Origin of the sequence: Streptomyces inhibens (assembly GCF_003389455.1) — a bacterium.
GTDB lineage: Bacteria > Actinomycetota > Actinomycetes > Streptomycetales > Streptomycetaceae > Streptomyces > Streptomyces inhibens.
Genome location: NZ_QUAC01000137.1, coordinates 1 through 57671, shown reverse-complemented (window position 1 = coordinate 57671; position 57671 = coordinate 1). Strand labels below are relative to the sequence as shown.

At 70.8% G+C, this 57671-nt stretch carries 50 protein-coding genes and 3 pseudogenes (1 of these 53 running past the window's edge); 23 read left to right on the top strand and 30 right to left on the bottom strand.

The features are described 5' to 3' along the window. A protein-coding gene (thiC, locus tag DY245_RS17645; protein ID WP_128508214.1) for a phosphomethylpyrimidine synthase ThiC crosses the window boundary here: on the top strand, window positions 1-1063 show its 3' portion. Its footprint begins 716 nt before the window's first position; the window shows 1063 of its 1779 coding nt (coding positions 717-1779); its start codon lies off the left edge, out of view; it ends in the stop codon at window positions 1061-1063. A 164-nt stretch (window positions 1064-1227) separates the two neighbouring features. On the opposite strand, the gene DY245_RS17640 is transcribed toward thiC, so the two are convergent. The 3 genes from DY245_RS17640 to DY245_RS17630 form a co-directional block, all read right to left on the bottom strand. Further along, the gene (locus tag DY245_RS17640; protein WP_128508213.1) at window positions 1228-2118 is read right to left on the bottom strand and encodes a G protein-coupled receptor family protein; all 891 of its coding nucleotides are present in this window, start codon (window positions 2116-2118) and stop codon (window positions 1228-1230) included. A gap of 224 nt (window positions 2119-2342) precedes the next feature. After that, window positions 2343-3485 carry a metallophosphoesterase gene (locus DY245_RS17635; protein WP_128508212.1) on the bottom strand — a complete coding sequence of 381 codons (1143 nt, stop codon included), beginning with the start codon at window positions 3483-3485 and terminating at the stop codon, window positions 2343-2345. A 244-nt stretch (window positions 3486-3729) separates the two neighbouring features. Continuing rightward, on the bottom strand, window positions 3730-4830 hold the full coding sequence (locus DY245_RS17630) for a LacI family DNA-binding transcriptional regulator (RefSeq protein ID WP_128508211.1): 1101 nt from the start codon (window positions 4828-4830) through the stop codon (window positions 3730-3732). Window positions 4831-5234: 404 nt separating this feature from the next. Between DY245_RS17630 and hisC the strand changes: the two genes are divergently transcribed. Then, window positions 5235-6314 (top strand): histidinol-phosphate transaminase, encoded by a 1080-nt coding sequence (hisC, locus tag DY245_RS17625; RefSeq protein WP_128508210.1) that lies wholly within the window; start codon window positions 5235-5237, stop codon window positions 6312-6314. Window positions 6315-6405: 91 nt separating this feature from the next. Here hisC and DY245_RS17620 read toward each other — a convergent pair whose 3' ends face one another. Continuing rightward, complete coding sequence (locus DY245_RS17620) at window positions 6406-6561, bottom strand: cyclophilin-like family protein (protein WP_220377903.1); 156 nt, start codon at window positions 6559-6561, stop codon at window positions 6406-6408. A 222-nt stretch (window positions 6562-6783) separates the two neighbouring features. On the opposite strand from DY245_RS17620, the gene DY245_RS17615 reads away from it, so the two are divergent. From DY245_RS17615 to DY245_RS17600, 4 genes are all read left to right on the top strand, one after another. Then, window positions 6784-8292: a cytochrome ubiquinol oxidase subunit I gene (locus tag DY245_RS17615; protein ID WP_128508209.1), complete on the top strand. Its 1509-nt coding sequence runs from the start codon at window positions 6784-6786 to the stop codon at window positions 8290-8292. Window positions 8293-8301: 9 nt separating this feature from the next. Then, window positions 8302-9303: a cytochrome d ubiquinol oxidase subunit II gene (cydB, locus tag DY245_RS17610; RefSeq protein ID WP_128508208.1), complete on the top strand. Its 1002-nt coding sequence runs from the start codon at window positions 8302-8304 to the stop codon at window positions 9301-9303. Between the two features lie 41 nt (window positions 9304-9344). After that, window positions 9345-12986, top strand: coding sequence for a thiol reductant ABC exporter subunit CydD (cydD, locus tag DY245_RS17605; protein WP_128508207.1), 3642 nt, complete (start codon window positions 9345-9347; stop codon window positions 12984-12986). A 103-nt stretch (window positions 12987-13089) separates the two neighbouring features. Continuing rightward, on the top strand, window positions 13090-14769 hold the full coding sequence (locus DY245_RS17600; RefSeq protein ID WP_128508259.1) for a sensor histidine kinase: 1680 nt from the start codon (window positions 13090-13092) through the stop codon (window positions 14767-14769). 52 nt (window positions 14770-14821) lie between these two features. Here the strand turns inward: DY245_RS17600 and DY245_RS17595 are convergent, their stop codons facing one another. Next, window positions 14822-15829, bottom strand: coding sequence for an HAD hydrolase family protein (locus tag DY245_RS17595; protein ID WP_128508206.1), 1008 nt, complete (start codon window positions 15827-15829; stop codon window positions 14822-14824). A 155-nt stretch (window positions 15830-15984) separates the two neighbouring features. Here DY245_RS17595 and DY245_RS17590 point away from each other — a divergent pair, with 155 nt between their 5' ends. The 3 genes from DY245_RS17590 (at window position 15985) to pspAB (ending at window position 18639) form a co-directional block, all read left to right on the top strand. Continuing rightward, window positions 15985-16884 (top strand): LLM class flavin-dependent oxidoreductase, encoded by a 900-nt coding sequence (locus tag DY245_RS17590; RefSeq protein ID WP_128508205.1) that lies wholly within the window; start codon window positions 15985-15987, stop codon window positions 16882-16884. A gap of 231 nt (window positions 16885-17115) precedes the next feature. Continuing rightward, on the top strand, window positions 17116-18015 hold the full coding sequence (gene htpX / locus DY245_RS17585) for a zinc metalloprotease HtpX (protein ID WP_128508204.1): 900 nt from the start codon (window positions 17116-17118) through the stop codon (window positions 18013-18015). 60 nt (window positions 18016-18075) lie between these two features. Then, the gene (gene pspAB / locus DY245_RS17580; RefSeq protein WP_128508203.1) at window positions 18076-18639 is read left to right on the top strand and encodes a PspA-associated protein PspAB; all 564 of its coding nucleotides are present in this window, start codon (window positions 18076-18078) and stop codon (window positions 18637-18639) included. 31 nt (window positions 18640-18670) lie between these two features. On the opposite strand, the gene DY245_RS17575 is transcribed toward pspAB, so the two are convergent. Both DY245_RS17575 and DY245_RS17570 read right to left on the bottom strand, forming a co-directional pair. After that, a complete protein-coding gene (locus tag DY245_RS17575) occupies window positions 18671-19213 on the bottom strand; it encodes an RNA 2'-phosphotransferase (RefSeq protein WP_128508202.1) in 543 nt (180 codons plus the stop codon). A 60-nt stretch (window positions 19214-19273) separates the two neighbouring features. Beyond that, a complete protein-coding gene (locus tag DY245_RS17570; protein WP_128508201.1) occupies window positions 19274-19858 on the bottom strand; it encodes a PadR family transcriptional regulator in 585 nt (194 codons plus the stop codon). Between the two features lie 129 nt (window positions 19859-19987). Between DY245_RS17570 and DY245_RS17565 the strand changes: the two genes are divergently transcribed. After that, window positions 19988-20578 (top strand): DUF3159 domain-containing protein, encoded by a 591-nt coding sequence (locus DY245_RS17565; protein WP_128508200.1) that lies wholly within the window; start codon window positions 19988-19990, stop codon window positions 20576-20578. After that, window positions 20575-21924, top strand: coding sequence for a carotenoid oxygenase family protein (locus DY245_RS17560; RefSeq protein WP_128508199.1), 1350 nt, complete (start codon window positions 20575-20577; stop codon window positions 21922-21924). The genes DY245_RS17565 and DY245_RS17560 overlap by 4 nt, the downstream gene beginning before the upstream one ends. 167 nt (window positions 21925-22091) lie before the next feature. Here the strand turns inward: DY245_RS17560 and DY245_RS48290 are convergent, their stop codons facing one another. The 5 genes and pseudogenes from DY245_RS48290 to DY245_RS45255 all read right to left on the bottom strand — a co-directional run. Continuing rightward, a complete protein-coding gene (locus DY245_RS48290; RefSeq protein ID WP_128508198.1) occupies window positions 22092-23273 on the bottom strand; it encodes a MerR family transcriptional regulator in 1182 nt (393 codons plus the stop codon). 29 nt (window positions 23274-23302) lie between these two features. After that, window positions 23303-23952: pseudogene (locus DY245_RS17550) on the bottom strand (metal-dependent hydrolase). Window positions 23953-24076: 124 nt separating this feature from the next. Beyond that, window positions 24077-25807, bottom strand: a complete 1731-nt coding sequence (locus tag DY245_RS17545) for an SDR family oxidoreductase (RefSeq protein ID WP_128508197.1) — start codon at window positions 25805-25807, stop codon at window positions 24077-24079. Between the two features lie 242 nt (window positions 25808-26049). Then, window positions 26050-26541 (bottom strand): annotated as a pseudogene (locus DY245_RS46370) (M24 family metallopeptidase); the annotation flags it as partial. A 1-nt stretch (window position 26542) separates the two neighbouring features. Then, window positions 26543-26965 (bottom strand): M24 family metallopeptidase (locus DY245_RS45255; protein ID WP_220377900.1); only part of this gene is annotated, 423 nt, incomplete at its 3' end. A gap of 207 nt (window positions 26966-27172) precedes the next feature. Here DY245_RS45255 and DY245_RS17530 point away from each other — a divergent pair. From DY245_RS17530 to DY245_RS17515, 4 genes are all read left to right on the top strand, one after another. Continuing rightward, entirely contained in the window at window positions 27173-28228 is a 1056-nt protein-coding gene (locus DY245_RS17530; RefSeq protein WP_128508258.1) for an ABC transporter ATP-binding protein, read from the top strand. Continuing rightward, complete coding sequence (locus tag DY245_RS17525) at window positions 28218-29129, top strand: ABC transporter permease (protein ID WP_128508194.1); 912 nt, start codon at window positions 28218-28220, stop codon at window positions 29127-29129. Before DY245_RS17530 ends, DY245_RS17525 begins: the two co-directional genes overlap by 11 nt. 49 nt (window positions 29130-29178) lie before the next feature. Continuing rightward, complete coding sequence (locus tag DY245_RS17520; RefSeq protein ID WP_128508193.1) at window positions 29179-30090, top strand: ABC transporter ATP-binding protein; 912 nt, start codon at window positions 29179-29181, stop codon at window positions 30088-30090. Between the two features lie 79 nt (window positions 30091-30169). Next, window positions 30170-30889 (top strand): ABC transporter permease subunit, encoded by a 720-nt coding sequence (locus DY245_RS17515; RefSeq protein WP_128508257.1) that lies wholly within the window; start codon window positions 30170-30172, stop codon window positions 30887-30889. A 35-nt stretch (window positions 30890-30924) separates the two neighbouring features. Here DY245_RS17515 and mltG read toward each other — a convergent pair whose 3' ends face one another. The 5 genes from mltG to DY245_RS17490 form a co-directional block, all read right to left on the bottom strand. Further along, window positions 30925-31680 (bottom strand): endolytic transglycosylase MltG, encoded by a 756-nt coding sequence (mltG, locus tag DY245_RS17510; protein ID WP_425329403.1) that lies wholly within the window; start codon window positions 31678-31680, stop codon window positions 30925-30927. 218 nt (window positions 31681-31898) lie between these two features. Beyond that, the gene (locus DY245_RS17505; RefSeq protein WP_128508191.1) at window positions 31899-33227 is read right to left on the bottom strand and encodes a CynX/NimT family MFS transporter; all 1329 of its coding nucleotides are present in this window, start codon (window positions 33225-33227) and stop codon (window positions 31899-31901) included. An 83-nt stretch (window positions 33228-33310) separates the two neighbouring features. Then, on the bottom strand, window positions 33311-34021 hold the full coding sequence (locus tag DY245_RS17500; RefSeq protein ID WP_128508190.1) for a FadR/GntR family transcriptional regulator: 711 nt from the start codon (window positions 34019-34021) through the stop codon (window positions 33311-33313). Window positions 34022-34198: 177 nt separating this feature from the next. Beyond that, window positions 34199-35602, bottom strand: coding sequence for a diaminopimelate decarboxylase (gene lysA, locus DY245_RS17495; RefSeq protein WP_244943101.1), 1404 nt, complete (start codon window positions 35600-35602; stop codon window positions 34199-34201). Window positions 35603-35618: 16 nt separating this feature from the next. Continuing rightward, the gene (locus DY245_RS17490; protein WP_128508189.1) at window positions 35619-35933 is read right to left on the bottom strand and encodes an SAV_915 family protein; all 315 of its coding nucleotides are present in this window, start codon (window positions 35931-35933) and stop codon (window positions 35619-35621) included. A 290-nt stretch (window positions 35934-36223) separates the two neighbouring features. Between DY245_RS17490 and DY245_RS17485 the strand changes: the two genes are divergently transcribed. Further along, window positions 36224-37150, top strand: coding sequence for a MerR family transcriptional regulator (locus DY245_RS17485; protein ID WP_128508188.1), 927 nt, complete (start codon window positions 36224-36226; stop codon window positions 37148-37150). Here the strand turns inward: DY245_RS17485 and DY245_RS17480 are convergent. Continuing rightward, window positions 37140-38094, bottom strand: a pseudogene (locus DY245_RS17480) (LysR family transcriptional regulator). The gene DY245_RS17485 and the pseudogene DY245_RS17480 sit on opposite strands and share 11 nt — an antisense overlap. Before the next feature lie 170 nt (window positions 38095-38264). Next, window positions 38265-39854, bottom strand: a complete 1590-nt coding sequence (locus tag DY245_RS17475) for an MFS transporter (protein ID WP_128508187.1) — start codon at window positions 39852-39854, stop codon at window positions 38265-38267. A gap of 182 nt (window positions 39855-40036) precedes the next feature. On the opposite strand from DY245_RS17475, the gene DY245_RS17470 reads away from it, so the two are divergent. Together DY245_RS17470 and DY245_RS17465 are read left to right on the top strand one after the other, a co-directional pair. Further along, on the top strand, window positions 40037-41140 hold the full coding sequence (locus DY245_RS17470) for an Lrp/AsnC family transcriptional regulator (protein ID WP_128508186.1): 1104 nt from the start codon (window positions 40037-40039) through the stop codon (window positions 41138-41140). A gap of 8 nt (window positions 41141-41148) precedes the next feature. After that, a complete protein-coding gene (locus DY245_RS17465) occupies window positions 41149-41913 on the top strand; it encodes a rhomboid-like protein (protein WP_244943100.1) in 765 nt (254 codons plus the stop codon). Here DY245_RS17465 and DY245_RS17460 read toward each other — a convergent pair. The 9 genes from DY245_RS17460 to DY245_RS17420 all read right to left on the bottom strand — a co-directional run bounded on the left by DY245_RS17460 (window position 41901) and on the right by DY245_RS17420 (window position 52202). Then, entirely contained in the window at window positions 41901-42716 is an 816-nt protein-coding gene (locus tag DY245_RS17460; protein WP_128508185.1) for an HAD family hydrolase, read from the bottom strand. The genes DY245_RS17465 and DY245_RS17460 overlap by 13 nt on opposite strands. Continuing rightward, window positions 42713-44002, bottom strand: coding sequence for a serine--tRNA ligase (serS, locus tag DY245_RS17455; protein WP_128508184.1), 1290 nt, complete (start codon window positions 44000-44002; stop codon window positions 42713-42715). The genes DY245_RS17460 and serS overlap by 4 nt, the downstream gene beginning before the upstream one ends. Before the next feature lie 711 nt (window positions 44003-44713). Further along, the gene (gene pheA, locus DY245_RS17450) at window positions 44714-45640 is read right to left on the bottom strand and encodes a prephenate dehydratase (RefSeq protein WP_128508183.1); all 927 of its coding nucleotides are present in this window, start codon (window positions 45638-45640) and stop codon (window positions 44714-44716) included. 148 nt (window positions 45641-45788) lie between these two features. Beyond that, window positions 45789-47117 carry an iron uptake transporter deferrochelatase/peroxidase subunit gene (gene efeB, locus DY245_RS17445; RefSeq protein ID WP_128508182.1) on the bottom strand — a complete coding sequence of 443 codons (1329 nt, stop codon included), beginning with the start codon at window positions 47115-47117 and terminating at the stop codon, window positions 45789-45791. After that, entirely contained in the window at window positions 47117-49153 is a 2037-nt protein-coding gene (locus tag DY245_RS17440; RefSeq protein ID WP_128508181.1) for a copper resistance CopC/CopD family protein, read from the bottom strand. Before DY245_RS17440 ends, efeB begins: the two co-directional genes overlap by 1 nt. A gap of 92 nt (window positions 49154-49245) precedes the next feature. Continuing rightward, on the bottom strand, window positions 49246-49692 hold the full coding sequence (locus tag DY245_RS17435; protein ID WP_128508180.1) for a copper chaperone PCu(A)C: 447 nt from the start codon (window positions 49690-49692) through the stop codon (window positions 49246-49248). After that, entirely contained in the window at window positions 49689-50333 is a 645-nt protein-coding gene (locus tag DY245_RS17430; protein ID WP_128508179.1) for an SCO family protein, read from the bottom strand. Before DY245_RS17430 ends, DY245_RS17435 begins: the two co-directional genes overlap by 4 nt. 108 nt (window positions 50334-50441) lie before the next feature. Then, window positions 50442-51224: a YcnI family copper-binding membrane protein gene (locus DY245_RS17425; RefSeq protein WP_181923730.1), complete on the bottom strand. Its 783-nt coding sequence runs from the start codon at window positions 51222-51224 to the stop codon at window positions 50442-50444. Window positions 51225-51338: 114 nt separating this feature from the next. Next, window positions 51339-52202 carry a hypothetical protein gene (locus tag DY245_RS17420; protein ID WP_128508178.1) on the bottom strand — a complete coding sequence of 288 codons (864 nt, stop codon included), beginning with the start codon at window positions 52200-52202 and terminating at the stop codon, window positions 51339-51341. Between the two features lie 269 nt (window positions 52203-52471). Here DY245_RS17420 and DY245_RS17415 point away from each other — a divergent pair, with 269 nt between their 5' ends. Beyond that, the gene (locus tag DY245_RS17415; protein ID WP_128508177.1) at window positions 52472-52969 is read left to right on the top strand and encodes an ATP-binding protein; all 498 of its coding nucleotides are present in this window, start codon (window positions 52472-52474) and stop codon (window positions 52967-52969) included. A gap of 105 nt (window positions 52970-53074) precedes the next feature. Here the strand turns inward: DY245_RS17415 and DY245_RS17410 are convergent, their stop codons facing one another. Next, window positions 53075-53854: a DUF5707 domain-containing protein gene (locus DY245_RS17410; RefSeq protein ID WP_128508176.1), complete on the bottom strand. Its 780-nt coding sequence runs from the start codon at window positions 53852-53854 to the stop codon at window positions 53075-53077. A gap of 398 nt (window positions 53855-54252) precedes the next feature. On the opposite strand from DY245_RS17410, the gene DY245_RS17405 reads away from it, so the two are divergent. Further along, window positions 54253-54597: a hypothetical protein gene (locus tag DY245_RS17405; protein ID WP_128508254.1), complete on the top strand. Its 345-nt coding sequence runs from the start codon at window positions 54253-54255 to the stop codon at window positions 54595-54597. Between the two features lie 248 nt (window positions 54598-54845). Here DY245_RS17405 and DY245_RS17400 read toward each other — a convergent pair whose 3' ends face one another. Further along, complete coding sequence (locus DY245_RS17400; protein WP_128508175.1) at window positions 54846-55460, bottom strand: hypothetical protein; 615 nt, start codon at window positions 55458-55460, stop codon at window positions 54846-54848. Here DY245_RS17400 and DY245_RS44455 point away from each other — a divergent pair. From DY245_RS44455 to DY245_RS17395, 3 genes are all read left to right on the top strand, one after another. Continuing rightward, a complete protein-coding gene (locus DY245_RS44455) occupies window positions 55459-55602 on the top strand; it encodes a hypothetical protein (protein ID WP_181923729.1) in 144 nt (47 codons plus the stop codon). The genes DY245_RS17400 and DY245_RS44455 overlap by 2 nt on opposite strands. Window positions 55603-55941: 339 nt before the next feature. Next, entirely contained in the window at window positions 55942-56073 is a 132-nt protein-coding gene (locus DY245_RS47530) for a hypothetical protein (RefSeq protein ID WP_280524977.1), read from the top strand. A 547-nt stretch (window positions 56074-56620) separates the two neighbouring features. Beyond that, a partial coding sequence (locus tag DY245_RS17395) for an ABC transporter ATP-binding protein (protein ID WP_244943104.1) occupies window positions 56621-57671 on the top strand: 1051 nt, incomplete at its 3' end.

Here is a 57671-nt window from a genome sequence, read left to right as displayed (position 1 = left end):
CGAGTGGGTGCTGCGCAACTCCCCCGTCCCCATCGGCACCGTCCCGCTCTACCAGGCGCTGGAGAAGGTCGACGGCAAGGCCGAGGAGCTGACCTGGGAGATCTACAAGGACACCGTCATCGAGCAGGCCGAACAGGGCGTCGACTACATGACGGTGCACGCCGGCGTGCTGCTCCGCTATGTCCCGCTCACGGCCCGCCGCAAGACCGGCATCGTCTCCCGCGGCGGCTCGATCATGGCCGCCTGGTGCCTGGCGCACCATCAGGAGTCGTTCCTCTACACGCACTTCGAGGAGCTCTGCGAGATCCTCGCCTCCTACGACGTCACCTACTCGCTCGGTGACGGCCTGCGCCCCGGCTCCATCGCGGACGCCAACGACGAGGCGCAGTTCGCGGAGCTGCGGACGCTCGGCGAGCTGAACACCATCGCCAAGCGGCACGGCGTACAGACCATGATCGAGGGCCCGGGACATGTCCCGATGCACAAGATCAAGGAGAACATCGACCTCCAGCAGGAGATCTGCGAAGAGGCCCCGTTCTACACGCTCGGCCCGCTGACCACCGACATCGCGCCCGCCTACGACCACATCACCTCCGGTATCGGCGCGGCGATGATCGCCTGGTGGGGCACCGCGATGCTCTGTTACGTCACGCCCAAGGAGCACCTGGGCCTGCCGGACCGCGACGACGTCAAGACCGGCGTCATCACGTACAAGATCGCGGCCCATGCGGCGGACCTGGCCAAGGGCCACCCGGGCGCCCAGGATTGGGACGACGCGCTCTCCGATGCCCGCTTCGAGTTCCGCTGGGAGGACCAGTTCAACCTGGCCCTCGACCCGGACACGGCACGCGCCTTCCACGACGAGACGCTGCCCGCCGAGCCGGCGAAGACGGCGCACTTCTGCTCGATGTGCGGCCCGAAGTTCTGCTCGATGAAGATCAGCCAGGACATCCGCCGCGAGCACGGCGGTGACCTGGCAATCGACGCCGAGGCCGGCATGGCCGAGAAGTCGAAGGAGTTCGCCGCGGCGGGCAACCGCGTCTATCTGCCGATCGCGGACTGACCCGGTCAGGACCTCCCCGACGGGCATGACGCCCGGCACCGGCCCGAAGTCACCGGCACGCGCCGCGACTTCGGGCCGCCCGGTCGCCTAGTACCAGGACGGCCTCTCCTGGGACCGGCGCAACGCCCCTAGGGCCCGTCTGCCCCTGCCCCCTCGCAACGCTCCTAATCCGGCTGATGATCCGGCCCGCCGTAATCCGGGCTGGTGAAGTCCGGGCTGGAGTAGCGCGGGCGGGACCCGGAGGAGCCGCTGTCGGGGCTGGTGAACTCGGGGCGGGTGTAGCCGAGGGTGGGGATGCGGCTCTCGGGGGCCGTGGTGCGGCGGGGGACATAGCGCACGGGGTCGTCGTCCGGGGTCGCCGACGGATCGCTGAGCGCCTCGCGGAGAAAGGGCAGCAGGCCGCGCTCCAGGAGGGCGCGCCGCCAGGCCTCGTGGGCGTTGTCCAGCGCCGCGCCCAGTTCGTCGGCTCTGCTGCTCTGGCCGGACGAGCTGTTGCGCAGCGCCGTGACGACCAGGCCGCACATCGCGACGAGGGCGCCGACGGCGGTCAGCGCCGCGAAGATCCAGCCGACGCTGATCAGCGGCTGCGCCAGGGACTTGTCGGGGCTTATGGTGCGCAGCACATAGCCGATGAGGAGGAAGAGGACGGCGGCGACGCCCGCGAGGACCGGGGCGAGCACGGTGATCATGGCGGCCAGCCCGGCGCCGGTGGTTTCGGCCTCGCCCATGGCCGCTGCGGTGGCCAGTCCCAGTCCCTCGCCGGCGGTCCCGTCCTGCTCCCCGCCGCCCGCGCCGGCAGTGGGCGACGTGGGCGCCGGCGCGCGCAGCTCGGCACGGAGCTGGACATAGCGTTGGTATTCGGCCGTGGCGCAGGCGGCGATGGCGGTGGTCGCGCTGAGCGCCATCGTGCGCAACTGCTCGGTATTGAGGTGCTTTCCCGCGGCGGCGGTGAGGTCGTCCGGGCGGTATTCGGCGGTACGCAGCGCCTCATCAAGGATCCGCGCAAATTCCGCGCGGTCCTCGTTCAGCAGGTGCGGAGCGCTGTTCATGTGCATCCCCCGATGCTCCGTAGGGCCGTACGGCCGGCGTTGGCCGGGCAGTGGGCGGAAACGGAGGAGAGCCTGCTACGGATAGACCGATGGTAGAGCGACTCCGGCGCGGGGTGACAGAGAGTTTGCGGAAATTGAGTAATGGCACGACCGGATTTCGCCCGTGCCGCCCCCGATTCGGCCCCTGACCGGCCGCGCGCCGGCCAGACGTACACCTTCCCTGAGAACGCTCAGCCAGTCAGCGGAAGCTGAACGACCAGCAGCTTTCCGGCCATCGTGATGCCGCCGTCCATGGCGATGGCCAGACCGTCGGCGTAGACATGCGGGCCGTCGACCGCGATGCCGTTGCTCTCGCTGTCCTCCGTGCCGACCTCGCCCAGCAGATACGGGATCGGGCTGTGGCCGTGGACGACGCGGTCGCCGCCGTAGGCGTCGAGGAGTTCGCGTACGGCTTGCGAACCGGACTCGTCGCGGAAGGCGAAGCGCTTGGTGAACTTGCGGAACAGGTCCCACACTTCGTCGGCGTCGCTGCGGGTGAGCACGTCGTGGACGGTGTCGTTGACGGCCTCGATGGAGTCGCCGTATTCGAGGTAGGCGGTGGTGTCGGAGTGCACGAGCAGATGCCCGTCCTCCTCCATCACGGCGTCCAGCCGGGCCATCCACTGGAGGTGGTGGTCCTCCAGGCGGTCCATATCGGTCTTCTGACCGCCGTTCAGAAGCCAGGCGGCCTGGAAGGAGGCGGTGCCGGCGCCGGACTGTACGGGAGTGTCGCCGAACCGCTTGGCGCCCAGCAGCAGCAGTTCGTGATTGCCCATCAGGGCCTTGCAGTAGCCGCCGGCCGCCGCGGCCTCGGCGGAGAGCTGCATGACCAGGTCGATCACGCCGATGCCGTCCGGGCCGCGGTCGGTGAAGTCGCCGAGGAACCAGAGCCGGGCGTTGCCGGCCGCCCAGTTGCCGTCGGCGTCGATCAGGCCCTCGGCGGCCAGCGCCTCGCGCAGCTCGTCGTAGTAGCCGTGCACATCGCCGACGACGTACAGCGGACCCATGCCCTCGGGCGCGTCGGGGTCGTGGGCCGGTTCGGGCACCGGGACGACGGCCGGGCGGTCGATGAGCGTGGGCGTACGGCCCGGGTCGATGACGGGGAGGTCGCGCGCCGTCGGGGTGTAGTCCTCGGGCAGCTCGACCGGAGGGGCGGCGGGCGGCACCACGGGGGGCGCGGCCGGGGGCCCGGCGGGCAGATGGAGCGGGGGACCGGCCGGCGGCATGGGAGACCCGGCGGACGCGCTGGACGGCGCTCCGGGTGGCGGAGCAGACGCCGGAGCTTGTCCTGCCATGGTCCACACCATGGGTCCCTGACTGGCCCCCTGAGTCATCGACCCCTCCACCGTCGCGCCGCCGTGCACCTCTCGGACCTTTGCCTGGTCGACGGCGGTCCGCGGTGTCGTGCGCCCATCATAGGAATGCCGATCGCGGGTTGTGACGCACCCGGGGGTGGTCAATCCACTGGAGCCTGGCATTCACGGATGATTTATCCCGGGATCGCCCTGTTTTTTCCTGGCCGATGGGGGGCGCCCGACGTGAGCCGGTACGCCCGGTCGTCCCTGTGTGGGAGCACGCTCAGTCGCAGGTGGGTCCTCGTGGCGGGATGACGGTGGTTCTCGGGGAGCGTCGCTGGGACGAGGTCCGGACGATCAGGTCGGTCGGTATCACCTGTTCGACGGGCCGGCCGTTGTCGAGCCCCTCGATGGCGTCGATGAGGATCTGGACGACGGCGGTGCCGATGCGGCGCGGTTTGAGGGACAGGGTGGTGATGGGCGGCTCGGTGGTGGCGTACACGGTGGACTCGCTGCAGCAGACCAGCAGCAGGTCCTCCGGCACTCGCAGGCCGTAGCGCCGGGCGGCGGCGAGCAGGTCCGTGCCGTTGGGGTCGAAGAGTCCGTAGACGGCGTCCGGCCGGTCCGGGCGGGCCAGCAGCCGGTCGGCCGCGACAGCGCCCGCGCACGGGTCGTGCGCCGGGTAGGACTCGTAGACCGGGTCCTGGCCGACCCGCTCGCACCAGCGCAGATAGGCGGTGGTCGACAGCCGGGTGTAGGTGTCGGTGGTGGTGCCCGTGAGCAGGCCGATGCGGCGGGCGCCGGCCTCGGCGAGATGGTCGAGCAGGCCGAGGACGGCGGCTTCGTGATCGTTGTCGACCCAGCCGGTGACGGGCAGCGCGCCGCCGGGGCGGCCGTCGGAGACGACGGGGATGCCGTGCCGGACGAGTTCGGTGACGACGGGATCGCCGTCGGCGGGGTCGATGACCACCGTGCCGTCCAGGGCGACGTTGGACCACACGTCGTGGCGGGAGGTCGCGGGGAGGATGACCAGCGCATAGCCGCGGGCCAGCGCCGCGGAGGTGGCGGCTCTGGCCATCTCGGCGAAGTACGCGAATTCGGTGAAGGTGAAAGGTTCATCCCCGTACGTGGTCACCGTCAGGCCGAGGAGCCCTGACTTGCCGGTACGGAGCGTGCGGGCGGCTGCGGACGGGCGGTAGCCCAGCCGGTCGGCCACCTCGCGGACATGGCTACGGGTGGCATCCGGAAGCCGGCCCTTGCCGTTGAGCGCGTCGGAGACAGTCGTGATCGACACACCGGCTGCGGCGGCCACGTCCCGGATGCCCGCCCGCCCCAACCGGCGACCGGTCGACCGGCTCACCTGGTGCTTCCCTGCTGCTGTCATGGCGAGCCGATAGTAGGGCTCGATAGGGCCATTCGCGGGGCTCCGCTGACGGTTGTGGAAAGGCACGTTTCTGCATGGTGATGGAGTATCAATTCCCTTGGAAATAAAGGAAGTTGGCGTAAATGTTGATCATTCAGTGGCAGATCTGGCGGCTTTGCCTGTAGATCGGTTCAGGTATCGAAGCGGTCTCAAGTCACCTTGACGGGGGATGCGCGCCACGGCGTGAGCTACCGGCGCGCGGATTGCCGGGCGGCGCGCCCCGGAGGCTTCGCGCGGGGTCGTCCGAGTGGCCGCGGCCGGGTGCGCCCGTGACACCGATGCCGGTCGGGACTGCCGCCGAACGGGTCAATCCTCATAAGGTGTGCAGTATTGGAGACGAGTGGGACGGTCGAGGAGGACCTGCGGTGAGCGAGAAGACCCCGAAGCTACGTGCTGCGCTGGACGGCATCCCCACCTACAAGCCTGGCCGGCCGGCGGCGAGCGACGGCCCGGTCGCATTCAAGCTGTCCTCCAATGAGAACCCCTATCCGCCGCTGCCGGGCGTCCTGGAGAGCGCGGTGACCGCCGCCGGCTCCTTCAACCGCTACCCGGACATGGCCTGCACCGGCCTGATGGCGGAGCTGTCCGAGCGGTTCTCGGTGCCGGTGGAGCATCTGGCGACAGGCACCGGATCGGTGGGTGTGGCCCAGCAGCTGATCCAGTCGACGGCCGGGCCCGGCGATGAAGTGATCTACGCCTGGCGGTCGTTCGAGGCGTACCCGATCGTCACCCAGGTCTCGGGCGCCACCTCGGTGCAGGTCCCGCTGACCTCCGGTGAGGTGCACGACCTGGATGCGATGCTCGCCGCGGTCACCGAACGTACCCGGTTGATCTTTGTCTGCAACCCCAACAACCCCACCGGCACCGTCGTACGCCGTGCGGAGCTGGAGTCCTTCCTGGACCGGGTGCCGAGCGATGTGCTGGTGGTGCTGGACGAGGCGTACCGCGAGTTCATCCGCGATCCCGAGGTGCCGGACGGTATCGACCTCTACCGCGACCGCCCCAATGTGTGCGTGCTGCGCACCTTCTCCAAGGCGTACGGCCTGGCGGGGCTGCGGGTCGGCTTCGCGGTGGCGCATGAGCCGGTGGCCGCCGCGCTGCGCAAGACGGCGGTGCCCTTCGGCGTGAGCCAGCTCGCTCAGGAAGCGGCGGTGGCGTCGCTGCGCAGCGAGGCGGCGCTGCTGGAGCGGGTCGATGCGCTGGTGGCCGAGCGCGCGCGGGTGGTCGACGGTCTGCTCGGGCAGGGCTGGACGGTCCCCGAGTCGCAGGCCAACTTCGTCTGGCTGCGGCTGGGGGACCGTACGACCGACTTCGCGGCGGCTTGTGAGCGGGCCGGGGTGGTCGTGCGGCCGTTCGCCGGCGAGGGTGTGCGGGTGACGATCGGTGAGAGTCGGGCGATGGATCTGTTCCTGCAGGCCGCGGAGGAGTTTCGCAAGGCGTTGTAAGCCGTTGTAAGGCGGCCGCCGTCAGGTGACCGCTGCAAGTCAGCCTTTGTAAGGCGTTGCATCGAGGCCGCGGGTCCGCTGACCCGCGGCCTCAGGCTTTCCGTACGTGGATGGGGTCACCGCTGCGGACGGTGGCCAGCGCGCGAGGGTCGCCGTCGATGCGGCCCAGGGCGTTGCAGGGGGAGGCGAGACGGGACTCCTCGCCGCGGGTCAATTGCCCTGCGGGCCAGGAGATGCGGATCTTCATGGCGACGAATTCAACAATATGTTGAAGCTCGCCGGAAGGGGTTGCGCACCGTGGATTCGGGCGTGACCGCGGTCACGTACCCCCCACACCCAAGGTTGCGAGGTCGTAGGAGATAATGCTTGTGAATGTGAACGCGTTCACAAGCCCGTCCCGGTATGTGTCGCTTTATGTGTCGCAAAAGGGACATTGCCGTAGTGCAAACGGCGACGTAAGGAGCACGGCATGGAACTGGCGTTGGCGCCAGAGACTCTGGCGCGATGGCAATTCGGCATCACCACCGTCTATCACTTCCTGTTCGTCCCCCTGACGATCTCCCTCGCCGCTCTGGTGGCCGGGCTTGAGACCGCATGGGTGCGCACGGGGAGGCAGAAGTACCTCAAGGCCACCAAGTTCTGGGGCAAGCTGTTTCTGATCAATATCGCGATGGGTGTCGTCACCGGCATCGTCCAGGAGTTCCAGTTCGGCATGAACTGGTCCGACTACTCGCGGTTCGTCGGCGACGTCTTCGGTGCCCCGCTGGCCTTCGAGGCGCTCATCGCGTTCTTCTTCGAGTCCACCTTCATCGGTCTGTGGATCTTCGGCTGGGACAAGCTGCCGAAGAAGATCCACTGCTTCTGCATGTGGATGGTCTCGATCGGCACGATCCTGTCGGCGTACTTCATCCTGGCCGCGAACTCCTGGATGCAGCACCCGGTCGGCTACAAGTACAACGCCGCCACCGGCCGTGCCGAGCTGACCGACTTCCTGAAGGTGCTGACCCAGGACACCACCCTGGTCGTCGTCTTCCACACGCTGACCGCGGCCTTCCTGACCGGCGCCGCGTTCATGGTCGGCATCTCCGCGTTCCACCTGATGCGCAAGAAGCACATCAAGGTCATGCGGACATCGCTGCGGCTCGGGCTGATAACCCTCGTCATAGCCGGCATCCTCACCGCGATCAGCGGTGACTCGCTCGGCAAGGTCATGTTCAAGCAGCAGCCGATGAAGATGGCCGCCGCCGAGGCGCTGTGGGACAAGGAAGAGCCGGCGCCGTTCTCGATCTTCGCCTACGGCGATGTCGACAAGGGGCACAACAAGGTCGCCATCGAGGTGCCCGGCCTGCTCTCCTTCCTCGCGCACAACGACTTCACCTCGCCGGTCCCCGGCATCAACGACGTCAACAAGTCCGAGCAGCAGAAGTTCGGGCCCGGCGACTACCGGCCCAACATCCCGGTCGCCTACTGGGGCTTCCGCTGGATGATCGGCTTCGGTATGTCGTCCTTCGCCATCGGACTCGCCGGCCTCTGGCTGACCCGTAAGAAGTTCTGGCTGGCGCCGGGGCTGCGTACGGGGGACGAGGAACCACCTCATCTCGCGCTCACCAAGAACAAGGTGCTCGGTGCCCGCCTGAGCAAGGGGTACTGGTCGCTCGCCTTTGTCACCCTCGGCTTCCCGCTCATCGCGAACTCCTGGGGCTGGATCTTCACCGAGATGGGCCGCCAGCCCTGGGTTGTCTACGGCGTGCTGCGCACCTCGGACGCGGTCTCCCCGGGCGTCTCGCAGGGCGAGGTGCTCACCTCGATGATCGTCTTCACCACGCTCTACGCCATCCTCGCGGTGATCGAGGTCAAGCTGCTGGTGAAGTACATCAAGGCCGGCCCCCAGGAGCTCACCGACTCCGACCTCAACCCGCCCACCAAGATCGGCGGCGACAGCACGGACGCCGACCGGCCGATGGCCTTCTCGTACTAGGAGGCGACTGTGCAACTCCACGACGTCTGGTTCGTCCTTATCGCCGTCCTCTGGACCGGGTACTTCTTCCTCGAAGGATTCGACTTCGGAATCGGCGTCCTCACCAAGCTCCTCGCCCGCGACCGGCGCGAGAAGCGCGTACTGATCAACACCATCGGGCCGGTCTGGGACGGTAACGAGGTCTGGCTGCTCAGCGCGGGCGGCGCGACCTTCGCCGCCTTCCCCGAGTGGTACGCCACCCTGTTCTCCGGTTTCTATCTGCCGCTGCTGCTCATCCTCGTCTGCCTGATCGTGCGCGGAGTCGCGTTCGAGTACCGCGCCAAGCGGGCGGAGGAGCGCTGGCAGCGGAACTGGGAGCAGGCGATCTTCTGGACCTCGCTGCTGCCCGCGGTGCTGTGGGGCGTCGCCTTCGGCAACATCGTGCACGGCGTGAAGATCGATGCGCACAAGGAGTACGTCGGGACCCTGCTCGACCTGCTGAACCCGTACGCGATCCTCGGCGGCCTGGTCACGCTGACGCTGTTCACCTTCCACGGCGCGGTGTTCGCCTCGCTCAAGACGGTGGGCGACATCCGGGAACGCGCGCGCCGGATGGCGGGTGTCCTCGGGCTGGTCACGGCGGTGCTGGCGGTCGGCTTCCTGGGCTGGACCCAGGCCGACAAGGGTGATGGCACCAGCCTGATCGCCATGATCGTCGCCGTGGTCGCGCTGGTCGCGGCGCTCGGCGCCAATCGGCTCGGGCGCGAGGGCTGGGCGTTCGCGTTCTCCGGGATCACCATCGCGGCCGCGGTCGCCATGCTGTTCCTGACGCTCTTCCCGAACGTCATGCCGTCCACGCTGAACGAGAGCTGGAACCTCACGGTCAGCAACGCCTCCTCCAGCCCGTACACCCTGAAGATCATGACCTGGTGCGCCGGGATCGCCGCCCCCGTCGTGATGCTCTACCAGGGGTGGACGTACTGGGTGTTCCGCAAGCGCATCGGCACCCAGCACATCGCCGATGCCCACTAGCTGAGCCGCCGCCCCCTCGGGGGCGGCCCTCGGCAGGATGGATGTTTCACGTGAAACCGGTCGACCCGCGCCTGCTCCGCTACGCCCATGCCACCCGCGGCTTCCTTGTCGCGGTGGTGCTACTCGGGCTTGCCGGAGCGGGCCTGGTCGTCGGCCAGGCGATGCTGATCGCCGAGATCGTGGTCGGCGCCTTCCAGCACGATCTCGATCTCGGCGCCCTGACCACACCGCTGGCGCTGCTCGCCGCGGTCTCCGTCGGGCGTGGCCTGGTCTCCTGGCTCACCGAGCTGGCCGCGCACCGCGCCGGAGCGGCGGTCAAGTCCGAGCTGCGGATGCGGCTGATCGAGCGGGCGGCGCAGCTGGGTCCCACCCATCGCCCGGCCACCGCCCCTGATGGCGCTTCGCGCGATGTCGAACTGCGCACCGGCGAGCTCACCACCCTCGCCACCCGCGGTATCGACGCCCTCGACGACTACTTCGCCCGCTATCTGCCGCAGCTGGGACTGGCGGTCGTCGTCCCCCTCGCGGTGCTGGCCCGGATCGTCACCGGCGACTGGATCTCGGCGCTGACGATCGTCCTCACCCTCCCGCTGATCCCGCTCTTCATGATCTTGATCGGCTGGGCCACCCAGTCGCGGATGGACCGTCAGTGGCGGCTGCTCGCCCGGCTGTCCGGCCACTTCCTCGATGTCGTCGAGGGCCTGCCCACCCTCAAGGTCTTCGGCCGGGCCAAGGCCCAGGCCGCCGCCATCCGCACCATCACCAGCGCATACCGCCGCGCGACGCTGCGTACCCTGCGGATCGCCTTTCTCTCCTCCTTCGCGCTGGAGCTGCTCGCCACCATCTCCGTGGCGCTGGTCGCCGTCGGCATCGGTATGCGGCTGGTGCACGGCGAACTGGACCTCTACACCGGCCTGATGGTGCTGGTGCTGGCGCCCGAGGCGTATCTGCCGCTGCGGCAGGTGGGCGCGCAGTACCACGCCGCGGCCGAGGGGCTCGCGGCCGCGGAGGAGATCTTCGCGGTGCTGGAGACGCCGCTGCCGGTGCCCGGCACCGCGCCCGCGCCCGAGGGCACCGCGCTGGCCGTCGAGGGGCTGGTGGTCCGCCACTCAGGCCGGACCGCCGACTCGCTGCCCGCGACCTCGTTCGAGGTGCGGCCCGGCGAGACCGTCGCACTGGTCGGCCCCTCCGGCGCCGGCAAGTCCACCCTGCTGAGCGTGCTGCTCGGCTTCACCGCACCGTCCCGGGGCCGGGCCCTCGTCGACGGCCAGGACATCGCGTCCCTCTCCCCAGAGAGCTGGCGGCAGCGGATCGCCTGGGTGCCGCAGCACCCGCATCTGTTCGCGGGCTCCATCGCCGAGAACGTACGACTGGCCCGTCCGGACGCGGACGACGCCACGGTGCGCACCGCGCTGGCCGACGCCGGCGCGCTGGACTTCATCGACGCACTCCCCGACGGCATGGCGACCCGGCTCGGCGAATCCGGCGCAGGGCTCTCCGCCGGCCAGCGCCAGCGCCTCGCGCTCGCCCGCGCTTTCCTTGCCGACCGCCCGATCCTGCTCCTGGACGAGCCCACCGCGAATCTGGACGGCGAGACCGAGGAGGCGATCGTGGCCGCGGTCCGGCGGCTCGCGGTCGGCCGTACGGTCCTGCTCGTCGTCCACCGGCCGGCGCTGCTGGCGGTGGTGGACCGGGTGGTGCGGCTGCCGGATCCGGGGGGTGCGGACGGTGTGCGGCCGATCGATGCGGTGGGTGCGGACCCACGCGCCGCCGTGCACGCGGGAGCAGCCGTGGACTCGGCGCCTGGGGACCGGGATTCCGCCGAGGTGCCGGCCGACGAACCGGGCGCGGCCGAAACCGCCGACGCCAACTCCGCCGACCCCGGCCGCGGTGCGGCGCTGACCCGGCTGCGGCGGACGGCCCGGGCCCGCCGGGCGCGGTTCGCGCTGGCGCTGCTGCTCGGGAGCCTCGCGCTGGGCAGCGCGGTGGGCCTGATGGCGACCTCCGGCTGGCTGATCTCGCGCGCGGCGCAGCAGCCGCCGGTGCTGTATCTGATGGTGGCGGTCACCGCGACCAGGGCGTTCGGGATCGGGCGCGCGGTCTTCCGGTACGCCGAGCGGCTGGTCGCCCATGACGCCGTGTTCCGGATGCTCGCCGACGTACGCGTCGCCGTCTTCCGGCGGCTGGAGCGGCTCGCGCCGGCCGGGCTCAAGGAGCGCAGCCGCGGCGATCTGCTGTCGCGGCTGGTGGCCGATGTCGACGCGGTGCAGGACTACTTCCTGCGCTGGCTGCTGCCCGTCGGGGCGGCGGTGCTGGTCGGCGCGGGGGCCGTCGGCTTCACCGGCTGGCTGTTGCCGGAGGCCGGGGCGATCCTCGCCGTGGGGCTGCTGCTCGCGGGTGCGGGTGTGCCGGCGCTCTCGGGCGCGCTGGCCCGGCGGGCGGAGCGTCAGCTGGCGCCGGCCCGCGGCCGGCTCGCCACCCGCGTCGTCGATGTGCTCACCGGCACCGCCGAGTTGACGGTGGCCGGCGCCCTCACCTCCCGTACGGACGCGGTGCGGCGCGCGGACCGTGAGCTGACCCGGATCGCCTCCCGCTCGGCCGCCGTGGCCGGGACCGGCGCCGGGCTCTCGGCGCTGCTGTGCGGACTGACCGTTGCCGCGGCGGCGGTGGTCGGCGTCCAGGCCGTACACGCGGGCCGGTTGGAGGGGGTGGCGCTGGCCGTCGTCGTGCTCACCCCGCTCGCCGCGTTCGAGGCGGTGACGGGGCTGCCGCTCGCCGTGCAGTACCGGCAGCGCACCCGGCGCGCCGCCGAGCGGGTCTTCGAGGTGCTGGACGCCCCGGCGCCGGTACAGGAACCGGCCACGCCGGCCGCCCCGCCCGAGACGCCGTTCCCGCTGGTCGTACGGGATCTGACCACGCGCCACACCGGTCAGGACCGGCCGGCGCTGGACGGCGTCGGCTTCACCCTGACGGCCGGCCGCCGGCTCGCCGTCGTCGGCTCGTCCGGCTCCGGCAAGACCACGCTGGCGCAGGTGCTGCTGCGCTTCCTGGACCGGGAGTCGGGGACGTACACGCTGGACGGAACGGACGCCCAGGCGCTGGACGGGGACGCGGTCCGGCGGCTGGTGGGGCTGTGCGCGCAGGACGCGCACATCTTCGACAGCTCACTGCGGGAGAACCTCAGGCTCGCCCGCCGGGACCGGCGGCCCGCCGCGGACAACGCCGGTGACCTGGACCTGTGGGACGCGCTCGGCCGGGCACGGCTCGCGGACTGGGTGCGCGGGCTGCCCGACGGCCTGGACACCATGGTCGGGGAGCACGGCGCCCGGCTGTCCGGCGGCCAGCGGCAGCGGCTGGCGCTGGCCCGCGCGCTGCTCGCGGACTTCCCCGTACTCGTTCTCGACGAGCCCGCCGAGCATCTCGACCTGGCCACCGCCGACGCGCTGACCGCCGATCTGCTGGCCGCGACCGAGGGCCGTACGACGGTCCTGATCACCCACCGCCTCACCGGTCTTGACGCGGTCGACGAGGTGCTGGTGCTGGACCGCGGGCGGGCCGTGCAGCGCGGCGGATACGCGGAGCTGGCCGCGGCCGACGGCCCGTTCCGGCGGATGCTGGAGCGCGAGCGGGCGGTGGACGCGGCCCTGCCCATAACGGAGCTTTCTGTAGAAATGGCTCCTTAATTGGCCCCTTATTAGGCTCGTGGGCATGGCAGCCACGGCAGGACCTCCGCTCCCGGATCCCACGGACCCCGGGAGCAGGGGCGCGGGCGCGGACCCCGACCCCATGGACGCCGCCACCGAGGCCACCCGCAGCCTGCAGGGCCTGTCGACCGAGCTGACCGCCCGGGTGCCGCAGCTGCTGGAGGCGATGCGTACGGTCGGCGCGGGTTTCGATCTGCACATCACCCTCGACCGGATCGTGGAGACCGCCGCCGAGCTCGCCGACGCCCGCTATGCCGCCATCGGGATCATCGACGACGCCCGCGTGGGGCTGTCGGACTTTGTGACGTACGGCGTGACCGCGCGCGAGCACCGGCGGATCGGTGCGCTGCCCGACGGCCACAAGGGCCTGCTCGGCGCGCTCATCCACGATCCCAAGCCGCTGCGCCTCGCCGACCTCACCCAGGACCCCCGCTCGGCCGGATTCCCGCCGGAGCACCCGCCGATGCGGACGTTCCTGGGGGTGCCGATCCGCGTCCAGGGCGAGATCTTCGGCAACCTCTATCTGACGGAGAAGCGCGGCGGCGGGCAGTTCAGCGAGGAGGATCTGCACATGGTGCGGGTGCTCGCCACCGAAGCCGGTATCGCGATCGGCAATGCCCGGCTGTACGCGGCGTCCCGGCAGCGGGAGCGCTGGATCGACGGTTCGGTGGCGGTGACCACCGAACTCCTCGCCGGCAGCGATGTCGACGATGCGCTCGCGGTGGTCGCCGAACAGGCCCGCAAGCTGGCGGATTCGGCGGCCGGCATCGTGCTGCTGCCCGACGACGAGGGCGGTCTGGAGATCGTCGCGGTGTCGGCGGACGACCCCACCGGGATCATGGGGACGCAGATTCCGCCCGACAGCCCGGTGGCCGAACAACTTCTCGCCGGTGAGCCGGTGTTCGTGGACGACTCGGCCACCGACCCGCGCATGGTCACGGCCATCGCACCGCGCTTCGGGCCGAGCATGATGCTGCCGCTGAAGAGCGGTGGCCGGGTGCTCGGCACCCTCGCAACACCGCGTGCCCGTGGCGCCCGCCCGTTCAGCGGGGCCGAGCGAACGCTGGCCACCCAGTTCGCCGCGCAGGCTGCGCTGGCGCTCGTACTGGCCGATGCGCAGCGCGACCGCGAGCGGCTCGCGGTCTACGAGGACCGTGACCGGATCGCCCGTGACCTGCACGATCTCGTGATCCAACGGCTGTTCGCGACCGGCATGATGCTGGAGAGCGCACAGCGCAGGTCCGTCGTGCCGGAGGTGGCGCAGGGCGTCGGCAAGGCCGTCGACGAGCTGGACGTCACCATCCAGGAGATCAGGACCGCGATCTTCGCCCTCCAACAGGGCCCGGCCGAGGCGCCGTCCGGGCTGCGCACCCGGGTCCTGCGCGAGATCGGCACCGCCGCCGTACCGCTCGGCTTCCAGCCGTCGGCCAGCTTCATCGGCCCGGTCGACTCCCGGGTCGGCGAACTGACCGGCAAGAATCTGATCGCCGCGCTGCGGGAGGCGCTGTCGAACGCCTTCCGGCACGCCCAGGCCTCCCGGATCGAGGTCGTCGTCGACGCCACGATCCGCCTGCCGGACGGCACCGACGGCGTCCGTCTGACCGTCGCCGACGACGGCATCGGCATCCCGGACAGCGGCCGTCGCAGCGGCCTCAAGAACCTTGCCAAGCGCGCGGAGTCGCTGGGCGGCTCCAGCACCTACGGCCCCGGGCTGGGCGAGGACGGCACGGGCACGAAGGTGACGTGGGAGGCGCCGCTGTGAGGGTCCTGCGCTGTCTCCGCCAGCGCAGGCGATCGTCCTGCTGGCGGTCCTGTCAGCGGTCCCGCTGCTCGTGGCGCTGCTGAAGGATCCGCTCGATGACGACCGCGACACCGTCGTCATTGTTGGATTCGGTACGCCGCGTCGTGGCGGCCAGCACGTCCGGGTGGGCGTTGGCCATGGCGTACGAGGTGCCGGCCCAGGTCAGCATCTCGATGTCGTTCGGCATGTCCCCGAAGGCGACGACCTCTTCCGGCGTGATGCCACGCTCGGCGCAGCAGCGGGCGAGGGTGCCGGCCTTGCTGACGCCGGGTCCGCTGATCTCCAGGAGCGCGGTGGGGCTGGACCGGGTGAAGGACGCGAGATCACCCGCGGCCGTACGGGCCAGCTTGAGGAACGCGTCGGGGTCCAGGTCGGGGTGGTGGGCGAGCAGCTTGATCACGGGCTGGTCGGGGAAGGTGGGGGCGGTGGGGCCTTGGCGCTCGCTGGAGCTCTTGGTGCCGTCGGCCAGGTCGCCCGGCCGCCCGGTCGCCTCACGGGGCTCGGCCGGGCAGTCCGGCTCGGTCGCGCTCGGGAACAGCGGCGGTACGAAGTCCTCGGCGAGCAGTTTCTCCGCCGGCGCGACGATCGCGGCCGGGTCCAGGAGGAGGGGCGGGTACTGCGGCTCGTAGTGGATGCCGCTGGTCCGCTCGACCGCGAACGAGGTGCCCGGCGCGGCGCTGCGCAGCGCGTCCACGACCTGTAGCGCGACCGTGCGTTCCAGGGGGCTGACCTCGACGATCAGGCCGCCGCGGTGCAGATCGACGACGGCCGCGCCGTTCGCGCAGATGGCCAGGCCGTGGCCGTGCACATGGTCGCTGACCACGCCCATCCAGCGGGCCGGGCGCCCGGTGACGAAGAACACCTCGATGCCGGCCCGCTCCGCGGCGGCGAGCGCGGCGATCGTCCGGTCGGAAACCGTCTTGTCGTCGTGCAGCAGCGTGCCGTCGAGGTCGGTGGCGATCAGCCGGGGCGCAACGGCCGGTGCGGGCGCCCGGAGTGGGGTGTCGGGGGCATCAGTCACGGGGTCATCTTCCCGTACCACCGCGCACAGGCGTGCGGTGGGTTGCGCGGATGAGCCCGGGGCGGCCGGGAGGGGGCGCGGATGGGGGCGTGCGGGCCGGCCGCGCCCCGGAGGCGGATCGTCCGGAACGTCCGGACGGCCGTACGCTCGGGGGTATGCGACTGAGCACCGTGATACTCCCCGTCCGCCGTTGGTCCGAAGGTGGCCGGGAGGTGTGGCAGCGCGCCGAGGAGCTGGGCTTCCACGCCGCGTACACCTATGACCACCTTTCGTGGCGAACCTTCCGCGACCAGGCCTGGTTCGGCGCCCTCCCGACCCTGACCGCGGCCGCGGCCGCGACCTCCCGGATGCGGCTGGGCACCCTCGTCACCTCGCCGAACTTCCGGCACCCGGTCACCCTCGCCAAGGAACTGATCTCGCTCGACGACATCAGCGACGGCCGGATCACCCTGGGCATCGGCGCCGGCGGCAATGGCTTCGACGCCACCGCGCTCGGTCAGGAGCCCTGGTCGCCGCGGGAACGGGCGGACCGTTTCGGCGAGTTCGTGGCGCTGCTGGACCGGCTGCTGACCCAGGACGCCGTCTCCCACGAGGGCGTCCACTACTCCGCACACGAGGTCCGCAACATCCCCGGCTGTGTGCAGCGGCCGCGGCTGCCGTTCGCGGTGGCGGCCACCGGGCCGCGCGGGCTGAAACTGGCCGCCCAGTACGGCCAGGCCTGGGTGACGACCGGTGACCCCAAGGTCTCGAACGGGGGCGGTACGCCCGCCGAGTCGCGCGAGGCGATCCGCGGGCAGATCGAGCGGCTCTCGAAGGCCTGCGCCGACCAAGGCCGGGACGGCGGCGAACTGCAGAAGATCATGCTGACCGGTTTCACCCCGGAGCGTCCGCTGGACTCCGTGGACGCCTTTGTGGACTTCGCCGGCCACCACGCCGAGCTGGGCATCGATGAGCTCGTCATCCACTGGCCGATCGCCGATTCGGTCTTCGAGGCCGATGTCGCGGTCTTCGAGCGGATCGCCACCGAGGGGCTGGCGCAGCTGGCCGCCAGGTAGGCGGCTCCCGGCCGGATCGGTGCCCGTTGGGGGCCCGGTCCGCCGGTCCGCCCGGGGCGGCCGCTCACCGACGCGCCCGGCAGTCCTCTGGCCTCGGCTTTACCCCATATATAGACCTGAAGAGGGAGAATCGGGACAGCGGCGCAGTGTGCAGGGCGCGCGGCGTGCGGTGCGAAGACGGCGCGCGGCGGGTCGGCGCACTGCGCGAAGTGCGGCGTTTGTGGAGGAGCCATGGCACAGACCCGATTCGCCCCGGACCGCGGGCTGACCTCGCGCATGGTCACGACGATGTTCTTCATCGGACTGCTGTACGTTGTGGTCGTCGGCGTGCTGGTGGTGCTGCTCAAAGGCGCCTGGGTGGTGGTGCTGCTGATCGCTGGTGCCCTGTTCGTCGCGCAGTTCTGGTTCAGCGACCGGATCGCGGCATTCAGCATGGGCGCGCGCGAGGTCACGCCGGAGCAGGCGCCGGAGCTGCACGGCGCCGTCGACCGGTTGTGCGCGCTGGCCGATATGCCCAAGCCGAGGGTCGCGATCGCCGAGTCGGATGTGCCGAACGCGTTCGCCACCGGCCGTAATCAGAAGAATTCGATGGTGTGCGCCACGACCGGGCTGCTCAGGCGGCTGGAGCCGGAGGAGCTGGAGGGCGTGCTGGCCCACGAGCTCTCGCATGTCGCGCACCGCGATGTCGCGGTGATGACCATCGCGTCGTTCCTCGGTGTACTTGCCGGGATCATCACCCGGGCCGCCCTGTGGAGCGGCGTCGGCCGCAACAACCGGGACCAGAACGCGGCCATCGCCGTGCTCATCGTCACCGCCGTCAGCGTGGTCGTCTACGCGATCAGCTTCCTGCTGACCCGGCTGCTGTCCCGTTACCGCGAGCTGTCCGCCGACCGGGCCGCCGCGCTGCTGACCGGCCGCCCGTCGGCGCTGGCCGCCGCGCTGACGAAGGTCACCGGCCAGATCGCGCGGATCCCGACCGAAGATCTGCGCAAGGCCCAGCCGTTCAACGCCTTCTACTTCGCCCCGGCATTCAACAAGGAGAGCTTCAACCGGCTGCTGTCCTCGCACCCGACGCTGGAACAGCGGCTCGACCAGCTGGGGCGGATAGCTGCGGAGCTGGGGCGGCCGTGACGAGAGGGGCGGCGGAGGGGGCTGGTGCAGGTGCCGTAACGAGCAAGGAGGAAGTCGCGCATGGGATTTCTGGACGCCATCCTGGGCCGCAGCAAGCCGGTACGCCCCGATCTCGACCAGCTCTTCGCGCTGCCGTCCGCCGCGGTGACTCTCCAGGCCGCGGCCGGCTTTTCCCCGACGGGCCTGGGGTCGGTGTGTTTCGCGAGCGTCGAGGGCGGGGCGTTCTCGCGCATCCAGGAGGAGGCGCGGTCTCTGCTGGACGGTTCCGTGGAGTTCTCCCAGGACGCGTACGGCTATACGTGGCTGCTCGTACGGCATGACCCGGAGGACGTGGCGGGCCTGGTCAACGATCTGCACGCGGTCAATACGTCCTTGGAGGAGGCGGGGTTCGGCCCCCAGCTGCTGTGCTCGCTGGTCGGCTTCCGCGATGAACGGCAGCGGTCGCTGGCGCTGGTCTACCTCTACAAGCGCGGCACGTTCTACCCCTTCGCGCCGAAGCACGGCGACGGGGAGAAGCGCGACAACCCGCTCGAACTGCAGGTGCGGGCGATGCTCGGGGACGATCTGACGATCGAGCAGGACCTGGCGCGGTGGTTCCCGGTGTGGGGGGCACCGGGGCTCTGAGCCGGTGGCAAGGGGGCTACGGGGTGGTGGCTCAGCCCGGAAAGCGGAGGAACCGGGCCGGTACGCGGTTGGTGAGCCAGACCCCGTTGGCGCTGACCCGGAAGACATGCCCGGCCCGGTGCATCGCGGCCGCATCGACGGTCAGGACCACGGGCTTGCCGCGCCGCGCACCCACCCGGGTCGCGGTCTCGCGGTCGGGCGAGAGATGGACGGCATGCCGCGACATCGGCCGCAGCCCCTCGTCCCGGATGGCGGCCACGCTGCGGGCGACCGTGCCGTGGAAGAGATACGCGGGCGGTACGGCCGGCGGCAGATCGAGGTCGACGCGCACGGAATGGCCCTGGTTGGCGCGGATCCGGTCGCCCTCGATGGCGTAACGCTGCTTGTCGTTGCCGGCGACCACCGCCTCCAACTCCACCCGGGAGAAACGGAATCCATGGTGCGCGGCCGCCGCTATGAGCTCCTCGACGGACACCCAGCCCTGGGCGTCGAGGGTGATGCCGATCCGCTCCGGTTCATGGCGCAAATGCTTCGCCAGATACTTCGAGATGCGCACGGAGCGCTGGTCGTTCATGTCTCCAGAGTGCCGCGCCAGGGGGCCGGCGGCACCTGAATTCCTTCCCGGGGCACGGGGTCACTCCCCTTCGTGCTGCCGGCCTTCCTCGTGCTGCGCTGTCGCGAGCTCGCTCGCCTTTCTCGCCTTTGCGCTGGTCACCTCGTCGGCCGCCCAGCGGGCCCATTCCTCCTGGGTCGCCGACATCCGCAGGCCGTACTCCAGCGCGATCCGCCCGTAGACCGAAATCATTTCCTCGTCCCAGTGAGCTGTCTCTTCGATGTGCTTGTACGCGGCGCGGGCGCGGGCGGCGCGCTCGGCCTGATGCAGCAGGAACGTCTGCGCTTCGAGCGGCGTGACGATGCCGAGGAAGAAGACGCGCAGGAGGCCGTCATGGCGCTGGGGGCCGCTGGGTTCGACCTCGGTGAGCCAGCGGCGGAGCTCCGCCAGGCCGTCCTCGGTGATCGCGTACTCCTTGCGGCCGCGGGGGCCGTGGGCGGCGACCTCGACCAGGCCCGCGGTCGTGAGTTTGGTGAGCTCGCCGTACACCTGACTCTGCGTCGCCGGCCAGACGTTCGAGAGCGTGGCGTTGAACAGCTTCATCAAGTCGTAGCCGCTCGCCGGGGATTCGGCCAACAGGCCCAGCACGGCATGTCTCAGGCTCATGGTCTGCACTTTACCTTCCACTCTTGACATGTCAAAGATGGAGCTTCTATCTTCGACATGTCGAAGTTGGAATGTGGGCGGGGCGCTTCGAGGCTCCGGTCGTATGGCTGCGTGCCAAGAGGGGGAAACATGAACTATCTGCGGGGCTTCATTCCGTGGCTGGTCTTCGCGGGGGTGTCCTCGGCCGGATGGCAGTGGGGTGCGCTCGCCGGTCTGGCGATATCCGTCGCGCTGCTCATCGCCGACCGCGCCGCGGGCCTTTCACTGGACTACCGCCTGCTGGAGTACGGCACGATCGTGTTCTTCGCGGCCCTCAGCGTGCTGGCCTTCGCCCGCCCCGACAGCGGCATCAAGCTCTACAGCAGCACCCTCTCGATGGGCTGGCTGGCGCTCATCGCCTGGGTGTCGATCGTCGTGCAGCGGCCGTTCACGATGGCGATCGCGCGCCGGATGGCTCCGCCGGAGGTCTGGCACACCCCTCTGTTCCGCCGCATCAACGTCGTGCTCACGGCCGCGTGGGCGCTGTCCTTCACCCTCACCGCGATCGCTCAGGCAGTCGTCTCCGCCTATGAGTTGAACGTGGTCTTCTCGATCGTCATCCAGATCGCCGGATTCGTTCTTCCCATCCGCTTCACCGCCGCCTATCCGGAGCGAGCCCGTGCCCGCTTCCAGCAGGAGTCCGGCGTGCGGGCCGACGCCCGAGGAGGCCTGGCCTCATGACCACCACACCCCCGACCACCGCATCCGAATCCACCGCCCCCGCACCGCACATGGCCGGCAACTTCGCACCGGTCACGGAGGAGCTGACCGCCTACGACCTCCCGGTCACGGGCGTCATCCCGCCCGAGCTCAGCGGCTGGTTCCTGCGCAACGGCCCGAATCCGCGGGACGCCGACTCACCGCACTGGTTCTTCGGCGACGGAATGGTCCACGGCCTGCGTCTGGAGGGCGGCCGAGCCGTCTCCTACCGCAACCGCTGGGTCCGCACCTCCACCTTCACCGACGGCGTGCGCCCCGTGGACGCACAGGGCCGCCGCAATCTGGCGGCGGGCGTGGCCAACACCCACATCGTCCGGCATGCCGGCCGCACCCTCGCACTGGTCGAGACGTCGTTCCCCTATGAAGTGGACTGCCGCCCCGGCCATGAGCTGGAGACCATCGGCGCCCATGACTTCGGCGGCCGGCTCACCACCGCCATGACCGCCCACCCCAAAACGTGCCCCACGACCGGTGAGCTGCACTTCTTCGGCTACGGCGGGCCCACCCCGCCCTACCTCACCTATCACCGGGCCGACGCCGCAGGGGAGTTGGTGATCAGTCGCCCCATCGATGTCCCGGGGCACACGATGATGCATGACTTCCATCTGACCGCCGGCCATGTCATCTTCATGGATCTCCCGGTCGTCTTCGACCGCAGCCGCCGCGGTATGCCGTACAGCTGGGCTCCGGAGTACGGCGCCCGACTGGGCGTGCTGCGCCGCGACGATCCCCACGGCGAGGTCCGCTGGTTCTCCATCGACCCCTGCTATGTCTTCCACTCCCTCAACGCCCACGACGACGGCGACCAGCGGATCGTTCTCTATGTATCCCGCTACGCCGACTACGGCGGAATGAGCCCGTCCCACCTCTGGCGCTGGACGATCGATCTCGCCTCCGGCACGGTCGCCGAGGAGCAACTCGACGACCAGTTCTGCGAGTTCCCCCGGGTGGACGACCGCCTCGCCGGGCAACCGGCCCGCTTCGGCCACGCGATGACTGGCGAGCTGCCGGGTACCGGGCCGATACCCGGCGCCCTGCTCCGCTACGACCTGCAGACCGGCGCGGTCGTCCGGCATGACTTCGGTCCGGGGCGCACTCCGGGCGAGGCGGTCTTCGCCCCGGCGGACGACCGTCCGGGAGGGCCCGGCTGGCTGATCACCTACGTCTATGACGCGACCACCGACACCAGCGATCTGGTCGTACTCGACGCGGAGGACATATCCGCCGACCCGGTAGCCACGGTCCATCTCCCGCAGCGTGTGCCGTACGGCTTTCACGGCAACTGGCTGCCGGATCCGTCGAGTTGATGCACCTGGAGGGCATGGAGGCGCAAGGCCTAAGGGGCCGAGGAGGCAGAGGAAGCCGTGAGGGCGCGGGGGGACCGTGCACCGCCTGATCTTTGACAATTGCAGAGGGAAGACAGCTGAGAAGTGGCGAGAGTCGGCGCGTGGATACGACCGGGGACGACGGCGCGTTAGCGCTCCGGGGCATCGGATCCGTGGGCCCCGGGGGCTCCGTGCCCGCCCGCGGCCAGGGCGTCCATGGTGCGGGCCGCCACCTCCCGGTGTGCGGCGGCGGCGATAAAGGCGGCCGTGTTCTCCGCGCCTACCAGGGCGCGCACGGCCTCCACGGCGTCGGAGGGGAGCATCACAGCCTCCGAGGCTGCGTCGGAGGGGAGCACCACAGCCTCCGAGGCTGCCTGCGGGACGCTCGCCGAGGCCGCCTGCGGGGCTGTCTCTGAGACCGCCGCGGAGTCTGTCGCCGAGTCGGTCGCGGTACGGGGGTCCGCGACCGGCCCGGGGGCTGACCGTGGCCGAGGAACGTCCCTGGGGCCACCGGCCATGGGCTCGGCCTCGCCCGCCGACAGGGTTCCGCCGCCGGCCCCGTCGGCCTCCCGTGCCTCCCCCGGGAGTGCCTCGCTCAGGTGGTGGCGGAGGTAGCGGGTGGCCAGGGTGCGCATGGCGCGGGCGAGTTCGGCGTCGATGGTCTGCTGGGCCAGGGGGCGCAGCCGGCGGACGAGGGCTGCGGCCTCCGCGGCCTCGGCGTCGGTGGGCGGGTGGTCCAGGAACGGCTGGAAGACATGCTCGGTGGTGAAGTCCAGGAAGCGGGAGGCGATGTGTTCGACCTGGCTGCGCACCTCCCGCAGATGACCGGAGATCGCCAGGAGCGGGACGCCGGCGGAGTGCAGTTCGGCGGCGACGGCGAGCTCCTGCGGGCTGGGGACGAGGAACTCGTCGTCCCGGCCGGGGACACGTTCCAGGACGCCCAGGTCGACGGCCTCGGCCACGGCCGCGTCGTGGGAGGTGCCCCCGAAGGCGGCGTCCAGGTCCGCGCGGCTGATGCGGGACGCCTCCTCGTCCGTCCAGGGCCCGTCGATCTCGGCGACCAGGCCAAGGACTCCGCCGAGGTCGAGACCGGCGTCCCAGGCCTCGAGGAGTTCCTTGATGCTGGCGAGGGTGTAGCCGCGGTCGAGCAGATCGGCGATCTGGCGCAGCCGCGCCAGATGGGCGTCGCCGTAGACATTGGCCCGGCCGCGGCGTTCCGGGCGGGGGAGCAAACCGCGGTCCTGGTAGGCGCGGATGGTGCGGACCGTGGCGCCGCTGATGTGGGCCAGGTCCTCGATGCGGTATTCGGCCGTCGGCGGCTGCTCGGTCACTGCGGTGCTCCTCACGAGTTGGCCGCGCGCTACGAGATTGCCGCGCGGCCCACCGCGCCCGCCGCGGCCCGCGCGGCCGGGGAGGACGCCAGATGGGCGACGGCCGTGCGCAGCGACCCTTCCTGCGAGGGATGGTACGACCGCCGCAGATACCGCGGTATCGCCGCTCCCAGCTCACGCCAGGTCGGCAGCAGTCCCTTGCGGACCGCGCGGTTGTGCTCGCGCAGCGCATAGCGGGAGCGGGCGGCGAGCTGCGGGTCGTGCCGGAGGAGATAGGCCGTTCCCCAGGCCCAGAGGTAGAGCAGGACGGGGGCCGTCACGGCCATGCCCAGGATGCGCCGGACATGGCGGGCGGGGTCCTCGCCGCCGGCGTGCTGGTACATGTCGAAGGCGACCGCGCGGTGCTCGACCTCTTCCGCGCCGTGCCAGCGCAGCAGATCGAGCATGACCGGATCGGGCTCGGCGCGGTCGAGGCCCCCGGCGTGCAGCACCCAGCCTCCTTGAAGACCTTGACGAACCATCGCTCGCCCGCCGGCAGCAGCAGATGCAGCACATTGATGATGTGGGTGGCGGTGGGTTCGTCCGGTATCCAGGGCAGCGGCGTCTCACGCCAGTCGAACGAGACCCGGCGGGGTGTGATCGGGTGGTGGGCCGGGAGGTGTGACGGTGACCTACCCATGCGCGGCTCCTGAGGTGCGCAGTGCTCCGGTTCTCGGCGGGGACGCGTCCCGGGGCGGCCGGACGCTCTCCGGCCGGCCCGGGGCACGCCGTACGGCGGCGGGCATGGGTGCGACGTCCCGGTGCTACAGCCGCGGCTCGATGCGGGCGAGGGCGCGCAGGGCTCGCGGGGTGAAGCGGGACATCAGCTGGGCACCGCGCGCCTCGGGGGTGACAGGCACCACCGCCTGGTTGCGGACGACCGCACGCAGGATGGCGTCGGCGACCTTCTCCGGCGGGTAGTTGCGCATCCCGTACATCCGCGCGGCCTTGGCCTGGCGGCGCTTCTCCTCGCCGGCGGAGACGCCGGTGAAGCGGGCGGTGGTGGTGATGTTGGTGTTGACCAGCCCGGGGCAGATGGCCGAGACACCGATGCCCTGGCCGGCCAGCTCGGCGCGCAGACACTCGCTGAGCATCAGGACGGCCGCCTTGGAGGTGCTGTACGCGGGCAGCATCTTGGACGGCTGGAAGGCGGCGGCCGAGGCGGTGTTGACGATATGGCCGCCCTGTCCGCGGTCCGCCATCCGCTTGCCGAAGATCCGGCAGCCGTGGATGACGCCCCACAGATTGACGTCCAGGACCTTCTTCCAGTCCTCGGTGCTGGTCTGCAGGAAGGAGCCGGACAGGCCGATGCCGGCGTTGTTCACCAGGATGTCGACGGTGCCGTACTCGGCGTCGACCTTGTCGGCGAGTTTCTCCATCGCCGCCTCGTCCGAGACATCGACGACCTCCGCCCAGGCCTGTGGTGCACCGATCAGCCGGGACATGTCGGCGGTCCGGGCCGCGCCCTCGGCGTCGCGGTCGACGGCGATGATCCGCGCGCCGGCCTCCGCGAAGGCGAACGCCGTCGCCCGGCCGATGCCGCTGGCCGCGCCGGTCACCAGTACCAGCTGTCCGCCGAACCGATCGGCGTGCGGGCCGGACGCCACGACCTGCTTCGCCGGATCACCCTCTTCCTTGGCGGCGACGAACTCGGTGATCCAGGAGATGAGCTGGTCGGGGCGGGTGCGGGGCACCCAGTGCTTGGCCGGGAGGGTGCGGCGTACCAGCTGGGGCGCCCACTGCTCCAGGTCGTCGTAGAGCCGCTGGGAGAGGAAGGCGTCGCCGGTGGGGGTGATGAGCTGGACCGGGCAGTGCGCATAGGCGTCGGCGCGCGGGCGGCGGAGCCGGGCGCGGACATTGTCGCGGTAGAGCCAGGCGCCATGGGCCGCGTCGGTCGGCAGCGAAGCGGTCGGATAGTCGCCGCCCGGCACCTTCTCCATCCGTTGCAAGATCTGCGGCCAGCGCTTGCCGAGCGGGCCCTTCCACGCCAGCTCGGGCAGCATGGGGGTGTGCAGCATGTAGACGTACCAGGACTTGGCGCCCTGGTTGAGGAGCTGGGCGGCGCGCTGGGGGGTGGGGCGCGCCATCCGCTTCTTGATCCAGTGGCCGAAGTGGTCCAGGGACGGGCCCGACATGGAGGTGAAGGAGGCGATCCGGCCCTCCGTACGCGGCACCGTGGCGAACTCCCAGGCCTGTACGGAGCCCCAGTCATGGCCCACCAGATGGACCGGCCGATCAGGGCTGATGGCATCCGCGACGGCCAGGAAGTCGTCCGTCAGCTTCTCCAGGGTGAAGCCGCCCCGCAGCGGCTGCGGGGCGGTGGACCGGCCGCAGCCCCGCACGTCGTAGAGCACCACATGGAAGCGGCCGGCCAGGCCGCGGGCGACCTCGGACCACACCTCCTTGCTGTCCGGATAGCCGTGCACCAGCATCACCGTGGGCTGCGCCGGATCCCCCAGCTCGGCGACGCACAGTTCGATCCCACCGGTCCGCACCCAGCGTTCCCGAGCCCCCTCCAGCCCCGCACCGCTCCCGGCCGCGGATCCGGCCCCGGCCCCGGCCCCGGCCGCGGAACCGGCCGCGGATCCGGCCCCGGACCCGGGCTGCCGCCCCCGCCCCCGAACCGCACCCGACCCACGGCTATCGCCACGGCCATCGCCCCGGCCCCAGCCATCGCCCCGGCCACCGCCACCGCTACCGCCCTCGCCACTACGGCTTCCCCGTCCACGTCCCGTGTTCACGCGGCCTTCTCCTCCTGCCAGCGCCGCACATGCGGCAGATCGTCGTCCAGCCAAAAAGCGCTCTCCTGCGGGTCCTTGGAGTCCGTGACGACCAGGATCTCCTCGAACTTCGCGCCCGTGCCCCGGAACCCGAGGTGGGGTTCGACCGCCCACAGCCCCGGCTGCGGCGGGTGGTCGGAGAAGGTGTACGGGCTCCACAGCGGGGACCAGCCGTCACGATGGCCGTGCAGCGCATCGGAGGCGAGGCCCTTGAGGGACTGGGTGCCGAACCCGAAGAGGGTGGGGGACCAGCGCCGCTCCTTGACCCGGTCGATCTTGTGCGCGATGACGCCGAAGGGGTAGGCGCGGTGGCGGTTGGCGTACCCCTGCCGCACCATCAGCCGGTCGACGTCCTGGTAGATCTCCCGCAGCGGACGTCGCTCGCGCACCTCGCGCAGGATCAGCTCCCGGTGCGCCTCCAGGTCGGCGAGCAGCCGGTCGTGCACGGGNGATCAGCTCCCGGTGCGCCTCCAGGTCGGCGAGCAGCCGGTCGTGCACGGGGTTGAGGCCGAGGCAGCCGGAGTAGCCGATGTCGGCCGTGAAGCCCTGATGGACCGGAGCCATGTCGAGGATGAAGGCCATCCCCGGTTCCAGCTCGCGGTTGGTGGGGAAGAACTGCAGCGGTACGCGGAAGTTGACGAAGGCGGTGCGGTCGCCGAACCAGGCGAAGGGCAGATGGAACCAGTCCCGCACCCCGCGCTCGCGCAGCCACTCACGCTGCATCCGCGCCGCCGCGCGCTCGGTGACCCCGGGCTTGAGCTGGGCGGCCACCGCTTCCGCGCAGGCATAGGCGAGCCGCTGGACCTCTCTGAACCCCCTTAGCCCGGCGGTAAGTCCGGCTCCTGCTGAGGTCGCTGAGGTGACTGAGGCCATCGCCAACCGTCCGTCCGTGAGCAGTTCATCGCGGTACGTGCCCGTAACTTGACACTGATGAATGTGACAATGACCGGCGGCTGTGTCAAGGGGTGCGTACATAAGCGACCCAACCCCGATGCCGGGGCCGCTCACAGCAGGAGGACCCCTACGGGCACGTAGTCCCGCAGGGGGAGGCACATCCCATCGTTTGGGTTGACGACCGATGTGGTGGGCGCCACTACCGTCGATGACGTGACTGTGATCGTGACCGAAAGCCTGAGCAAGCGGTACCCGCGGGTGACCGCCTTGGACCGGCTCTCCGTTGACATCGCCCCCGGCGTAACGGGCCTGGTGGGTGCCAACGGCGCCGGTAAGTCCACCCTGATCAAGATCCTTCTCGGACTGGCCCCCGCCACCGAAGGGACCGCACATGTCCTCGGCCTGGACGTGACCAAGGACGGCGGCACCATCCGTGAGCGGGTCGGCTATATGCCCGAGCACGACTGCCTGCCGCCGGACGTCTCGGCCACCGAGTTCGTCGTGCACATGGCCCGGATGTCCGGCCTGCCGCCGACCGCCGCCCGTGAGCGCACCGCGGACACCCTGCGCCATGTCGGCCTCTACGAGGAGCGCTACCGCCCCATCGGCGGCTATTCGACGGGCATGAAGCAGCGCGTGAAACTGGCCCAGGCGCTGGTTCACGACCCGCAGTTGGTGTTCCTCGACGAGCCCACCAACGGCCTCGACCCGGCCGGGCGGGACGAGATGCTCGGCCTGATCCGGCGCATCCACACCGACTTCGGGATCTCGGTCCTGGTGACCTCCCACCTCCTCGGCGAGCTGGAGCGCACCTGCGACCATGTCGTCGTCATCGACGGCGGCAAGCTGCTGCGCTCCTCCTCCACCGATGAGTTCACGCAGGTCACGACCTCGCTGGCGGTCGAGGTCACGGACACCGACGCACATCCGGACGGCGCCGAAGCGCTGCGCGCCGCGCTGGCCGGTGCCGGTGTCGCGGTGACCACCGGCGCCGCCGGCTCCGAGGGCCTCGCCTCCCCCGGCCACCTGCTGTATGTCGAGGCGGCCGGTGAGGAGACCTACGACCTGGTGCGGGACGCCGTTGCCGGACTCGGCCTCGGCCTGGTCCGGATGGAACAGCGCCGCCACCAGATCGCCGAGGTCTTCCGCGACGAGGACACGGCGCACGCCGGCCCCGCCACCGCAGGCGCCCCGAGCGCCCCGTACGCCACCCAGGACGGAGGCGCCCACGATGTCGCCTGAGCCCACGACCTCCGTATCCGCCACACCAGGTGGCGCCTATATCCACAACATCGGCTACCGCCACTACGACGGCCCCCGCCTGGGCCGCGCCTATGCCCGCCGGTCACTCTTCTCGCAGAGCCTGCGCGGCGCCTACGGCCTGGGCCGTTCGGCCAAGAGCAAGGTGCTGCCGATGCTGCTCTTCGCGGTGATGTGCCTGCCCGCCGCGATCATGGTCGCGGTGACGGTGTTCACCAAGGCCGGCAGCCTCCCGGTCGGCTACACCCGCTACGCCATCTACCTCCAGGCCGTCATCGGCCTCTTTCTGGCCGCGCAGGCACCGCAGTCCGTCTCCCGCGATCTGCGCTTCAAGTCCATACCGCTGTATTTCTCCCGCCCCATCGAGCGCGGCGACTATGTGGCATCGAAGTTCGCGGCCATGGCGAGCGCCCTGTTCATCCTCACCGCCGCCCCGCTGCTGGTCCTCTACGTAGGGGCGCTGCTGGCGAAGCTGGACTTCGTCGACCAGACCAAGGGGCTGGCGCAGGGACTGGTCGCCGTGGTGCTGCTCTCGCTGCTGTTCGCCGGGATAGGCCTGGTCGTCTCCGCGCTCACACCGCGCCGCGGCTTCGGTGTCGCCGCCGTGATCGCCGTACTCACCATTCCGTACGGCGCCGTCAGCGCCGTCCAGGGCATCGCCTTCGTCCAGGGCAGCGAGTCCGCCGTCGGCTGGCTGGGACTGTTCTCCCCCATCACGCTCATCGACGGGGTGCAGTCGACCTTCCTGGGTGGCATCAGCTCCTTCCCCAACGGCCTGGCGCCGACGACCGGTGCCGGATTCGTCTATCTCCTCGTCACGCTGACCGTCATCGCCGGCTGCTATGCCCTGCTGATGCGCCGCTACCGGAAGGCCGGGCTGTGACCGCCCGCCCGTCGCCCGCCACCACCCGTCAAAGGAATGGGCTGCGCCCATGAGTACTCTTCGTATCGACCATGTCTCGCGCTGGTTCGGCAATGTCGTCGCCGTCAACGACATCACGATGACCATCGCCCCCGGCGTGACCGGGCTGCTCGGCCCCAACGGCGCCGGCAAGTCCACCCTCATCAACATGATGGGCGGGTTCCTGGCGCCCTCCAACGGCACCGTGACCCTCGACGGGACGACCATCTGGCGCAACGCCGGCATCTACCGCCACATCGGCATCGTCCCGGAGCGCGAGGGGATGTACGACTTCCTCACCGGGCGGGAATTCGTCGTCGCCAACGCCGAGTTGCACGGCCTCGGCCGGGCGGAAGCGGCCAGGGCGCTGGCCACCGTCGAGATGGAGTACGCCCAGGACCGCAAGATCTCGACGTACAGCAAGGGCATGCGGCAGCGCGTGAAGATGGCGTCCGCGCTGGTCCACGACCCGTCCGTGCTGCTGCTCGACGAGCCGTTCAACGGGATGGACCCGCGCCAGCGGATGCAGCTGATGGAGCTGCTGCGACGGATGGGCGACCAGGGCCGTACGGTCCTGTTCTCCTCGCACATCCTGGAGGAGGTCGAGCAACTCGCCTCGCACATCGAGGTGGTGGTGGCCGGCCGGCATGCCGCGTCCGGTGACTTCCGTAAGATCCGCCGGCTGATGACCGACCGCCCGCACCGCTATCTCGTCCGGTCCGACAACGACCGGGCGCTGGCCGGTGCGCTGATCGCCGACCCTTCGACGTCCGGTATCGAGGTCGACCTCGCCGAGGGCGCGCTGCGCATCCAGGCGGTCGACTTCGGCCGCTTCACCGAACTCCTGCCGCGGGTCGCCCGCGACCACGGCATCCGCCTTCTGACGGTCTCGCCCTCCGACGAGTCGCTGGAATCCGTCTTCTCCTACCTCGTAGCGGCCTGAGGCCAGAAAGGAGCCCTGACGCATGTCCACGACCACTCCGACGGCCCCGCCCGCGCCCGCCGGCGCGCCCAAGGTCTCGCTGTTCCACCCGACCGTCGCCCGGCTCACCTACCGCGCCCTGCTCGGCCGCCGGCGGGCCCTGATCCTCTTCGCGCTGCCCGCCCTCCTGGTGATCATCGCGCTGGCCGTCCGCATGATCGCCGGCGCCGACGATTCCACCGCCGGCGGCATCCTGGGCGGCTTCGCGCTGGGCACGATGGTGCCGCTGATCGGCGTCATCGCCGGTACGGGCGCGATCGGACCGGAGATCGACGACGGCTCGGTGGTCTATCTGCTGGCCAAGCCGGTGCCCCGGCCGACGATCATCCTCACCAAACTCCTGGTCGCGATAGGCGTCACGGTCGCCTTCTCCGCCGTCCCCGTTCTGCTCGCCGGCTTCCTGCTCAACGGCAACAGCCAGCAGATAGCAGTGGGGTACGCCGTGGCGGCGGCCGTCGCCTCGGTCGCCTACAGCGCCCTCTTCCTCCTCTTCGGCACGATCACCCGGCACGCCGTGGTGTTCGGCCTGGTCTACGCCCTGGTCTGGGAGGCGCTCGTCGGCACCCTCGTCCCGGGCGCGAAGACCCTCAGCATCCAGCAGTGGGCGCTGGCGGTCGGCCAGAAGGCGGCCGCGGAGGGTGCGATCATCTCCGACGTCCAACTGCCGCTCGCCATCGGCCTGTTGGTGGCCCTCACGGTCGCCGCCACCTGGTACGCCGGCCGCCGGCTGAAGGCGCTCACCCTGGCGGGCGAGGAGTAAGGCCCCGGCCGGGCGGCGGGGCCCCGCCCCGTCGCCTAAGCGCCGCCCCCGCCGCCACTGCCGCCGTTTTTCTGCAGCGCGTTGAACTCGCTGACGTTCCGCAGATGCTCCTGGTAGTCGGCGGTGAAGCGGGTGTCGCCCGGTTTGACGGTGACGAAGTAGAGCCAGTCGCCGGCGGGCGGCGCGCCGGCCGCCTTCAGCGCGTCCGCCCCGGGGTTGTCGATCGGGGTGGGCGGCAGGCCCTGGCGCTTGTAGGTGTTGTACGGGCTGTTGGTCCTGGTGTCGGCGTGGCTGGTGTTGAGCGTGCTGCGGCCCAGCGCGTAGTTGATCGTCGAATCCATCTGCAGCGGCATGTTCCGCGCGAGCCGGTTGTCGATGACCCGGGCGACCTTGCCCATATCGGCCGGCCGGTCCGCCTCGGCCTGCACGATGCTGGCGATCACGACCGTCCGGTAGGAGGCGATGCCGTCGTCGGCGAGCCGCTGATTGGCGGTTTTGACCATGTAGGAGAGCAGCGAGGCCGGGGTGGTGTCCGAGCTGATCGGATATGTCGCCGGGAAGAGATAGCCCTCCGGATTGCCCTTCGCCTCGTCCGGCAGCGTGAGATGCGCGGTCCTGGCGGCCTTCGCGGTGGAGCCCTTCGGCAGATGCAGGGCCTTGTCGGCGGCGGCGTAGATCTGCGTGGCCCGCTGCCCCTCCGGCACGGTCAGCTTCTCCCCGTGCCCCGGCCCGCGCAGCAACCGCGGCAGGAGCAGCACGGCGAGGAACACCAAGAGACACAACACGGCCACGAGAATGAGCCGGCCGGCGCGGGAGGGCCGCGGTCCTGACCGGCGAACGGTGCGCTGAACATCGCTCATGAGGGCACGGTAGGCCACGACCCCAGGGCGGTGGGACGGCTACCCCCGGATCGGTGCCGACGACGGAGATCGTTCACCAAGCCGTCATGCGGTGCCCACCTGCGGCGTCACCGGGACGCGGACGACGGGCCGGCCCCAGCTTTTCCGCGCTACGCCTTCCCCTCGCCCCGGCACGAGCCCCCGCCCGAGCCCCCGTCCCCACCCCTGTCCCCGATCCGCCGATCGCGCCCCGCGCCCGTGCCCAGCAGGGCGAGACCTGCGCAGACGGCGAGCAGCAGCACGAGGGGGACGGTCCAGCCCTGCGTGGCCTGGTGGACGGCGCCCAGGACCAGGGGACCGGCGGCGGCGAGAAGGTAGCCGCCGGTCTGGGCCATGCCGGAGAGGCGGGCGGCGGTGTGGGCGTCGCCGGAGCGCAGGACCATCATCGTCAGGGCCAGGCCCAGCGCGCCGCCCTGTCCGACGCCGAGGAGCGCGGCCCACAGCCAGGCGCCGGCCACCGGTGCCACCAGCAGACCGGTGACGCCGCAGGCCATCAGCGCGGAGACCGCCACCCCCAGCAGCCGCTGACGTCGCATCCGTCCCGCGAGCATCGGCACCACGAACGAACCGACCATCTGCACCAGCGTGCTGAAGGCGAAGACCAGCCCCGCCTCGCCCTTGCCCATGCCGTGGTCGGTGAAGATCGTCGGCATCCAGGCGATGACCACGTACGCGATCAGGGACTGCGAGCCCATGAAGAGCGTGACCTGCCAGGCCAGCGGGGAACGGCTCAGCCGCGGACCGTTCGCGACGGTGTGGACGGGCGTGGCTGCGGCGGCGCCGTGCGGTGTGCCCCGGCGGGCCATGAGCGTCTGGGGGATCCAGACGACCGCGGCGACGGCGGCCAGCAGCGACCAGGAGACCAGCGAACCCTGCCAGCCGCCGAGCGCGTTCTCCAGCGGGACCGCGGAGGCGGCCGAGACCGTCGCACCAAGGATCATCGCGGTCGAGTACAGGGCCGTCATGCCGGCGGCCCGATCCGGGAAGTCCCGCTTGATCAGGCCCGGCATCAACACGTTCAGCAGGGCTATCGAGGCGCCGACCACCGCACATCCGGCGAACAGCGCGACGACCGGCGGCGCGATCCGCAGCACGATCCCGCCGCACAGCGCCACCAGCGCCCCGCACAGCACCGCCTCGGTGCCCCAGCGGCGGGCCAGCTTCGGCGCGACGATCGAGCCCAGGCCCATGAAGATCAGCGGGATGGTCGTCACCAGGCTGCTGGCGGTCGCGGCCAGGTGGAAGTGCGCGCCGATCTCACTGAGCAGCGGCGAGACCCCGGCCAGCGCCGCCCGCATGTTGAGCGCCGCGAGCACGATCCCGGCCAGGACCAGGGCGGGGTGGGCCCGTAGCCGGCGGCGGGCCGTGGCGACCGGTGGCGCCGCGACCAGATCCTCCTCGGCGTCGACCAAGGGTGCTTCGGAGCTGGGCGCAGACATGCGTGCGTACCTCGTCAAGGGTGCGTGGTTACAAGGAGGTTGGGGGGAGGGCGGGGGCTAGCCCAAAACCGTGGGTCGGCCGCTCAGCGGGCGGCCAGCAGGGCCTCCACCGCCCGTTTCGGCTTCTCCAGCAGTTCGCGGGTGGCCCGCTCCGCGGCCTCGGGGTCGCCCGCCGCGATCGCGTCCAGGACGGCGCGGTGATCGCCGTGCACGATCTTCGGCATCGCATGGTCGTCGAGCGCGCTGACCAGGGCCTCCCGCACCGAACTGCTGAACCAGCCGTAGGTCGCCGTGAGCGCGGTGTTGTGCGCGGCCTCGACGACGGCCTTGTGGAAGGCGATGTCGTGATCGGCGTAGAGCTCCAGGCTGCCGGAGTCGGGCGCTCCCTCCGCGTCCGCCAGCTCGGCCTGGGCGTCCAGAGCCGCCCGCATCCGTGCCAGGTCGGCGGGCCGGTGCCGCAGCGCGGCCAGCCGGGCGGCCTCCGCCTCCAGGGCGATCCGCAGTTCCAGGACGTCGCGGATACCGGCCCGTTGGACGCCACGCATGATGTCGCCCGGGTCCGCCGTGGAGACCACGAAGGTGCCCTCGCCCTGACGCGTGCGCAGCATTCCGGCGTGGACGAGTACCCGGATCGCCTCGCGGACGGTGTTACGGCCGACCTGGAGCTGTTCGGCCAGGGCATGCTCGGTGGGGATCCGGGACCCGACCGTCCATTCACCGGCGGTCAGTTGGGACCGCAGGGCGTCGACGACGGTGTCCACGAGTGATTGCCGTCCCGCTGCGCGCAGCGCCATGTCCGCCGTCCTGCCTGTGTCGATACCGCCGTGCCGACGTATGCACCTGCTGTGCAGTGTCGATGCGTACGATCTGCCCGGTTGCCCAGTCATCCTACAACATGGATGCACCATGCACGGAACTGGGCCGAGGAGCTCAGAGGCCGCCGAGGGGCCTCTGAGCTCCTCACCAACCCCTTACAACCCGATATCCCGCTCCTGGATATCCGCCAGCGATTCCCGCCGTACGAGAAGGCGGGCCTGCCCCTGGGTGACCGCGATGACCGGCGGGCGGCCGACGAGGTTGTAGCCGGAGGCCATGGAGAGGTGGTACGCGCCGGCGACCGGGACGGCCAGCAGATCGCCGGGGCGGATGTCGCCGGGCAGCTGGGCGTCGGCGGCGAGCACATCGCCGGCCTCGCAGTGCCGGCCGACGACGGTGACCGGTTCCGGCGCGGCGGCCGAGCTGCGGCCGACCAGCCGGGGCGCATAGCGCACCCCGTACAGCGCGGGCCGCGGGTTGTCGCTCATCCCGCCGTCCACCGCAACGAACGTGTGCGCGCCGGTGCGCTTGACGGACAGCACCCGGTAGAGCACGACACCGGCCGGACCCGCGATGGCGCGGCCGGGTTCGACGGCGAGCCGTGGCACCGGCAGGCCGGCCGCCGCACAGCCGCCCGCCAGTTCGGCGCGGATCTTGGCGCCGAGGGAGGCGATGTCCAGCGCGGGCTCGCCGGGGCGGTAGGCAACGCCATGGCCGCCGCCGAGGTCCAGCTCCGGCAGCGTGATGCCGTGCTGCTCATGGATCCGGGCCAGCAGGCCGACCAGCCGTCGCACGGCCGACAGATACGGCTTGGCGGTGGTGATCTGTGAGCCCAAGTGGCAGTGCAGGCCGACCAGTTCGAGGCGGGGCTGGCTGAGCACCCGGGCGATGGCGTGCTGCGCGGAACCGTCGGCGATCGACAGCCCGAACTTCTGGTCGTCGGTCCCGGTACGGATCTTGGCGTGGCCGCCCGCGGCGATCCCGGGCACGACTCTGATCAGCACCTTCTGCCGGCTGCCCGCCGGGACAGCGGCGGCCAGCCGGGCAATCTCCGAGGTGCTGTCGATGACGATCCGTCCGACGCCGAGCCGGAGCGCGGCCCGTAGGTCGGCCGGGCTCTTGGCGTTGCCGTGCAGCACGATCCGCTCGGGCGGAAAGCCGGTGGTGACGGCCAGCTCCAGCTCGCCGGCGGAGCAGACGTCCAGGCCCAGGCCCTCCTCCTGCACCCAGTGCACCATGGCGCGGCACAGGAACGCCTTGGCCGCGTAGAAGACGTCGGTGTCGGGGAAGGCCCGCAGATAGGCGCGGCAGCGGTGGCGTACCTCGTCCTCGTCCAGGACGTAGGCGGGGGTGCCGAAGCGGTCGGCCAGCTCGGTGAGCGGGACCCCGCCCACGGCGAGGTCGTCGTGGCCCAGGGGTGCCGCGGACGCGGGCCAGATGGACGGTGGTTCGCCCGGCCGCGCGGCGGCGGTGCGGGACGGTGGCGCCACGGTGGTGGCCGGCGGCGGGGCAGCGGCCCCGTGGGTGGTCCGGGTCTGGGGCAGAGTGCTGTGGCTCATGGTGGTTGCCCCTCCCTCAGACGGCCTGTAGGTGGTGCCTACGGGAAACTTCGGGGGCGAGCCGGGGATCGACGGTCAGAACGGTCGCTCCCACGGGTTCGGCCAGCGCACGCAGCGCGGGCTCGGAGAGCCTGACCCAGGGCTGGCCGCAGCCGAGGGCCGCGGCGAGCCGCTGTGGTGAGGTGAAGCCGACGGCGGTACGGCCGCCGAGCGGAGTGCGGAACAGGCGGGCCGTGCAGCCCGCGGGGCCCGACCGGACGGGGACGAACAAAAGCCCGGCCGGGACTCGATCGGCAGGCTCGGGATCTTCCGCGTAGAGATGGTGGGACACGGCGTTGCTCCTCGAACGGGACATCGGCGGCCCCGGACCGGTGAATGACGCGTACGCCGGGGCTCGCGCTCTGACGCTATGCCCGGGGAACGGGGCACTCCGCCGGTCGCTGACGCGTCATTGACGGTTTCTGGACGCTACTTGACGCGATGCTGCCGTCCGGTGGCCGATTGTGCGGCGGTGGTGACGCCGGGGCGCGGCCCGGCCGGTCCGGCCGCGGTCGGGTTCCTCGTGTGTGGACCGCCGCGCTTGACCTTGACACTGTGGAAAGCACTCCACTGGAAGGCGTCATGTTCACCATCGGAGACTTCGCCCGGTACGGCCGTGTGTCGGCCCGCATGCTGCGCCATTACGACGCGATCGGGCTGCTGCGCCCGGCCCGTACCGACCCTGTCAGCGGCTACCGCTTCTACGAAGCGGCCCAGCTCGCCCGACTGAACCGCATCATCGCGCTCAAGGATCTCGGATTCAGCCTCCAGCAGGTGGGGGCGATCCTGGACGAGCAGGTGAGCGTGCCGGAACTGCGCGGCATGCTGCGGTTGCGGCAGGCGGAGCTGGAAGCGGCGCTGACGGCGGCCGGTGCGCGGCTGGCGCAGGTCGAGGCGAGGCTCCGGACGATCGAGAGTGAGGGACGCATGTCTGCCGACGATGTGGTGGTCAAGCGCACCGAAACGGTCCTGCTCGCGGAGCTGAGCGGCATCGCGGCCAGTTACGGCCCCGAGGACATCGGCCCCGTCATCCAGCCGCTCTACGACGAGCTGTGCCGGCGGCTGGCGGCGGCGGGGGTGACCCCCGCGGGGCCGGGGCTGGCGTACTACGAGGACGCACCGGAGGAGAGCACAGGAAACACAGGAAACACAGGAAGCACGAGCGACGGCGGCAGCGACGCCGTGGTCGTCCACGCGGGCATGGTGGTCACCCCGGAGGCCCTGGCGAAAGCCGGCGCCAAGACGGACGGCGGCTCCGGCCGTTCCGGCACCCCCACCCCCACGGGCCTCGGCTTCGACGTCGTCACCCTTCCCGGCCTCGACTGCGCCGCCACGGTGGTGCACCACGGTCCGATGAGCCGGATTCTGCCGACCGCCCAGAACCTCGCGCGCTGGATCGACGCCAACGGCTACCGCTCCGCCGGGTACGCCCGTGAGCTGTATCTGGAGTGCCCGCCGGATCAGGAGAAGTGGATCACCGAGATCCAGGAGCCGGTGGTCAGGGCCTGACGCCGGGCACGGTCTCCTCGCCGTCCAGGCACGCATTGACCGTCTCCGCGAACGCCACCGCCGCCGGGCTCAGCGCCGCCCACTGGCGTACCGCCCAGCCCGTGGCCAACGGGGGCAGCGCGGCGATCGGCACCAGCCGCAGGGCCGGGTGGGCGGTGGTCCGCAGCCCCGGCAGCCGGGGGACGACGGCCGGGCCGACGCCGAGTTCGGCCAGCAGCAGCGCGATGGGGGCACCTCCCGCGCCCTTAAGGCGTGGGGGACCAGTCGGCGACGCTGGTGGTGCTCGGGGGCGGGACCGGGCCGGAGTCCCGGTGGCTGAGGTGTCCGTCGAGGCGCATGCGGGAGGTGGAGTTCTCCGGCAGCCGGATGTGCCGGATGCCGGCCAGCTCCTCGGGCTCGATCCGCTCCCGTGCGGCGAGCGGGTCATCGGCGCGGACGGCGAGCACCCACGGCAGGCCGATCACCGGATGCTGCTCGATGCCGCGTACCGGCGGGCCGATGGTGATCCAGGCCAGTTCGGAGCTGCCGTCCGCGACCGCCTCGAAGCAGCGGCGGCTGGAACTCTCGGTCTGGAACTCCAGGTTGACGTGCGGATGGCGGGCGCGGAAGGCGACCACCGCATCGGACATGAAGTGCCGTACGGTCGTCGCGCCCGTCGTCACCCGGACCGTGCCGCCGTCGCCGGCGCGCAGATCGGCCAGCCGGCGCAGCGCCAGTTCCAGCCCGCTGAGGCCGTCGGCGGCCGCACGGTGCAGGATCCGGCCGGCCTGGGTCGGTGCCACACCGCGCGGCCGGCGCTCCAACAGGACGATGCCCGCGGCGCGTTCGAGGCGTTTGATGCGCTGGCTGACGGCCGACTGGGTGCATCCGAGGTCGCGGGCGACGGCGCTGAGATTGCCCGCCTCGCACACGGCCACGAAGGCGCGCAGGTCATCGAGGGTCACCGGCGTACGGTAGCGCGCCAACCCAAGCTATAGCTAAGGGATTTGGTAGGAAATCCGAGGATTGACTTGGGTGTGGGGTGCCGCGAAGATCGTCGCAGGGCCCAGGGCGGCAACCCGGAACCGCGTACGGCCGTACGGTTCCGGGTGCCGACCCGCCGCCCGCGATCCGGTTACGCACCCCCGGAACGGGCCACGCCCTCCACGCCGGCCGCATCCCGCCCGCCGCCGTCTCCCGCCGCCCCCTGCCGTACCACCGCCAGGACCAGCAGCCCGCCGGCCACCGCCGCCATCCCCGAGAGCAGCATGATGTCCGTCAGCCCGGAGACATAGGCGGCGCCGACGGCCCTACGGGAGGCGCCGGGCCGCAGGCCGTGCAGGGCGGTGGTGAAGACGGTGCCGAGGATCGTGATGCCCAGTGCGTAGCCCAGCTGGCGGAAGGTGTTCACGGCGCCGCTCGCCATGCCCGCCCGCTGCGGTGGCGCCGCGCCGAGCGCCGCCGAGACCAGGACCGGCATCGCCATCCCGATGCCGAGCCCGCTCACCGCGAGCCCGGGGACCAGCACCGCCCAGCCCGAGCCGTCGTCGAGCAGCGCATACGACAGCAGCACACCCGCCCCCGTCAGCAACAGGCCGACACCGACCGGGAGTTGGGGTGCCATCCGCTGGAGCGCCCGGCCGCCCAGCGCGCCGACCAGCAGGGACATCAGCGCCATCGGCGTCACCGCCAGGCCCGCCTGCACCGGGCTCAGGCCCAGGATGTTCTGCACCCACAGCCCCACGAACGTCAGATACGGGAACGCCGCGGCCTGCAACAGCAGCGCCGCCGCCATCAGCGCCGCGAACGACGGCCGGCGCAGCAGCCCCAGGTCGAGCAGCGGCCGGCGCACCCGCCGCTCGACGGCGAGGAACACCAGCAGCGCGAGCGCCGCGCCCACCAGCGAGGCGAGCGTCCCGGACTCCGTCCAGCCCTGCTCGCCGCCGCGCATCAGCCCGTATGTCAGCGCGCCCGCGCACGCCGTGAAGGACGCGGCACCCGGCCAGTCGATCCGGGCGAGGGGGCTCCCCCCGACCGAGTCCGTCCGAGGGCGGGGGAGGTCACCGTACGACTCATGGACCCGGCGCAGCGTGATCCACACCGCGAAGGCGGTCAGCGGCAGATTGACCAGAAAGATCGCCCGCCAGTCCAGATACTCGGTGAGCAGGCCGCCCAATACGGGGCCGATGGCGGCCGCGGCACCGCTGGTACCGCCCCAGACGCCGAACGCGACACCGCGGTCCCGGCCCTGGTAAGCGGCCATCAGCAGCGGGGTGTTGGTGGCGAACATCGCGGCCGCGCCCACGCCCTGGACCGCGCGGGCCGCGACCAGGATGCCTGCGTCCGGGGCCAGACCACAGGCCAGCGAGGCGAGCGCGAACAGCGTCAGCCCCGCCACGTACAGCCGGCGCCGCCCGAAGAGGTCCGCCGCCGAGCCGGCGACCATCAGCAGCGCGGCCAGCGCCAGCGCGTAGATGTCCATCACCCACTGGAGCGAGGTGAAGGAGGCGCCCAGGCCGTCGGCTATCCGGGGCAGCGCGGTGTTCACGATCGTCACATCGACCAGCAGCAGGAAATTGCCGAGGGTGATGGCGGCCAATGGCCACCACTTCCCCGCCGGTCCCGCCGCCGGTCCGGTGGCCCTTCCTTCAGGTCCTTCAGGCTCCCCGCCCGCGTCCGGCATCCGGCCGGCCACCGCGGTCCCCCGCTCGGGTGCGCTGTGCATGATTGCGTCCTCCACTCGTGCTGCCGACCCGTGTCGCCGATGTGCCGACGACCGGTTCTGGTGCTGCGTCATGGCGTGTTCCGACGACGCGGCACGCCGACGCCACCGTGCGGGCCACACCGGTTGCGGTCCCAGCCACCTCGCTCCCGGCGGCGCAATCCGACACGCGCTAGCCTCGAACGGTGAAAACCGACGGGAAGCCCGACGGTAGGGCTCAGCGGAAGGCCCACGGGAAGGCCACCGGCCGTCCCGCCGGCAGTCCCACCAGCAATGTCGCCGGCGCCCCCGCCGGCTTCGACGACCTTGACCGCCGGCTCGCGCATGCGTTGCAGCTCGACGGCCGGGCACCGTTCAGCCGGATCGCCGCGGTGCTCGGGGTCTCCGACCAGACCGTCGCCCGGCGCTACACCCGGCATCGCACCACCGGCGCGCTCAAGGTGCTGGGGCTGGCCGACGCACGGGCGCTCGGCGAGATCGAATGGCTCGTACGGGTCCAGTGCGCGCCGGAGGCGGCCGCCGGCGTCGCCGAGGCGATGGCCCGCCGCTCGGACACGTCCTGGGTCAGCCTGATGTCCGGTGGCACCGAGATCGCGGCGGTCTGCCGCGCGGCGAGCAGCGAGCACAGTGATGCTCTGCTGTTGCAGAGGCTGCCGCGCACCCCCAGCGTCGTCGGCATCACCGCGCACTGTCTGCTGCACGAGTTCTACGGCGGCCCACAGGGCCTGATCAGCAAGTCCGGTGCGCTGACCGACGAGCAGATCGCCCGCCTGAGCCCGCCACCGCCCGATCCGGACCCGGCCGCCGTCCCGGTGGCGCTCAGCGACGCCGACCGCCGGCTCTTCGACGCGCTGGCCCGTGACGGCCGTACGCCGCTGGCCGAGCTCGCCGCCGTCACCGGCTGGTCGCCCACCACCGTCCGCCGCCGGCTCGCCGAACTGCGCACGGCCGGTGTCCTGTACTACGACGTCGACTACGACCTGCGGCAGTTCGGCCACGGCGTGATGGTCGCCCTGTGGCTGTCCGTCGCGCCCGCCGAACTCGCCGCCACCGGACAGGCGTTGGCGGCGCACCCGGAGGTCGCCTTCGCCGGCGCCACCACCGGGCCGAACAACCTCTTCGCGTCCGTACTGTGCCGGGACGTCGGCGCGCTCTATACGTATCTGACGACCCGGGTCGCGGCGCTGCCCGGCGTACGGACGATGGAGAGCGCGCCCCGCATCCGGCACATCAAGGGCGCGGGCCCCCTGGTCGTCGCGTCCCCCGCCGCCCCGGGACGGCGCCGATGAGGCCGCTGATGGAGCCGCCGCGCGAGAGCGGGTCGCCGCGGCCGGGCAACCCCGTGGCCTGGGTGCGGGACTGGGTGCGAAGCACCCCCGGCACCCACATCTGGCTGCTGATCATCGGCATCACGAGCCTGGTCATCGCCTCGGCCTCCGAGGGGCTGGAGCAGTTCCTCGTCCACCGCACCAGCAGCAATATCCACGAGCTGAACGAGCATCCGCTGCCGTCGCTGCTCATCAGCGGTTTCTGGATCGAGCGTCCGTCGTCGTTCCTGCTGTATGTGGTGATGTTCGAGCTGCTGCACGCCAATGTCGAGCGCTGGCTGGGTACCTGGCGCTGGCTGCTGACCGTGGGCGGTGCGCATGTGGCCGCGACCCTGGCCAGCCAGGAACTCGTCCTGCTGGCCATCGAGGGCCACGAGCTGCCGCGCTCGATGACGCATGTCGTGGACATCGGCGTCTCGTACGGGCTGGCGGCGGCCGCCGGTGTGCTGACGTACCGGCTGCGGCCGCCGTGGCGATACGGCTATCTCGCCGGGGTGCTGGTGTTCTTCGGGATTCCGCTGATGACCGGCGCGACCTTCACCGACTTCGGCCATGCCATCGCGCTGACCATGGGCTTCACGGCCTGGCCGCTGACCCCGGGGGCCGCCACCGGGCCTGCGGGGGAGGAGGAGTACGACGAGGAGCCCACGGACCCGGCCGCCGAAGCGGCTGCCGACCGGGCCGACGCCGACCCGCCTGCGGACCGGGGTCCAACAGGCCGTCAGACGCCGTAGAGCCGCTCCAGCACCACCGCGACACCGTCCGCCTCGTTGGAGGCGGTGAGCTCGTTCGCGACGGCCTTCAGCTCGTCATGGGCATTGGCCATCGCCACACCGTGCGCGGCCCAGCCGAACATCGGGATGTCGTTGGGCATATCGCCGAAGGCGACGGTCTCCTTGGCGGTGATGCCCAGGCGGCGGGCGGCCAGCGACAGCCCGGTGGCCTTCGTCAGGCCCAGCGGCAGCAGCTCGACGATGCCCTCGCCGGCCACCGTCACGCCCACCAGATCGCCGGCGACCTGACGCGCGGCCAGCGCCAGCGCATCGTCGTCCAGCGTCGGGTGCTGGAGGTAGACCTTGTTGAGCGGGGCCGCCCACAGCTCGCCGGGGTCGTCCATCATGACGTTCGGCAGCGGGCCCTCGTGGACGCGGTAGCCGGGGCCGACCAGCACGTCGCCCTCCAGACCGTCCCGGCTGGCCGCCAGGAACAGCGGGCCGACCTCCGCCTCGATCTTGGACAGTGCGAGGCCGGCCAGCTGACGGTCGAGCGTCACCGACGTCAGCAGCCGGTGCTCACCGGCGTGGTAGACCTGCCCGCCCTGGCCGCACACCGCGAGGCCCTTGTAGTCCAGGGCGTCGAGGATGTGCCGGGTCCAGGGCACCGCACGGCCGGTGACGACGATATGCGCCGCGCCCGCCGCGGTGGCCGCGGCGAGCGCCTGGCGGGTGCGCCCGGAGATGGTCTCGTCGTGGCGCAGCAGCGTCCCGTCGAGATCCGTCGCGATGAGCTTGTACGGGAGCGGAGCCGGTGCGCTCACTTGGCGACGGGCTCCAGGATCTCGCGGCCGCCCAGGTAGGGGCGGAGCACCTCGGGGACGCGTACGGAGCCGTCCGCCTGCTGGTGGTTCTCGAAGATCGCCACGATCGTGCGCGGTACGGCGCAGAGCGTGCCGTTGAGGGTCGCCAGCGGCTGGACCTTCTGCTTGCCGTCGACCGTCTCCCGCATCCGGACCGAGAGCCGGCGCGCCTGGAACTCGTCGCAGTTGGAGGCCGAGGTCAGCTCGCGGTACTTGCCCTGGGTGGGGATCCACGCCTCGCAGTCGAACTTGCGGGAGGCCGAGGCACCGAGGTCACCGGTGGCGACGTCGATCACCTGGAACGGCAGCTCCAGACCGGTCAGCCACTGCTTCTCCCAGTCCAGCAGGCGCTGGTGCTCGGCCTGCGCGTCGTCCGGCCTGACGTAGGAGAACATCTCGACCTTGTCGAACTGGTGCACCCGGAAGATGCCGCGGGTGTCCTTGCCGTACGTGCCGGCCTCGCGGCGGAAGCACGGCGAGAAGCCGGCGTAGCGCAGCGGCAGCTTGGCCGCGTCGACGATCTCGTCCATGTGGTACGCGGCGAGCGGGACCTCGGAGGTGCCGACCAGGTAGTAGTCGTCCTTCTCCAGGTGGTAGACGTTCTCGGCGGCCTGGCCGAGGAAGCCGGTGCCCTCCATGGCGCGCGGGCGCACCAGGGCGGGGGTCAGCATCGGCGTGAAGCCGGCCGCGGTGGCCTGGGCGATGGCGGCGTTGACGAGGGCGAGCTCCAGCAGCGCGCCGACGCCCGTCAGGTAGTAGAAGCGCGAGCCGGAGACCTTGGCGCCGCGCTCGACGTCGATCGCGGCGAGCAGTTCGCCGATCTCCAGGTGGTCCTTGGGCTCGAAGCCCTCGGCGGCGAAGTCACGGATCGTGCCGTGCGTTTCGAGGACCGCGAAGTCCTCCTCGCCGCCGACGGGTACGTCGGGGTGGACGAGGTTGCCGAGCTTCAGCAGCAGCTGCTGGGTCTCTTCCTTCGCCTCGTCCTGGGCGGCGTCGGCGGCCTTGACGGCGGCGGACAGCTCGCCGGCCTTCTTCAGCAGCGCGGCCTTCTCGTCGCCGGAGGCCTTGGGGATGAGCTTGCCGAGCGACTTCTGCTCGGCACGCAGCTCGTCGAAGCGGACGCTGGACGACCTGCGCCGCTCGTCGGCGGAGAGAAGCGCGTCGACGAGTGCGACGTCCTCTCCACGGGCGCGCTGGGACGCGCGCACACGGTCGGGGTCCTCACGGAGCAGGCGAAGGTCAATCACACCACCAGGCTACCGGGGCCGGGCGCCACCACTCGACGGGATATTCCCCGGCATGTCACTTTGCCCGTTTTGAGGTCATTTATTCCCTCGAAGGAGCGGGAGGGGACGAGCGGGGGTGAGAGGGAAAAAGCGTACGGGGAATTCGCGCGCATTCCGTGGGGCGAGGTGCCCGGCGGGAGGTATTCGCGATGTCCGCGATGGGGGTTTTCGTGGTGTCCGTGCTGGGTGATCCACTGTGTGGACAACGGCAGTTGGGCGGGTGCCGGGGTGGTGCGCAGGCCCCTGGTTTTCCCTGGGGCCCCCCTGGTTGTCCACAGGGGGCAGAGATTCCGCGACCTTTATCCACAGGCTGTGTGTGAGATCTGTGGAAGCCGGAGCTGATCATTCCGCTCCCGAAATGCTCGGCTATGGATTCCCAGTCCAAACCCCGTTTACGCACTCTTTCGTGTGGGATTGCCTCGCCCTAAAGGATTGATCACGTGAATTGTGCTGACGGTGTCCGAGGTGGGGTGCTGTGGAGCGATGTGGGGTCACTAGGGCGATTTGTCGACCCTGTCCGATTCTCTTGTCGACTTACCCACAGGTCGAGAACCGAGCCTGTGGATAACTTTGTGGACAACTCACAGGCCCCTTGAATGCGCAGGTCGTGCCCTGTGGCCGGCCGGCCGGGTCATGCCCGGCGGCCCGGTCGCAGGGCACCGTGGCGTCCGCTCAGCCCCGCCCGTCCAGGCAGCGCGCCAGCCAGTCCGACGCCTCGGTGAACGCCGAGTCCGTCATCTCCGGCCGCACGCTCGCCGTGACCTCGTCCGCCCGCGGATACGAACCGAGGAACCGCACCTCGCGGCAGACCCGCCTCAGGCCCATCAGGACCTCGCTGACCCGCCGGTCGGTGATGTGCCCCTCGCAGTCCACCGAGAAGCAGTAGCGGCCGATGCCCTCACCGGTCGGCCGGGACTCGATCCGCGTCATGTTCACACCGCGGACCGCGTACTCCTGGAGCAGCTCCAGCAGCGCACCGGGGTGGTCCTCGCGCAGCCACAGCACGACCGAGGTCTTGTCCGCGCCGGTGGGCGACGCCGGCCGGGCCGGGCGGCCCACCAGGACGAAGCGGGTGGCCGCGTTCTGCGCGTCGTGGATATCGGTGACCAGCGGCTCCAGGCCGTACGTCGCCGCCGCGAACTCGCCCGCGAACGCACCGTCGTAGCGGCCCTCCTGCACCAGCCGCGCGCCGTCCGCGTTCGAGGCCGCCGACTCCCATACGGCCTCGGGGAGTTGGGCCGCCAGCCACTTGCGCACCTGTGGCTGGGCGACCGGGTGCCCGGTCACCGTCTTCACCTCGCCGATCGCCGTACCGGGGCGGACGAGCAGCGCGAAGGCGATCGGCAGCAGCACCTCGCGATAGATCATCAGCGGTTCGCCGGAGGCCAGTTCGTCGAGGGTGGTGGTCACCCCGCCCTCGACGGAGTTCTCGATCGGCACCAGCGCCGCGGAGGCGTCACCGCCGCGCACCGCGTCCAGGGCGGCCGGCACCGACACCATCGGCACCAGTTCGCGGGTCGCCGCCTCGGGAAGGCTGCGCAGCGCGGCCTCCGTGAACGTGCCCTCGGGTCCGAGATACGTATAGCGGCTGGCCGACATGGATAAGGACTCCCTCGCGTAATTGCGGGGGCACCCCGCCGATCTTCTCCCTGTCCTGCCACGATACCCAGCTGTTACGGAGCCCGGGCCGGACTTCCGGTGAGTGAGCCGGTACCCCGACGGGCCGGGGCCTCGGCGGGCCGGTGCCTCAGCCCTCCAGCAGCGGCCGGCCCACATAGCCGCCCGGCTCCGCGGCCGGCGGTACCGCGAACAGTCCGCTCGCCTCGTGCCGCAAGAACGGCGACAGCGCATCCCCGCTGTCCAGCTTCCGCTGGACCTGGGTGAAGGCGCGCAGCGGGTCGGCCTGCCAGCAGACGAACAGCAGCCCGGCGTCCGGGGCACCGTCCTCGCGGAACCCGTCGTGGAAGGAGAACGGGCGGCGCAGCATCGCCGCGCCCTGGTTCGACTCCGGCGCGGCGACCCGGGCATGCGCGTTGGCCGGGATCACCGGCAGCCCGTCGGCACCGCTCGCCTCCAGCCGCATCGGGGTGGTCTCGGAACCGCCGGTCAGCGGCGCCCCGTTGTCCTTGCGGCGTCCGATGATCTTCTCCTGGTCGTGCCGTGAACGCTTCTCCCAGTCGTCCAGCAGCATCCGGATCCGGCGGACGACGGCGTACGAGCCGCCGCGCATCCACGCCTGGTCGGCGTCCCGGCCCACGAAGATCCGCTCGTCGAAGTCCTTGTCCGACGGCTTCGGGTTGTTGGTGCCGTCGACCTGGCCCATCAGATTGCGGGCGGTCATCGGGTGCGCGGTGGCGCCGGGCGTGCGGTTGAAGCCGTTCATCTGCCAGCGCAGCCGCGCACTGCCTGCCGCGTCCTTCTGCAGCGTGCGCAGCGCATGGAAGGCGACCAGCGCGTCATCGGCGCCGATCTGGATCCACAGATCGCCGTTGCTGCGATCGGGGTCCAGCGCGTCGGCGGAGAACTCGGGCAGCGGGTCGAGCTGTACGGGGCGCTGCTTCTGCAGGCCCGTACGGTCGAAGAAGCTGTGGCCGAGGCCGAAGGTGATGCTCAGGGACGACGGACCGGCGTCCAGCGCGACCCCCGTGTCGGCGTCCGGAGTGCGCCCGGCCATCAGCTCCTCGGCCGTCCGCGACCAGCGGCGCAGCAGCGCGGCCGCCGCCTTGCGGTCCGCGCCCGGCGCCAGGTCGAAGGCGACGAGATGCCCGCTGGCCTGCAACGGGGTGGTGATCCCCGCCTGGTGCTTGGCGCGCGCCTGCCGGAACGGGACCTCGGTCGAGCCGATGGTGGTCAGCGCCTCGTGGGCTGCGTCACGCCCGGCGGACCGTGCTGCGGAGACCCCGAGGGCGCCGCCGGCCCCGCCGACGACCAGTCCGGCCGCGCCCGCCGCGCCGACGGTGCCGAGCAGCCGGCGGCGGGAGAGCTCCGTGGAGGTCTGCGGGGCGGACGCCCGCTGGGCCGGGACCTGCGGGTCCGAGGGCCGCCGGGCCGGGGCTTGCTTGGGTTGCTTGCTCATCAGTCGATCTTCACGTTCTTGGTCTCGGTCACCTGGTCGATGTCGGAGGTCCGTACGAGCAGCGAGATCTGCCACTGCCCGGGGACCGGCAGCTGGACGCCGCTCGCGCGCCAGTGGCCCTTGCTGAGGTGCTTCGGGACGACCGGCAGCGGCCCGAGCTTCTTCGCCTTCTGGGTGAAGGAGACCTTCACCTCGGGGACGTCCATCGTCCGGCCCGACGGGTCGGAGAGCCGCAGCCGCAGCTCATTGGGGCTGCCGGTGCGCCCGGGGTCGAGGTCGAGCCGGGCGGTGCCCTTGCCGCGCGGACCGCCGGTGTCGAACGGGATGGTCAGCACCTGTGGCTGGTTGGCCGCGGCGGACCGCCCGCCCGAAGCGGCCTTGACCGCCTCTTCCGTACGGGCCGGCTCGGTCGCGGTCAGCACCGTGGTCACCACGAGCAGGACGACGGCGACCGCCGCCTCCGCCAGCACGGACCGGCGCAGCCCCAGCCGCACCGGGTCCGCGTCGCGCAGCCGCTTGGTACGGGCGGTACGCAACGCGGCCTGCTGCCGGGCGAGTTGAGCGGCGCGGGCGGGGTCGGGGGTGGCGGCGGAAGCGGCGGAAGCGGCCGGGACGGAGACGAGCTCCTTCTCCGGGGCCGTGTCCTTCTCCGCCTCGGGCTCCGCGTCCGCTTCCGCCTCGGCGTCCTTGTCCTCGGCGTCCGCCTCCGGCACTCGGTCCTCCGGCGCCGTCACCTCCGCCAGCCGCCCCGTCCACCGCCGTGACATCCAGGCGATCCCGACGAGGACCACGACCAGGCCCACCTTGATCAGCAGCAGCCGCCCGTACGTGGTGTCGGTGAGCGCGCGCCAGCTGCCGACCTGCCGCCAGGACTGGTAGATGCCGGTGGCCACCAGCACCACCACGGAGCCGAACGCGATCCGCGAGAAGCGGCGTACCGCGGCCCGTTCGACCGGCGGCCCCCAGTACAGGGACGCGACCAGCGCCGCCAGCCCGCCGAGCCAGGTGGCGACCGCGAGCAGATGCAGCACATCGACGGGCATCGCGACGGCGGTCTGCAGGCCCGTCGAGGCGTGCTCGGCCATCGCCCAGGTCGCGGCGAGCCCGGCGGCGACGATCACTCCGCCGATGGCGAGCCCGAGGGTGAGGTCCTTGCGCCGCTTGGCTTCCTCCGCGGCGTCCATGGCGTCCGCGGCGTCCTCGTCCGCCTCCGCCGGCTCCTGCGCCCGCGCGTACGCCCCGAAGAGCACCGCCACGAACAGCGCCGCGGCGGCGAGCAGCAGCAGCCGGGAGACCAGCGCCGCGCCCGGCTTGGTGATCAGGACCTGCTGGAGCCCGCCGAGGTCGAAGGCATCGGCGAGATCGCCCGACCCGGTGTACGGGGTGCGCAGCAGCAGCATCGCGAGGGTGGTGGCGGTCAGCGCCGCCCAGCCCTGGACCACCAGCCGCTGTACGGACCGTACGAGGGCGGCGGCGGGCCGGCAGGCCACCACGAAGGTGGCGCCGCCGGCCAGCAGCACGAACCCGGCGTAGGCGAGGTAGCGGGCGATGCCGTAGAGCGCGCCCACCAGACCGCCGCCGGCCTCCTGTTGGGGGACCGGGGCGGTGGTCTTGGAGGGCGCGCCGACGGAGAAGGTGAAGGCGCCGGAGACCGGGTGGCTGTCGGCGGAGACCGCCTGCCAGGCGACGGTGTACGTACCGTCGCGGAGCCCCGACGGCAGCCCCGCGCCGTATTTGACGATGCTGTCGCTGCACAGGTTGCGCAGCTTGCCGCGGTCCACCCGTTTGCCCCGCGGATCCAGGACCCGGATGGAGTCGTCGCCCATCGCTACGCCCTCGGAGAAGGTGAGCGTCACCTGCTCGGGGGCCTGGTCGACCACCGAACCCTGCGCGGGGGTGCTGCCGGTCAGCGCGGCATGCGCGGAGGCCGGGACGGCGCCGCCGACCAGCCCGCCGAGCAGCGTGGCGGCCAGCGCCGCCACGACGATCAGCAGGCGCAGGGCCGACCGTCGCGGTCGAAGCCCGGTGGTGACCATAGTGATCGCTCCCCTAACTTCCGTTGCCGTTGCTGCCTGTGACGCCCACTGCTTCTCTGCTTCTCTGCTTCTTTACGTCTCTGCTTCTTCGGCTACTTCTTCGGCGCGTAGTCCGCGGCCTTGACCGGGACCTCCACCTTGATCGGCTTGGCGGTGGCGAAGTGCAGCTCGATGGCGACCTTGTCGCCCTTGACCGGCTTGTTCTTCAGGCCCATGAACATCAGATGGTTGCCGCCGCGGCCGAGCTCAAGCTCGCCGTTGGCAGGTATCGCCAGCGAGTTGACCTGCTCCATCTTGTTGCCGACCGTCTTGTGGATCGAGATGTCCTTGGCCAGGTCGCTGGTGACCGACGTGAGTTTGTCGGCGGCGCCACCGCTGTTCTTGACGGTGAAGAACGCGCCGGCCATGTCCTGGGTGACCGGCTGCGGCATGTACGGGGCGGCGACCTTGAGCTGTGGTGCGGAGTCGCCGCCGCAGCCCGCCAGCGCGAGACCGGCGGTGAGGGTGAGGGCGGCGGCGAGGGTGGTGCGGCGGTTCACGGGTTCTGTCCCTTGATGATCTTCGGAAGTGCCTTGGTGTAGTTGTCGGAGGTGGCCTCCTGCATGCCCATCCAGTGGATCTTGTCGTCCTTGGGAGAGCTCAGCAGAACCTGCGCGCCATGGGTGGAGACGACATCGCCGTTCTTCTTCTTGACCGGCTTCTCGATGCCGATGTTCGCGCTGCGCGCGCCGGCCTGGATGGTGTCGAACGCGCCGGTCAGGCCGGTGAAGTCCTTGTTGATGCCGCCGAGCCACTTCTTGAGCACGGCCGGGGTGTCCCGCTCCGGGTCGGAGGTCACGAAGACCACCCGCAGATCCTTCTGCTCGGCCTTGGGCAGCTGCTTCGCCGCGACCGCGATGTTGGCCATCGTCAGCGGGCAGACGTCCGGGCAGTGGGTGTAGCCGAAGTAGATCAGCGTCGGGTGGCCCTTGGTCTTCTCCAGCAGGTCGTACTTCTTGCCGTTGGAGTCGGTGAGGACCAGGTCCGGCTTCTCCATCGGGCTGTCGAGCGTGACGATCGGCTTGGAGGTCGTGCCACCGGAGACCACGGCGGCGGGCTTGCCGTCGTCGTTGCCGCAGGCGGTCAGGCTGAGGGCCGCGGCCGCCGTGAGGGCGGACGCGAGCAGGGTCCTTCTACGCATTGCAGATATATCCCGTGTGTCGGATCCCGTTCGTCCGGGAAATCGCATCCCGTTCGTCCGGGAAAAGGTGCCGGGCCGGCGCGGGTCGGGCGCCGGCCCGTCCGGTGGTCAGGCGTTGCGGCGCCGGCCGGCGAGCACGCCGAAGCCGACTCCGACGATGCCGACGACGATGCCGATCGCGCCCAGGACACGCGCAGTGGTGTCACTCGTGGAGCTGTCCGCGGCCGCGGCGGTCTCCTTGGCACCGTCCTTGGCGCCGTGCTTGTCGTCCGCGCCGGCGCCGTGCCCGTCCTCGCCGGTCGCCGCGGTGAGCTTGAGCACCGGCGCCGGGTTCTCCGGCTCCGGGGCGCCCTCCTTCGTCGGCTCGATCCAGCGCACGACCTCCTTGTTGTCGTACGTCTGGAGGGCCTTGAAGACGAGCTGGTCGGCGTCCTCGGGCAGCTGGCCGACGGAGAGCGGGAACTGCTGGAACTGGCCGGGCTCCACGCCCTTGCCGTCGGCGGTCCAGGTGATCTTCGAGGGCGCCTCGGTGATCTTCTCGCCGTGCATCTCGATCGGCTTGGCGAGCTTGGCCTTGGTGACCGACACCTTCCAGCCGGGCACCGGCTGCGGCATGACGGACGCCAGCGGGTGGTCGGTCGGCAGCGTGACTTCGAGCTTCACCGTCGAGGCGTCGTCCCGCTCATTGGGGACCTTGAAGTTGACGGTCGCGTAGCCGCCCTTTGCGGCCTCGCCGGGCTGCACGCTGACGTGTGCGAAGGCCGGGCCGGCGAGCAGCAGCACACTGCCGACCGCGATCCCGCCCACGAGCGGCAGCCGCCGCCCGAGCCGCCGCGCCCGCGAAACGTCCGACTGCTGCGACTGCTGGGCCATCTGCGAAAACTCCGACATCGAAAAACACTCCACAGGAAGGAGAAAGGTGCTGGTGACGGTGGGGTGAGTGGCACGCGCGGCGACGGCGCGCGAGCCCGTACCCAGTCCTGTGGGAGCGTGCTTCGCGTGACGTCAGGCCGCGAGGGCCAGGGTGGCCGGGGAGGGCGGTCCTCGCCTGACGACACTGTGGTGGAGCGCGGGGTCCTTCGGGCCGCGTTTGTCATCCCCGTACGAAACGGGGGCGCGCAGCGCATCATCGTGCGCCGCACCGAGCCGGGCGAGCAGGGAGCGAACGAGCGCAAGCGCCCCGCGCACCGCGCCGACCAGCGTGTGTACCGCGATCTCGTACGCCGCCGGAGCCGACAGCCGGACCAGCCGCCACAGCGCCACCTCGCCCCGCCGCAGCAGCCAGCCGACCGCGAGGGCGGCCAGCAGATGCCCCAGCAGCATGGGCAGCGACGGCAGCAGACCGTGCGCCACCGCCGGGTCGGTGGCCGCGCCACCGGCCGTGGTGTGCCCCGCCGGTGCGGCCATGTCGGCGGCGGAGGCAGTGCCGAAGCCGCCCGAGCCGAGGATCCGGCGCGCCTCCGCGCCGTCCACCCGCCCGGTGCCGAGCCCGCACATCACATGCCGGGCGATGCTGATGGCCGCCTGATCGGAAAGCCCGCCCACGCGGCCGTAACCGCTGCCGCTCATCGCGGCCGTGGGCATCGACGTCGAGCACTGTCCCCACGAGTACAGCGAGTGCAGCGTGAGCTGGCCCACGGCGAGACCCGCGGCGATCCCCGGCAAGGAGCGTTCCCGCCCGGCCAGCGGGGCCGCGACCGCGAACACCACGGCAGCGGCCACGCCCAGCGTCCACAGCGGGATCGCCGCGCACGAAGCGGCCATGTGCCCGGCGGCGGACAGCGCAACACAGACCGCGGTGAACACCGCGGCCCTCAGCAGTCGCAGATCGGCGGCTGCGCGCGCTGTGGAGGCGGGCGGGGCAATCATGGCCGCGCCATCATCCCACTGCGCTGATGGATCTCCCACGGCAGGTACGGCACCGACGAGGGCAGCAGCAGGGGGGAGGGGGCGCCTACCAGGGCGTCCGAGGTGTCGGCCGGGGCGCGCGACGGCGCATGCCCGGCGCGTCGCCTACACCGGTGCGCTCACTCTTCGCATCCGCCGAATGAGCGGTATCACGTCCCGGACATGCTTACGGACCTTGTGGCGCGGCAATAGGTATCGGTATGTCGAGCCGCGGCCAGGAGGCTGGAGCGATGAGCATCTGGTGGTCACTCCATTTGCGGCGTGAGGCTGCAAGCGTGCCGCTCGCCCGTCGTCTGCTGCTGGGCACGATGGAGACAGCCGGCGTCGACCCGGACATCTGTTACGACCTGTCGGTGGCGCTTTCCGAAGCCTGCGCGAACGCCGTCGAACACGGCGGCGACGCGGCCACCGAGGACTACCGCGTCACGGCCTTCATCGACGGCGACACCTGCCGTATCGAAGTCACCGACTCGGGCCCCGGCTTCCGCACCTCCCCCGAGCCCTCCGCCCCACCCCATACCGCCACGGACCGCGCCCCCACACCGGCCCCCGTGCCCGCCCCCGCGCAGGCCCCCGCCTTCGCCGAGGACGGCCGGGGGCTCTTTCTGATCGAGGCCCTCACCGACCACGTGCGCTACCGCAACCGCACGGGCCGCTGCGGCGCGGTGGTCAGCTTCGACAAGATCCTCAAGTGGCGCGAGGGCGCGGCGCTGCCGATGGCGTCGTGAGCCGTCATGAGCGCCGAAGCGGCCTCTGATCCGGGGTGACAGCGGATGCCGGCGCGGCCGGCAGATGCGCACCGCGCCGTCCGGCACCCGCCACACCCAGCGCTACTACTGCACGTCGACGTAGTCGCCGGTCGCCGAGACGGCCGGGGTGGTCGAGGTGCCGGCGAAGTTCCAGCGCCAGTAGCCGTCCACGGACGCGGTGGTCGTGGTCTTCAGGTCACCGGTGCTGGAGGTGTTCACCGTCTTGACGGTGGTGTAGGTGCTGGTGCCCGCCTTGCGGAACTGGAGCTTGACCGGCTGGGCGGTGTAGCCCGCGTAGGTGTCGGTGTCCCAGTTCGCACGGGTGAGCTTTCCGGTGACCGTGAGGGTCTTGCCCTTGGCCACCGGCTCCGGAGCTGCGTTGGCGGTCAGCTTGGAGAAGCGCTGGAGGCGGGTGGTCGTGTAGGCGTCCCGCTGGGCCCGGCTGTCGTCGTTGGCCCACACCTGGACTCCGACCTTCCAGGTTCCGGCGTCGGCGTTGGTGAGCCATGAGTCCGGTTCGAAGGTGAAGGTCTTCGAGCAGGTGGAGGTGGTCGCGCTGGAGGCGACGCAGTCCGCGGGGGTGGTGTCTTCGTTCGGCTTGATGTAGCCGTCGGGGTTGTCGGGGTCGGTACCGCGCCACAGGTGGAAATCGGCGTCCCAGATGCCCGACGGATCGGTGGCGGTCACCGAAACCGTGATCGTCTTGTCGGTGAGGCCGATCGCGATGTCTTTGCCGCCGTTGACGGCGACATCGGTGATCTGGATGTCGCCGACGGTCTCGTCCGCGTACGCGGACGAAACGGTGAATCCGCCCGCCACTGCGGTGGCAGCGGCGAGTACAGCGAAGATTGCGCGCTTGCGCATGGATCTCCCCATAAGGTGAAGATGCCCGCCGGATGCATGACACGGCGGGCGAGTGAGCGGCCAACTGTAAACAGTTGAACGTTTCTTCACAACGGCGAGGGTTTCTCGGAACTGCCCTTGTCCCCACTTGTTCGACTTCTGTCGAGAGAGGCGAAACATCCGCCTGCAAGGGGTTCCTGTGCCGGTGAGAATCGATCGGGTCGCCAACTGGCTTGTGGGAGTTCTGTGTTCGGAGCGGACCGGGCATGGAATCCGTAGGTAATGGGGACACCGGAGTTCGCGGCAAAGATCGATCTGTGGGTCCGGAGTCGGAAAGCGATATGAAATCGCAGGTTTGAAAGACGTTTCGTGCACTCACCCGAGGCAAGTAGGGGGGCATGAACGGTCCCCAAGAACCCATGCCCGTAAACGACACCTACCACCCCTATGACCATAACCGGGACGCCCGCAGGCGTAGCCGGGACGGCGCCGGAGTAAACCGGACAGCCTTGGTCATCCATACGATCGCGGACATCGCCGCAGGTTTTCTGGGTCTGTGGATCCTGCTGTATCTGCTGGACGCCAACCAGGGAAATGTCTTCGTCGGCTTTGTGCACGGTATGGCCGACTGGCTCGCGGGTTGGTCCCAGGACATCTTCACCATGGAGGTCGAAGGTCTGCGGGTTTTCCTCAATTACGGTCTGCCTGCCGTGATTTACCTTCTGCTCGGCCATGGGATCGCTGCGCGGGTACGCCGCCTCTGACCGATTCGCGGCCGGCGCGCTCGCGGGTCCCGGATGGCGGGGCCGTCCGCGAGCGCGTCATATACGTCGGTGAGGTCCGTGGTCGGTCGTGCAGAGGGTCGCGGGCCTCATGATGCGGGGCCGTCGGCCCGGACTCCATGAACGGCCTGGACTCCATGAACGGCCTGGACTCCGTGATCGGCCCGGACTCCGTGAGACGCGGTCGACAGGGCCGTCGGGTCGGGGCACGGCCTGCTGCTGTCGTCGGGTCAGGAGTGACCGTTGAGGAAACCGATCAGGCTGGCGCCCCACCAGCCGAGCTGGCTGACGGCGGCGGCAACACCGGACTGGATGCGCAGCGGGCGGGGCACCCGAGCGTCTGTGTACCGATCGAGGCGCTGCCCGAGCCAATGGGCGTAAAGGCCGTTGAGGGTGATGGCCAGCACAAGTCCCAGCTTGAGCCGGGTCAACGGCGATGCCAGGTCCGGACGGAGGAACAGGCCGGTGACGACCAGCCCGGCCAGCCCGAGCCAGATCGGGACCTGTAGTGCGCAGGCGGTACGCAGGACGTCGGTCAGTCGGCGTCGTCCGAGCATCCACAGGAGGGCGAACCAGTCGACGGCGAGCACGGAGCCCAGCCCGACGACGAGCGCCACGAGATGCAGGAAACGGGCGGCCAGTTGTAGGGGCGGGTCGGCGTGGAGATGACCGGCCACCCAGCAGACGGCCGCCAGGGCGGCGGTGCTCAGGACTCCCACGGCGACGAGCGCCCAGACCGGGGTGGGCGGGTTCTCGCGGACTCCACCGCCGTCGCCGTCGTTGCCGTCGTCGGCAGGCGCGGACCAGCTCGGCAGCCTGGCGGGTCGAGGAGCCGGAGCGGTCATGAGTCTGTCGGAGATCGGGGCCACTGCTCAGTTCTCCGACGGGACGGCCGGAGCGGGCGAACGCAGCGGGGATCTGGACCTGGACCTGGATCTGGATCTGGATCTGAGCATGGCTGAAAACCTTCGTTCAAAAATAAGGTAAGGGTAACCTAAGTGCCTGCCATGGGCCCGTCAACTCTCTCCGTAATGCGTGTATACGTTGCAAACCGGCCATCAAGGGCGCCTCTTGAGGGTCGAAACTCGGCCAACGGGCGCTGATCCGCTTCTCTTGGATATGAGTGAGCTGTGCGTGGAATAGGCGTGGAATGTGCGGCGGGGGAATTGTGCCGGTTGCTCATCGCTTTCTGAGAAAACCTCATGCGGTATTCATTGAACCCTCAGGGGTTTTGACCTCCTCTTGGATTTGTGGCCGGTAATTTTTTCTTCGTCAGGTGGTCGCGGATCAGGAATTCGCGACACACATACAGATCGAGGAGGCCTCATGTCTTTCAAGAAGATCGTGCCGCTGCCCAAGCCCAAGAAGAAGCCGCTTCCGAAGCCCCCGAAGGGCCACGGCCACTGCCACGGCACCAAGCCCCCGAGGAAGCCGCTCCCGGTGCGCGGCGAGCGCTGACCAGGGATGCAGTAGGGCCTGCCGCCACTGAGTGATCGGGGCGGTATGAGGGCCGACGGCCGTGGGGGTCGTCGGCCCTCTCTTGTTTGTGCGCGTACGGGATTCCCGTGGTGCGGTCCCGCACCAATCGGCTGTGAAAACCATGTGTGTGGACTTGGCAGGGCATTTGAATTCGGCAAAAAGGGCCTTTGTTCGGGATCGATTCGGGTTGTTGAGGTGCCTGCGTCGGATTCAATTTCTGGCTATGTGATGAGCCTGTTTTGTTGTGGCAGTGGCTCGCCGGTCGGGCCTGGAGAGGAAAGGGGAGCGATGGTGAAGGGCAAGGGAGGGAGGGGTTGTGGGTCTGCGTGAGAACGACTTTGTGACGATGCGGCTGCGGCGGATCTCCGTCGAGCCCGGGGCCGCGCCCGGCGCCGTACGCGGGCGGCATCGGCGCGGTGCCGTGAACCGGGACGAGTGCGGCGGCGCGGAGGGTGGCGGCGAGTCGGGCGACGGTCGCGGCGCCCCCGCCGTCCCCGCCCGTATCGCCTTCCGCCGCTTCTGGCCGATGAGCAAGGGGCTGCGGGGCCGGCTGGTGCTCGTCTGCCTCTGTGTCGTCGTCGCCGCGCTCGCCGAGACGGCCGCGATCCTGCTCTTCAGCGATCTCACCGACAACGCGCTGCAGCGCGGTTCGCTCGACGCCTTCTGGGCGCCGGCCGCGAAGTGGCTCGGGGTCGCCGTGGTGGGCGCGGCCGTCGGCTACGCGGGCAACTCCCTGGCCGTATGGGTCTCGGAGCGGTTCGTGATGCGGTTGCGTGCCGCGGTCTTCGACCATGTGCAGAAGATGCCGCCGCACTTCTTCCAGCGGCACCGCCAGGGCGATCTGCTCGCCCGGCTCACCGGCGATGTCGAGGCCATCGAGCAGATGGTCGTCTCCGGGGTGGTCGGCGCGGTCTCCTCGGCGTTCGGTGCGGTGTTCTATGCCGTCGCCGCGTTCTGGCTGCGCTGGGATCTGGCGGTGGCCACCTTCGTCCTCGCGCCGCTGTTCTGGCTGGCGGCCCGGCGCTTCTCCGGGAGCATCAGGTCGGTCGCGCGCGATGAGCGGGTGGCGGACGGCGCGATCACCTCCGTCGTCGAGGAGTCGCTCGGCAACGTCGTACTGACACAGGCGTACGGCCGGGAGGACGCGGAGCGGGCGCGGCTGGACCGCGAGGCCCGTGCGTGGTTCACCGCCTCAGTCCGGGGCGCCCGGCTGAGCGAGCTGTACGAGCGGCTGGTCGAGATCATCGAGACGGTCTGTGTGCTGAGCGTGATCGGGCTGGGCGTCTGGGAGATCTCCGCGGGCCGGATGACACTCGGCCAACTGCTGGCATTCGCCGCCTTCCTCGGCTATCTGTATCCGCCGATCCGGGATCTGGGCCAGCTCGGCCTGACGGTCACCTCGGCGACGGCGGGCGCCGAACGGCTCATCGAGGTGCTGGACGCCCGCCCGTCGGTGGGGGATCCGGTGACGGGGCCAACCCCCGTACCGACGATCCCTGTACCGATGATTCCTGTACCGACAATCCCTGTACCGACGATCCCTGTACCGACCGGCCCCCCGCCCCACCCCCGCCCCG

Coding starts and splice junctions, on each gene's coding strand:
- DY245_RS17640 (WP_128508213.1), bottom strand. CDS start 2,118: ATGCACATGAACAGCGCTCCGCACCTGCTGAACGAGGACCGCGCGGAA.
- DY245_RS17635 (WP_128508212.1), bottom strand. CDS start 3,485: ATGACTCAGGGGGCCAGTCAGGGACCCATGGTGTGGACCATGGCAGGA.
- DY245_RS17630 (WP_128508211.1), bottom strand. CDS start 4,830: ATGACAGCAGCAGGGAAGCACCAGGTGAGCCGGTCGACCGGTCGCCGG.
- DY245_RS17620 (WP_220377903.1), bottom strand. CDS start 6,561: ATGAAGATCCGCATCTCCTGGCCCGCAGGGCAATTGACCCGCGGCGAG.
- DY245_RS17615 (WP_128508209.1), top strand. CDS start 6,784: ATGGAACTGGCGTTGGCGCCAGAGACTCTGGCGCGATGGCAATTCGGC.
- cydD (WP_128508207.1), top strand. CDS start 9,345: ATGTTTCACGTGAAACCGGTCGACCCGCGCCTGCTCCGCTACGCCCAT.
- DY245_RS17600 (WP_128508259.1), top strand. CDS start 13,090: ATGGACGCCGCCACCGAGGCCACCCGCAGCCTGCAGGGCCTGTCGACC.
- DY245_RS17590 (WP_128508205.1), top strand. CDS start 15,985: ATGCGACTGAGCACCGTGATACTCCCCGTCCGCCGTTGGTCCGAAGGT.
- htpX (WP_128508204.1), top strand. CDS start 17,116: ATGGCACAGACCCGATTCGCCCCGGACCGCGGGCTGACCTCGCGCATG.
- pspAB (WP_128508203.1), top strand. CDS start 18,076: ATGGGATTTCTGGACGCCATCCTGGGCCGCAGCAAGCCGGTACGCCCC.
- DY245_RS17575 (WP_128508202.1), bottom strand. CDS start 19,213: ATGAACGACCAGCGCTCCGTGCGCATCTCGAAGTATCTGGCGAAGCAT.
- DY245_RS17570 (WP_128508201.1), bottom strand. CDS start 19,858: ATGAGCCTGAGACATGCCGTGCTGGGCCTGTTGGCCGAATCCCCGGCG.
- DY245_RS17565 (WP_128508200.1), top strand. CDS start 19,988: ATGAACTATCTGCGGGGCTTCATTCCGTGGCTGGTCTTCGCGGGGGTG.
- DY245_RS17560 (WP_128508199.1), top strand. CDS start 20,575: ATGACCACCACACCCCCGACCACCGCATCCGAATCCACCGCCCCCGCA.
- DY245_RS17525 (WP_128508194.1), top strand. CDS start 28,218: ATGTCGCCTGAGCCCACGACCTCCGTATCCGCCACACCAGGTGGCGCC.
- DY245_RS17520 (WP_128508193.1), top strand. CDS start 29,179: ATGAGTACTCTTCGTATCGACCATGTCTCGCGCTGGTTCGGCAATGTC.
- DY245_RS17505 (WP_128508191.1), bottom strand. CDS start 33,227: ATGTCTGCGCCCAGCTCCGAAGCACCCTTGGTCGACGCCGAGGAGGAT.
- DY245_RS17500 (WP_128508190.1), bottom strand. CDS start 34,021: ATGGCGCTGCGCGCAGCGGGACGGCAATCACTCGTGGACACCGTCGTC.
- lysA (WP_244943101.1), bottom strand. CDS start 35,602: ATGAGCCACAGCACTCTGCCCCAGACCCGGACCACCCACGGGGCCGCT.
- DY245_RS17485 (WP_128508188.1), top strand. CDS start 36,224: ATGTTCACCATCGGAGACTTCGCCCGGTACGGCCGTGTGTCGGCCCGC.
- DY245_RS17475 (WP_128508187.1), bottom strand. CDS start 39,854: ATGCACAGCGCACCCGAGCGGGGGACCGCGGTGGCCGGCCGGATGCCG.
- DY245_RS17465 (WP_244943100.1), top strand. CDS start 41,149: ATGGAGCCGCCGCGCGAGAGCGGGTCGCCGCGGCCGGGCAACCCCGTG.
- pheA (WP_128508183.1), bottom strand. CDS start 45,640: ATGTCGGCCAGCCGCTATACGTATCTCGGACCCGAGGGCACGTTCACG.
- efeB (WP_128508182.1), bottom strand. CDS start 47,117: ATGAGCAAGCAACCCAAGCAAGCCCCGGCCCGGCGGCCCTCGGACCCG.
- DY245_RS17440 (WP_128508181.1), bottom strand. CDS start 49,153: ATGGTCACCACCGGGCTTCGACCGCGACGGTCGGCCCTGCGCCTGCTG.
- DY245_RS17430 (WP_128508179.1), bottom strand. CDS start 50,333: ATGCGTAGAAGGACCCTGCTCGCGTCCGCCCTCACGGCGGCCGCGGCC.
- DY245_RS17425 (WP_181923730.1), bottom strand. CDS start 51,224: ATGTCGGAGTTTTCGCAGATGGCCCAGCAGTCGCAGCAGTCGGACGTT.
- DY245_RS17420 (WP_128508178.1), bottom strand. CDS start 52,202: ATGATTGCCCCGCCCGCCTCCACAGCGCGCGCAGCCGCCGATCTGCGA.
- DY245_RS17415 (WP_128508177.1), top strand. CDS start 52,472: ATGAGCATCTGGTGGTCACTCCATTTGCGGCGTGAGGCTGCAAGCGTG.
- DY245_RS17410 (WP_128508176.1), bottom strand. CDS start 53,854: ATGCGCAAGCGCGCAATCTTCGCTGTACTCGCCGCTGCCACCGCAGTG.
- DY245_RS17405 (WP_128508254.1), top strand. CDS start 54,253: ATGCCCGTAAACGACACCTACCACCCCTATGACCATAACCGGGACGCC.
- DY245_RS44455 (WP_181923729.1), top strand. CDS start 55,459: ATGAGTCTGTCGGAGATCGGGGCCACTGCTCAGTTCTCCGACGGGACG.
- DY245_RS17400 (WP_128508175.1), bottom strand. CDS start 55,460: ATGACCGCTCCGGCTCCTCGACCCGCCAGGCTGCCGAGCTGGTCCGCG.
- DY245_RS47530 (WP_280524977.1), top strand. CDS start 55,942: ATGTCTTTCAAGAAGATCGTGCCGCTGCCCAAGCCCAAGAAGAAGCCG.